Annotated in this window: 54 protein-coding genes (2 of these 54 only partly in view); 30 read left to right on the forward strand and 24 right to left on the reverse strand. The window is 56.7% G+C overall.

All coding sequences use genetic code 11. From position 1 onward, the window contains the following. Positions 1-1,844 carry the 5' portion of an FAD-dependent oxidoreductase gene (locus tag ACRZ9U_RS10800; protein ID WP_480901806.1) on the reverse strand. The gene continues 631 nt to the left of window position 1, outside the view, so 1,844 of the gene's 2,475 nt are visible here — the first part of the coding sequence; the start codon lies at positions 1,842-1,844; its stop codon lies beyond the left edge, outside the window. Between the two features lie 214 nt (positions 1,845-2,058). Here ACRZ9U_RS10800 and ACRZ9U_RS10805 point away from each other — a divergent pair, with 214 nt between their 5' ends. Beyond that, the gene (locus ACRZ9U_RS10805; RefSeq protein ID WP_170394282.1) at positions 2,059-3,150 is read left to right on the forward strand and encodes an aromatic ring-hydroxylating oxygenase subunit alpha; all 1,092 of its coding nucleotides are present in this window, start codon (positions 2,059-2,061) and stop codon (positions 3,148-3,150) included. Between the two features lie 198 nt (positions 3,151-3,348). Continuing rightward, positions 3,349-3,735, forward strand: coding sequence for a carboxymuconolactone decarboxylase family protein (locus tag ACRZ9U_RS10810; protein WP_480436495.1), 387 nt, complete (start codon positions 3,349-3,351; stop codon positions 3,733-3,735). 86 nt (positions 3,736-3,821) lie between these two features. On the opposite strand, the gene ACRZ9U_RS10815 is transcribed toward ACRZ9U_RS10810, so the two are convergent. Next, positions 3,822-4,115, reverse strand: a complete 294-nt coding sequence (locus tag ACRZ9U_RS10815; RefSeq protein WP_170407642.1) for a hypothetical protein — start codon at positions 4,113-4,115, stop codon at positions 3,822-3,824. 218 nt (positions 4,116-4,333) lie between these two features. Between ACRZ9U_RS10815 and phnC the strand changes: the two genes are divergently transcribed. The 5 genes from phnC (at position 4,334) to ACRZ9U_RS10840 (ending at position 8,998) form a co-directional block, all read left to right on the forward strand. After that, positions 4,334-5,149, forward strand: coding sequence for a phosphonate ABC transporter ATP-binding protein (gene phnC, locus ACRZ9U_RS10820; protein WP_170407645.1), 816 nt, complete (start codon positions 4,334-4,336; stop codon positions 5,147-5,149). Positions 5,150-5,206: 57 nt separating this feature from the next. Beyond that, on the forward strand, positions 5,207-6,118 hold the full coding sequence (phnD, locus tag ACRZ9U_RS10825) for a phosphonate ABC transporter substrate-binding protein (protein WP_170407648.1): 912 nt from the start codon (positions 5,207-5,209) through the stop codon (positions 6,116-6,118). 65 nt (positions 6,119-6,183) lie between these two features. Continuing rightward, entirely contained in the window at positions 6,184-7,059 is an 876-nt protein-coding gene (gene phnE / locus ACRZ9U_RS10830) for a phosphonate ABC transporter, permease protein PhnE (protein WP_170407651.1), read from the forward strand. Then, the gene (gene phnE, locus ACRZ9U_RS10835; RefSeq protein WP_170407654.1) at positions 7,056-8,381 is read left to right on the forward strand and encodes a phosphonate ABC transporter, permease protein PhnE; all 1,326 of its coding nucleotides are present in this window, start codon (positions 7,056-7,058) and stop codon (positions 8,379-8,381) included. Before phnE (ACRZ9U_RS10830) ends, phnE (ACRZ9U_RS10835) begins: the two co-directional genes overlap by 4 nt. Continuing rightward, positions 8,381-8,998: a DapH/DapD/GlmU-related protein gene (locus ACRZ9U_RS10840; protein WP_170407658.1), complete on the forward strand. Its 618-nt coding sequence runs from the start codon at positions 8,381-8,383 to the stop codon at positions 8,996-8,998. Before phnE (ACRZ9U_RS10835) ends, ACRZ9U_RS10840 begins: the two co-directional genes overlap by 1 nt. On the opposite strand, the gene phnF is transcribed toward ACRZ9U_RS10840, so the two are convergent. After that, positions 8,995-9,714 carry a phosphonate metabolism transcriptional regulator PhnF gene (gene phnF / locus ACRZ9U_RS10845; RefSeq protein ID WP_170407661.1) on the reverse strand — a complete coding sequence of 240 codons (720 nt, stop codon included), beginning with the start codon at positions 9,712-9,714 and terminating at the stop codon, positions 8,995-8,997. The two genes, ACRZ9U_RS10840 and phnF, sit on opposite strands and share 4 nt — an antisense overlap. Before the next feature lie 81 nt (positions 9,715-9,795). Between phnF and phnG the strand changes: the two genes are divergently transcribed. The 7 genes from phnG to phnN are packed head-to-tail and all read left to right on the forward strand — an operon-like array spanning position 9,796 to position 14,752. Then, a complete protein-coding gene (gene phnG / locus ACRZ9U_RS10850; protein ID WP_170394307.1) occupies positions 9,796-10,251 on the forward strand; it encodes a phosphonate C-P lyase system protein PhnG in 456 nt (151 codons plus the stop codon). Beyond that, complete coding sequence (phnH, locus tag ACRZ9U_RS10855; protein WP_170407664.1) at positions 10,251-10,814, forward strand: phosphonate C-P lyase system protein PhnH; 564 nt, start codon at positions 10,251-10,253, stop codon at positions 10,812-10,814. The genes phnG and phnH overlap by 1 nt, the downstream gene beginning before the upstream one ends. After that, positions 10,814-11,902, forward strand: coding sequence for a carbon-phosphorus lyase complex subunit PhnI (locus ACRZ9U_RS10860; RefSeq protein WP_170407667.1), 1,089 nt, complete (start codon positions 10,814-10,816; stop codon positions 11,900-11,902). The genes phnH and ACRZ9U_RS10860 overlap by 1 nt, the downstream gene beginning before the upstream one ends. After that, positions 11,899-12,750, forward strand: coding sequence for an alpha-D-ribose 1-methylphosphonate 5-phosphate C-P-lyase PhnJ (locus ACRZ9U_RS10865; protein ID WP_170407670.1), 852 nt, complete (start codon positions 11,899-11,901; stop codon positions 12,748-12,750). The genes ACRZ9U_RS10860 and ACRZ9U_RS10865 overlap by 4 nt, the downstream gene beginning before the upstream one ends. Then, complete coding sequence (phnK, locus tag ACRZ9U_RS10870; RefSeq protein WP_170407671.1) at positions 12,747-13,517, forward strand: phosphonate C-P lyase system protein PhnK; 771 nt, start codon at positions 12,747-12,749, stop codon at positions 13,515-13,517. The genes ACRZ9U_RS10865 and phnK overlap by 4 nt, the downstream gene beginning before the upstream one ends. A 3-nt stretch (positions 13,518-13,520) precedes the next feature. After that, positions 13,521-14,204, forward strand: coding sequence for a phosphonate C-P lyase system protein PhnL (gene phnL, locus ACRZ9U_RS10875; protein WP_170407674.1), 684 nt, complete (start codon positions 13,521-13,523; stop codon positions 14,202-14,204). Continuing rightward, positions 14,201-14,752 (forward strand): phosphonate metabolism protein/1,5-bisphosphokinase (PRPP-forming) PhnN, encoded by a 552-nt coding sequence (gene phnN / locus ACRZ9U_RS10880; protein ID WP_170407677.1) that lies wholly within the window; start codon positions 14,201-14,203, stop codon positions 14,750-14,752. Before phnL ends, phnN begins: the two co-directional genes overlap by 4 nt. On the opposite strand, the gene ACRZ9U_RS10885 is transcribed toward phnN, so the two are convergent. Continuing rightward, positions 14,728-15,399 carry a DUF1045 domain-containing protein gene (locus ACRZ9U_RS10885; RefSeq protein ID WP_170407679.1) on the reverse strand — a complete coding sequence of 224 codons (672 nt, stop codon included), beginning with the start codon at positions 15,397-15,399 and terminating at the stop codon, positions 14,728-14,730. The two genes, phnN and ACRZ9U_RS10885, sit on opposite strands and share 25 nt — an antisense overlap. Between ACRZ9U_RS10885 and ACRZ9U_RS10890 the strand changes: the two genes are divergently transcribed. The 3 genes from ACRZ9U_RS10890 (at position 15,398) to ACRZ9U_RS10900 (ending at position 19,030) form a co-directional block, all read left to right on the forward strand. After that, positions 15,398-16,591 carry an alpha-D-ribose 1-methylphosphonate 5-triphosphate diphosphatase gene (locus ACRZ9U_RS10890; protein ID WP_480706272.1) on the forward strand — a complete coding sequence of 398 codons (1,194 nt, stop codon included), beginning with the start codon at positions 15,398-15,400 and terminating at the stop codon, positions 16,589-16,591. The two genes, ACRZ9U_RS10885 and ACRZ9U_RS10890, sit on opposite strands and share 2 nt — an antisense overlap. A 445-nt stretch (positions 16,592-17,036) precedes the next feature. After that, positions 17,037-18,185 carry a TolC family protein gene (locus ACRZ9U_RS10895; RefSeq protein ID WP_170407685.1) on the forward strand — a complete coding sequence of 383 codons (1,149 nt, stop codon included), beginning with the start codon at positions 17,037-17,039 and terminating at the stop codon, positions 18,183-18,185. Between the two features lie 371 nt (positions 18,186-18,556). Beyond that, the gene (locus tag ACRZ9U_RS10900) at positions 18,557-19,030 is read left to right on the forward strand and encodes a 6TM ABC transporter family protein (protein ID WP_170407687.1); all 474 of its coding nucleotides are present in this window, start codon (positions 18,557-18,559) and stop codon (positions 19,028-19,030) included. 335 nt (positions 19,031-19,365) lie between these two features. On the opposite strand, the gene ACRZ9U_RS10905 is transcribed toward ACRZ9U_RS10900, so the two are convergent. After that, positions 19,366-20,490: a metal ABC transporter solute-binding protein, Zn/Mn family gene (locus ACRZ9U_RS10905; protein WP_170407690.1), complete on the reverse strand. Its 1,125-nt coding sequence runs from the start codon at positions 20,488-20,490 to the stop codon at positions 19,366-19,368. A gap of 56 nt (positions 20,491-20,546) precedes the next feature. On the opposite strand from ACRZ9U_RS10905, the gene ACRZ9U_RS10910 reads away from it, so the two are divergent. Genes ACRZ9U_RS10910 through ACRZ9U_RS10920 form a run of 3 tightly spaced genes read left to right on the forward strand, consistent with a single transcriptional unit; the run spans position 20,547 to position 22,605 of the window. After that, positions 20,547-21,059: a Fur family transcriptional regulator gene (locus ACRZ9U_RS10910; protein WP_170407694.1), complete on the forward strand. Its 513-nt coding sequence runs from the start codon at positions 20,547-20,549 to the stop codon at positions 21,057-21,059. A gap of 2 nt (positions 21,060-21,061) precedes the next feature. Then, positions 21,062-21,808, forward strand: coding sequence for a metal ABC transporter ATP-binding protein (locus ACRZ9U_RS10915; protein WP_170407697.1), 747 nt, complete (start codon positions 21,062-21,064; stop codon positions 21,806-21,808). Continuing rightward, positions 21,808-22,605 (forward strand): metal ABC transporter permease, encoded by a 798-nt coding sequence (locus ACRZ9U_RS10920; protein ID WP_170407700.1) that lies wholly within the window; start codon positions 21,808-21,810, stop codon positions 22,603-22,605. The genes ACRZ9U_RS10915 and ACRZ9U_RS10920 overlap by 1 nt, the downstream gene beginning before the upstream one ends. A 14-nt stretch (positions 22,606-22,619) precedes the next feature. Here the strand turns inward: ACRZ9U_RS10920 and ACRZ9U_RS10925 are convergent, their stop codons facing one another. From ACRZ9U_RS10925 to ACRZ9U_RS10940, 4 genes are all read right to left on the reverse strand, one after another. Then, positions 22,620-23,201 carry an XRE family transcriptional regulator gene (locus ACRZ9U_RS10925; protein WP_170407703.1) on the reverse strand — a complete coding sequence of 194 codons (582 nt, stop codon included), beginning with the start codon at positions 23,199-23,201 and terminating at the stop codon, positions 22,620-22,622. A gap of 147 nt (positions 23,202-23,348) precedes the next feature. Then, positions 23,349-24,128, reverse strand: a complete 780-nt coding sequence (locus ACRZ9U_RS10930) for a carnitinyl-CoA dehydratase (RefSeq protein ID WP_170407705.1) — start codon at positions 24,126-24,128, stop codon at positions 23,349-23,351. A gap of 3 nt (positions 24,129-24,131) precedes the next feature. Beyond that, positions 24,132-26,147 (reverse strand): acetate--CoA ligase family protein, encoded by a 2,016-nt coding sequence (locus ACRZ9U_RS10935; RefSeq protein ID WP_480901821.1) that lies wholly within the window; start codon positions 26,145-26,147, stop codon positions 24,132-24,134. A gap of 7 nt (positions 26,148-26,154) precedes the next feature. Then, positions 26,155-27,315 (reverse strand): acyl-CoA dehydrogenase family protein, encoded by a 1,161-nt coding sequence (locus ACRZ9U_RS10940; RefSeq protein ID WP_170407710.1) that lies wholly within the window; start codon positions 27,313-27,315, stop codon positions 26,155-26,157. Between the two features lie 95 nt (positions 27,316-27,410). Here ACRZ9U_RS10940 and ACRZ9U_RS10945 point away from each other — a divergent pair, with 95 nt between their 5' ends. Continuing rightward, positions 27,411-28,328, forward strand: coding sequence for a GlxA family transcriptional regulator (locus ACRZ9U_RS10945; RefSeq protein ID WP_170407712.1), 918 nt, complete (start codon positions 27,411-27,413; stop codon positions 28,326-28,328). An 8-nt stretch (positions 28,329-28,336) separates the two neighbouring features. Here the strand turns inward: ACRZ9U_RS10945 and ACRZ9U_RS10950 are convergent, their stop codons facing one another. Continuing rightward, entirely contained in the window at positions 28,337-30,772 is a 2,436-nt protein-coding gene (locus ACRZ9U_RS10950) for a GcvT family protein (RefSeq protein WP_170407715.1), read from the reverse strand. 189 nt (positions 30,773-30,961) lie between these two features. On the opposite strand from ACRZ9U_RS10950, the gene ACRZ9U_RS10955 reads away from it, so the two are divergent. Further along, positions 30,962-32,479: a trimethylamine methyltransferase family protein gene (locus tag ACRZ9U_RS10955; protein WP_170407718.1), complete on the forward strand. Its 1,518-nt coding sequence runs from the start codon at positions 30,962-30,964 to the stop codon at positions 32,477-32,479. Between the two features lie 14 nt (positions 32,480-32,493). Here the strand turns inward: ACRZ9U_RS10955 and ACRZ9U_RS10960 are convergent, their stop codons facing one another. Next, positions 32,494-33,468, reverse strand: a complete 975-nt coding sequence (locus ACRZ9U_RS10960) for a LysR family transcriptional regulator (RefSeq protein WP_170407721.1) — start codon at positions 33,466-33,468, stop codon at positions 32,494-32,496. 100 nt (positions 33,469-33,568) lie between these two features. Next, positions 33,569-34,255 carry a GntR family transcriptional regulator gene (locus ACRZ9U_RS10965; RefSeq protein ID WP_170407724.1) on the reverse strand — a complete coding sequence of 229 codons (687 nt, stop codon included), beginning with the start codon at positions 34,253-34,255 and terminating at the stop codon, positions 33,569-33,571. A gap of 102 nt (positions 34,256-34,357) precedes the next feature. Here ACRZ9U_RS10965 and ACRZ9U_RS10970 point away from each other — a divergent pair, with 102 nt between their 5' ends. The 5 genes from ACRZ9U_RS10970 to ACRZ9U_RS10990 are packed head-to-tail and all read left to right on the forward strand — an operon-like array spanning position 34,358 to position 39,176. Further along, positions 34,358-34,960, forward strand: coding sequence for an amino acid synthesis family protein (locus tag ACRZ9U_RS10970; protein ID WP_170407727.1), 603 nt, complete (start codon positions 34,358-34,360; stop codon positions 34,958-34,960). Then, positions 34,932-35,744 (forward strand): alpha/beta fold hydrolase, encoded by an 813-nt coding sequence (locus ACRZ9U_RS10975; RefSeq protein WP_170407730.1) that lies wholly within the window; start codon positions 34,932-34,934, stop codon positions 35,742-35,744. The genes ACRZ9U_RS10970 and ACRZ9U_RS10975 overlap by 29 nt, the downstream gene beginning before the upstream one ends. Beyond that, a complete protein-coding gene (locus ACRZ9U_RS10980; protein ID WP_170407733.1) occupies positions 35,741-36,661 on the forward strand; it encodes a flavin reductase in 921 nt (306 codons plus the stop codon). The genes ACRZ9U_RS10975 and ACRZ9U_RS10980 overlap by 4 nt, the downstream gene beginning before the upstream one ends. 1 nt (position 36,662) lies before the next feature. Further along, positions 36,663-37,700, forward strand: coding sequence for an LLM class flavin-dependent oxidoreductase (locus ACRZ9U_RS10985; RefSeq protein WP_170407735.1), 1,038 nt, complete (start codon positions 36,663-36,665; stop codon positions 37,698-37,700). 9 nt (positions 37,701-37,709) lie between these two features. Next, complete coding sequence (locus ACRZ9U_RS10990) at positions 37,710-39,176, forward strand: aldehyde dehydrogenase (RefSeq protein WP_170407738.1); 1,467 nt, start codon at positions 37,710-37,712, stop codon at positions 39,174-39,176. 33 nt (positions 39,177-39,209) lie between these two features. Here the strand turns inward: ACRZ9U_RS10990 and hisD are convergent, their stop codons facing one another. The 4 genes from hisD to ACRZ9U_RS11010 all read right to left on the reverse strand — a co-directional run bounded on the left by hisD (position 39,210) and on the right by ACRZ9U_RS11010 (position 43,430). Further along, entirely contained in the window at positions 39,210-40,484 is a 1,275-nt protein-coding gene (gene hisD, locus ACRZ9U_RS10995) for a histidinol dehydrogenase (RefSeq protein WP_170407741.1), read from the reverse strand. A gap of 8 nt (positions 40,485-40,492) precedes the next feature. After that, entirely contained in the window at positions 40,493-41,188 is a 696-nt protein-coding gene (cuyB, locus tag ACRZ9U_RS11000) for a cysteate racemase (protein ID WP_170407743.1), read from the reverse strand. Between the two features lie 35 nt (positions 41,189-41,223). Beyond that, complete coding sequence (gene cuyA, locus ACRZ9U_RS11005; RefSeq protein ID WP_170407746.1) at positions 41,224-42,237, reverse strand: D-cysteate sulfo-lyase; 1,014 nt, start codon at positions 42,235-42,237, stop codon at positions 41,224-41,226. A gap of 218 nt (positions 42,238-42,455) precedes the next feature. Next, entirely contained in the window at positions 42,456-43,430 is a 975-nt protein-coding gene (locus tag ACRZ9U_RS11010; RefSeq protein ID WP_170394403.1) for a LysR family transcriptional regulator, read from the reverse strand. Between the two features lie 176 nt (positions 43,431-43,606). Between ACRZ9U_RS11010 and ACRZ9U_RS11015 the strand changes: the two genes are divergently transcribed. From ACRZ9U_RS11015 to ACRZ9U_RS11025, 3 genes are all read left to right on the forward strand, one after another. Further along, positions 43,607-44,602 (forward strand): taurine ABC transporter substrate-binding protein, encoded by a 996-nt coding sequence (locus tag ACRZ9U_RS11015; RefSeq protein ID WP_170394406.1) that lies wholly within the window; start codon positions 43,607-43,609, stop codon positions 44,600-44,602. 74 nt (positions 44,603-44,676) lie between these two features. Beyond that, positions 44,677-45,483, forward strand: coding sequence for a taurine ABC transporter ATP-binding protein (locus tag ACRZ9U_RS11020; RefSeq protein WP_170394409.1), 807 nt, complete (start codon positions 44,677-44,679; stop codon positions 45,481-45,483). After that, the gene (locus ACRZ9U_RS11025; protein WP_170394412.1) at positions 45,480-46,745 is read left to right on the forward strand and encodes an ABC transporter permease; all 1,266 of its coding nucleotides are present in this window, start codon (positions 45,480-45,482) and stop codon (positions 46,743-46,745) included. Before ACRZ9U_RS11020 ends, ACRZ9U_RS11025 begins: the two co-directional genes overlap by 4 nt. A 135-nt stretch (positions 46,746-46,880) precedes the next feature. On the opposite strand, the gene ACRZ9U_RS11030 is transcribed toward ACRZ9U_RS11025, so the two are convergent. From ACRZ9U_RS11030 to ACRZ9U_RS11065, 8 genes are all read right to left on the reverse strand, one after another. Beyond that, on the reverse strand, positions 46,881-47,807 hold the full coding sequence (locus ACRZ9U_RS11030; protein ID WP_170407750.1) for a carbohydrate kinase family protein: 927 nt from the start codon (positions 47,805-47,807) through the stop codon (positions 46,881-46,883). A gap of 40 nt (positions 47,808-47,847) precedes the next feature. Then, on the reverse strand, positions 47,848-49,692 hold the full coding sequence (locus tag ACRZ9U_RS11035) for a family 1 glycosylhydrolase (protein ID WP_170407752.1): 1,845 nt from the start codon (positions 49,690-49,692) through the stop codon (positions 47,848-47,850). Between the two features lie 67 nt (positions 49,693-49,759). Further along, the gene (locus ACRZ9U_RS11040; RefSeq protein ID WP_170407753.1) at positions 49,760-51,673 is read right to left on the reverse strand and encodes a beta-galactosidase; all 1,914 of its coding nucleotides are present in this window, start codon (positions 51,671-51,673) and stop codon (positions 49,760-49,762) included. Beyond that, complete coding sequence (locus ACRZ9U_RS11045) at positions 51,670-52,530, reverse strand: SMP-30/gluconolactonase/LRE family protein (RefSeq protein WP_170407757.1); 861 nt, start codon at positions 52,528-52,530, stop codon at positions 51,670-51,672. The genes ACRZ9U_RS11040 and ACRZ9U_RS11045 overlap by 4 nt, the downstream gene beginning before the upstream one ends. Beyond that, the gene (locus ACRZ9U_RS11050; protein ID WP_480901831.1) at positions 52,527-53,132 is read right to left on the reverse strand and encodes a 2-dehydro-3-deoxy-6-phosphogalactonate aldolase; all 606 of its coding nucleotides are present in this window, start codon (positions 53,130-53,132) and stop codon (positions 52,527-52,529) included. Before ACRZ9U_RS11050 ends, ACRZ9U_RS11045 begins: the two co-directional genes overlap by 4 nt. Beyond that, positions 53,129-54,022 (reverse strand): 2-dehydro-3-deoxygalactonokinase, encoded by an 894-nt coding sequence (locus tag ACRZ9U_RS11055; RefSeq protein WP_170407763.1) that lies wholly within the window; start codon positions 54,020-54,022, stop codon positions 53,129-53,131. Before ACRZ9U_RS11055 ends, ACRZ9U_RS11050 begins: the two co-directional genes overlap by 4 nt. A 4-nt stretch (positions 54,023-54,026) precedes the next feature. Next, complete coding sequence (locus ACRZ9U_RS11060) at positions 54,027-54,794, reverse strand: SDR family oxidoreductase (RefSeq protein ID WP_170407766.1); 768 nt, start codon at positions 54,792-54,794, stop codon at positions 54,027-54,029. Beyond that, a protein-coding gene (locus ACRZ9U_RS11065; protein ID WP_170407768.1) for an IlvD/Edd family dehydratase crosses the window boundary here: on the reverse strand, positions 54,794-56,275 show its 3' portion. It continues 228 nt past the right edge of the window; only the last 1,482 of its 1,710 coding nucleotides appear in the window; its start codon lies beyond the right edge, outside the window; its stop codon occupies positions 54,794-54,796. The genes ACRZ9U_RS11060 and ACRZ9U_RS11065 overlap by 1 nt, the downstream gene beginning before the upstream one ends.

A 56,275-nucleotide genomic window follows, 5' to 3' on the forward strand; every position in this document is an offset into this window, starting at 1 on the left:
AGCCAGCGGAACCCGGCGTTGGACAGGTCCGCGTCGGTGCATCTGGCCAGCACCTCGCGGGAATTTGGCCCGTTCAGGGACAAAGCCGACCAATCTTCGGAGAGCGTTTTGACAAAGACTGTCTCTCCCGTGAGGTTCTGGTTCAAGTGATCGACAAGGCGTTGTTCAAAGAAGGCGGCACATACAAGGTAAAAGCGATCTTCGACCATGCGAACGATAGTCGTCTCAAGCTCAATCCGGCCCCGACGGTTCAGAAAATGGGTCAGCGTGATCGAGCCGTCTTTCTGCGGCATCCTGTTGGCAGTCAGGCGGTCAAGATAGGCGTAGGCATCCGGGCCTGAGACCTCGACCTTGGTGAATGCGGTCACGTCCATGATGCCGACCCGCTCGCGCACGGCCTGGCATTCCAGCGCCACCATGTCGAATACCTCGTTGCGGCGGAACGAATAGTGGTCACGCTGTTCAACACCATTGCGCGCGAACCATCGCGGGCGTTCGTGGCCGAAAACCTCTTCATAGACCGCGCCCTTTTCCTTGAGGATTTCAAAAAGCGGCGAGGGTTTGATCGGACGCCCTTCAAGACGATTGAAATGCGGAAAGGGGATCTCGTGCCGTAACTTGTAATCCTCATGCGCCTTGATGACCTGCCAGTCTTTCTTGGCATAGCTGCCAAAGCGGCGCGGATCATAGTCACGCATGTTGATATCGGCAGCACCGTGTACCATCCATTTTGCTAGTTCACGGGTCAGACCAGGCCCCCAACCGATGCCGATCTGCGTGCCACAGGAACACCAGTAATTCTTGACGCCCGGCGCGGGGCCGACCATCGGGTTGCCATCTGGCGGGTGGCTGATTGCACCATGGACTTCGCGGGTGATGCCCAGTTCAGAAAAGATCGGCATCCGTTCTAATGAGTTTTCCAGCCATGGCATGACACGGTCATAATCCGCCTCGAACAGCCAGTTTTCGTATTCCCAAGGGCATTCATCGTGCCAGACAGAGTTTGCGTTCTCTTTTTCGTAGATCCCGATCAGGCCCTTCTTCTGTTCCATGCGGATATAGCCCGAGACCATCTTGTCATCGCGGATCACCGGCAGCTCGGTCTTCAGGTCTTTGAATTCAGGCACATCTTCAGTGACAAAATAATGATGGGTCATCGAGGTCATGGGTAATTGCAGGTTCGACCATTCGCCCATCTGACGGGCATAGGTGCCGCCTGCATTAACGACGTGTTCGCAGGTGATGGTGCCTTGTTCGGTTTCCACCACCCATTCACCTGCATCGTTCTGGGTGATGTTGGTCGCGCGACAGTGGCGGAAAATCTTCACACCTTTCTGACGGGCCCCAGCTGCCATCGCCATAGTCACGTTGGAAGGATCAACGTGACCGTCATCTGGCGTGTAAAGCGCGCCAATGACACCGTCGAGGTTATAGTAGGGGTGCTTTTCAGCTATAAAATCAGGCCCTACCAACTCGATGTTGAATCCCAGCGCTCGGCCAACTGATAATGTGTGGCGCAGCCAGTCCATCTCATCCTCGGTATAGGCCAGACGGAATGAACCGCAGCCATGCCATGTAACCGCCTGACCGGTTTCTTCCTCAAGTGTCTTGGAATAAAGGCCAATGTTATAGTCGACCAATTTGCCCAGCCCGTAGGAACTGGTGGAGTGAGTAATCTGACCAGCGGCATGCCAGGTGGAGCCCGAAGTTAACTCGGCCTTTTCCAACAGCACCGTGTCTTCGCCCCAACCTTCATGGCCCAGGTGATACGCCAGTCCGCAACCCATGACGCCACCGCCGACAATGACGACCTTTGCGCGTGCAGGCAGTTCCTTTTTAGACATCGCAACTTCCTGTTTCCGAGACATGGAATTCTGTGGACTTCCTATTGCTACATATGTACCACTGTCAATTAAAAATGGCACAAATGTACATACCGAGGTAAGCAATGTGCGGTACAGATGTTTCAAGTGGTATTCTGACGCGTACGGATGTTACGAATCCTGACGCGATCTTTTTGACTGAAACACCAGCTCGGCTTGTATCAGGAGAAAAAATATGACTGTCCTGCCAACCCACTCGCTCGAGGCCCGGTACTATACGGATCCTGACATATTCGACAAAGAGATGAACGGCCTGTTGTGCAGAACTTGGCAATACGCTGGTCATGCGGCAGATATCCCAAATGTAGGCGATTACTTTGCGTTCGAAATCGCTGGTCAGAACCTTTTTGCCATTCGCGGACGCGACAATCTTGTCAGGACTTTCTACAACGTGTGCCAGCATCGTGCGCATGAAATGGTGACCGGAACTGGGAATACCCGTGTAGTGGTTTGTCCCTATCATCAGTGGACCTATGAGCTTACCGGCGGCCTGCGGTCTGGGCCGAACATCAAGAAAGTTCCCGGTTTTGATCGCGCGAAAATCTGTCTGACCGAAGTACGGACCGAAGACTTCCTTGGGTTCATCTTTGTCAATTTGGACGATAACGCGGCAACGATGGACGAATGGTATCCCGGTGTCCGGGACGAGTTGTCTGAGTTCGTGCCGAACACTAACGCTCTGGCCCCCTTAGAGTGGGTGGAAATTCCCGAAAACTGCAATTGGAAGGTTTCGATCGAGAATTACTCGGAATGCTATCACTGCCCAACTAATCACCCGACCTTTGCCGAAGGCGTGATCAAACCGGAAACCTATGACATTCAGCCCGATGTGTCGGGAGGTTACGTGCTGCGTCACACGACCGAGTGCCAAAGCCTCGAAAAGATGACCTATCCGATTGATCTGGAAAGCAACAAGCACGCGGGCGACTATCAAAGCTGGTTCCTGTGGCCGATGTTCTCGTTCCAATGCTATCCGGGAAATGTTCTGAACACCTATCATTGGCGGGCAAATACAGTGGACAGCTGTACCGTCTGGCGCGGGTGGTACACAGAAGGCGGTCATGAAAGCGACGTGATCCGTGGCCTTGCCACTCAGGATCGCGAAACAACTGTGGCCGAGGATATTCGGTTAGTGGAATCCGTTCACCGCGGCCTGAAATCCAAAGGGTACAAACCGGGACCGCTGGTGCTTGATCCGGCCTGTGGCGTCATGAGCGAGCATTCCGTTGCGAAGCTTCAACAATGGATGCGCGAGGCGATTGAATAACGTTACGTGCTGTGGACGGGCCAGATAAGACATCACCGAAGCCAACGCTGTGCCAAAGGGCACACCCGACCAGAACGACGCGATCGAGCCCCTTGCCTTCGGTGGTGGGGCTGGTTGTAAGACAGGGGCGGCGGCTTTAGCGGTATATCGAGCCAGGACCGACTAAGTTGCAGATCGGTAGTTTCACCTGAGGAGAGAATGATGGACGATAACCTGTTTGAACATGGCCTGAAGCAGCGCAAGTCGACGCTGGGCGCCGAGTATGTTGAGAAGAACCTGGCAGCGGCGGATGATTTTACCCGCTCATTCCAAGAGAACATGACTGCTTGGTGCTGGGGCTTCGGCTGGGGGGATGACACGATCGATCACAAGACCCGTTCGATGATGAACCTCGCTATGATTGGGGCACTCGGCAAGATGCATGAATGGGAAATCCACTGTAACGGCGCATTGAACAATGGTGTCACCAAAGAGGAAATCCGATCAATCATTCATGTGATTGGCATTTATTGTGGCGTCCCGCAATCTCTTGAATGCTTCCGTGTCGCGCGCAAAGTCCTGACCGAACGTGGGCTGCTGGACTGACCTGATCCCTTCGCGAGATCTTCAGAAGGAACGACACAATCAGCGAGATTGCGCGTCTGCAGTTCGCGCGGTCTGCTGACACCTGCCTAAGCCGGGTCTGGCACCTCACCTTGCCAATGGTCCCCCATCGCGACGATGCATGAAGTACCGTTGGCGTAGTTCTGAACGATCATCCAGTCTCCGCTTGTGCGTTTGACCCAAACCTCCAGCATTGTTTCGGGATCGCGCAAACCCATGCCCTGACGTTCGGCTCCCAGAACCTGTTTCAGTGTCTGTGCCATCCGTGCGCTGTCATCACAGCTGACATCCGCCATTTTAGACTGCGCAGTAGAAGGCACCGCAAGGCATAGAAGAAGAAGGCTGGCATGAAGACGGGTCATAGGTGAAGGTTAGTTCTTTCTGCGCTCAAGCGTAACAGTTTTATGACGCCCTGTAGATAAAACTCGCGCAGAGTCCTGCGAGAAACGCCACACACTGCAGAACCAGGCAATCATCGCGCCTGTCACAAATCTTTCGCGTAGATGTAAACGAAACGATTCAAAAGCGTCACGAAGCTTTTGTTTTGACGTTCTATCCGCCTCGCAACGATGGGGGCGATATGCTGAGAATTGAAAAGCTGACCAAAAAGTTTGGTGACAAACGGGCCGTGGATTCGGCGAATATCGTCGTCAACAAGCCAACCATGATCGGGATTATAGGCAGCTCCGGGGCTGGAAAATCCACGCTTTTGCGCATGGTCAACCGTCTGAGCGATGCAACGACCGGCACAATTACTTTTGAAGGCGAAGAGATTTCTGCGCTTCACGGTGCTGCCAAACGCGAATGGCAATCGCGCTGTGCGATGATCTTTCAGCAGTTCAATCTTGTACCGCGCATGGATGTCGTCTCGAACGTTTTGCATGGCACGCTGAACAGGCAATCGACCTTTTCGACGATGTTCAACCTGTACCCGCGGTCGGATATTCATAAGGCGATTGAAATTCTGGATCGGCTAGGCATTGCCGAGCAAGCACCCAAGCGAGCCGAAGCCTTATCAGGCGGCCAGCAGCAACGCGTCGCCATCGCCCGCGCATTGATGCAGGACCCGAAGATCATTCTGGCGGATGAGCCGATCGCCTCGCTGGACCCAATGAATGCACAGGTTGTGATGCAGTCGCTGCGGGCCATTCACGAAGAAGACGGCCGTATGGTCATTGCTAATCTGCACACATTGGATACCGCACGTCGCTACTGCGACCGGGTCATCGGAATGCGTGATGGTCGGATTGTGTTCGACGGCACCCCTGCGCAGCTGACCACGGGCGTAGCGCGCGACATCTACGGTGCAGGTGCAGACTTTTCCGAGGCCGCAACCTCGACCGAGATCGAAACACTGGACAGGCCAGAGGTCCGCGAAGCGGAAGCCTACGTCTGAGCCAGTTTCCCCCGCGTCCGTCGCGGGCCACCTTCATCTAACCGAACGGAGAAAATGATGAAAAAGACCCTCGCACTGGCGTTTGCCGCCACGACCGTTTTGAGCACTGCTGCTCTTGCCGAAGAAATCACCGAGTTTCGCATTGGCATCCTCGGTGGTGAAAATGCCCAGGACCGCATGAACTCGTACCAGTGTCTTGCAGACTATACCTCTGAGGCGTTAGGCGTTGAGACCAAGCTATTCGCCCCGGCGGACTACAACGGTGTGATACAGGGCCTGTTGGGCGGTACACTCGACATGGCATGGCTGGGTGCCTCTTCTTACGCGGCCACCTATCTGCAAGACCCCGAAGCAGTTGAGCCCGTTCTGATCAAGGTCAATGTGGATGGTTCAATCGGGTATCACTCGATCGGGTTCGCCCGTAAGGATAGTGGCGTCACCTCACTGGACGACATGAAAGGCAAAGTGTTTGGGTTTGGTGATCCGAACTCGACCTCAGGTTATCTGATCCCGTCGATCGAAATCCCGCAATACAAAGAAGGTATCACCATGGAGTCGGGTGAGTATTTCGGTGAGGTCAAATTCACTGGTGGCCACGAGCAGACGATCGTCGCTGTGAATAATGGCGACATTGATGGTGGTGTGACCTGGGCCGATGGTCAGGGCAACTGGGAAGATGGATACAATTCTGGTGCCCTGCGCAAAGCGGTTGACGCAGGTCTTGTCGACATGAACGACATGGTCCAGATCTGGAAATCGAACGTTATCCCCGAAGGCCCTGTGGTTCTGCGCAAGGCGTTGCCTGCCGATGTCCGTGCGACCATGACAGATCTTGTCGATGGCCTGCACGAGCGTGACCCCGATTGCGCTTATGGTGTGGCGGCAGGCGAGACGCTGGGTTTCCAGCCGGTATCGCATGACACCTACATCTCGATTGTTGAGGCCCGCAAAGCCAAAATCGGTGGCTAACGCGCGCACATGACGTTTCCGGCAACCCATTGGGGTTGCCGGTCTTTATTCATTCGGGGCTCGGGATGGCAGATTTATCAATCGGTGCGGCGCCAGGCGGCGTTGAGACCATTCAATCCAGCTATATGGCACAAGTTCACAAGCGCAGGCTTTATGGCGGGCTGACGCTGCTGATCTTTGTGGTCCTGATGGTATCAGGTTTCAACATTGCGGATTCCCGAAACGCGGGTGGGTTCTGGGACGGATTGCATCAGATCGGTGATTACCCGGCGGATGTGCTGTCTGAAGCTTGGGAAAAGCGGGCCGATCTGCCTGGCCTGATCGTGAAGTACATCCCTGCACTGGTTGAGACGGTGAACATTGCCGCAGTTTCCACGTTGATCGGGGCCATCGGTGGTCTGATCCTGTCGCTTCTTGGCACACGCGGGCTGGCGAAATGGCCGGGTCTAATCCCGGTCTTCCGGCGTATCTCGGATGTTATGCGCGCAGTGCCGGAAATCGTTATCGCGCTTGTGCTGATCTTTGTCCTTGGCGGCGGGCCGGTGCCGGCGATGATCGCCATCTCAATCCACACCGCTGGGGCGCTTGGCAAAATGTTCTCGGAAGTGTCCGAAAACGCGGATCTGAAACCGGTTGAGGGGTTGGCTTCGACCGGGGCGACTTGGTCGAAACAGATGATGCTGGGTATCCTGCCACAGGTCGCGCCAAACTATATCAGCTACACGTTGCTGCGATTTGAGATCAATATTCGCGCTTCTGCCATCCTGGGCTTCGTCGGCGCGGGAGGGTTGGGTTACGAACTGCGCAATGCCATGGCTTGGGGTCCGGGTCGTTTTGACGAGGCCGGCGCGATTTTCATCCTGCTATTCAGCACCATCGTATTCTTCGATCAGGTGTCCAGCCGCTACCGCAACCGTCTGACCGAAGGGCAGGGCCAATGACCACAATTGATTGGAACTTCGGGCTGGACGGGGCCAAGCTTGACGCCGAAAAGCTATTTCAGCGTAAACGATTGATCGGTTTTAGCATCCCTGTCGTGATCCTCGTTTATCTCACCTACATCTTCTTTGCCTTCGACCTGCCGGGCCTTGCGCAACGTGCCAATCTGGACAACGCCGTTACACTGGCTTCAGATAGCTGGTCACACAAAGTGCATGTCACACGCAATAATCAGAGCGGTGAAGTGACCTATGCTGTTGAGGGCGAGCGTAAGGGCACTTATCCCGAGGGTAAACGTCCCGACTGGGTATCGGGTGAAGAGGTGACGACGATCGATCTGGGCCGCAATCATATCGTGCGGTTCCTGTCTGACAACCGGACCGAGATTGAAATACCCGACTTCCAGCTGATCGAAGTGCAGGCCAAGGGACGCCGCCTGACGACAAATCTGCCCTCTGAACTGCCCGACTGGATTTCCGCATCTGAACGGCGTGTTGGCGTCACAACGCCTGAGGGCCGGATCACCATGACGGGCGCTCGGACTGAAGTGTTCAACTATTTCCCGGGTTGGGAGCTGTTCTGGTTCACGCTTGACAGTCCCTACCACGGCCATGGGATTGGAGAGATCCTGTTTGGCGCGCAGATCGATCCAAGCCGTTCGAATATCGCAGGCGCAATCTCTGACTGGTGGAACAACGCGATGTGGCGGCATAAGGATGTGGCCTGGGCCATCGGAGAAACGATCCTGATGGCATTTCTGGGTACGATGGGTGCCGCGATGATCGCGCTGCCATTGGCCTTTCTCGCCGCCAAACGGTTTTCGCCGATCATGTTGCTTCGCGCCGCAACGCGCCGTCTTTTCGACTTTGTGCGCGGTGTGGACGCATTGATCTGGACTGTGGTTCTGGCTCGGGCCTTTGGCCCCGGACCATTGACCGGCGCGTTGGCGATTCTGATTACCGACACGGGCACGTTTGGCAAAATCTTCTCGGAGGCGTTGGAAAACGTTGATCAGAAACAGATCGAGGGGGTGTCCTCGACCGGGGCTAAACCGCTACAGCGATACCGGTTCGGGGTGATCCCGCAGGTTGTTCCCGTGCTGCTGGCCCAGATTCTATATTTCCTCGAGTCCAATACACGTTCGGCAACGATCATCGGTGCGATCACCGGTGGCGGCATCGGACTGATGCTGACGCAAGCCATCCAGACGCAGAAAGATTGGGAAGAGGTCGCCTATTACATTGTCCTGATCATCATCATGGTGATGTTCATGGATTGGGCCTCGGGCTGGTTGCGCGGCAAGCTGATCGGGCGGAAAGACTGATGGCGCGGCTTTCAGCGGAACAGCCCTGCATTCACCCCGAATGTGAGATTACCGAAAGCACGTTCGGGGCCTATGTTGAAATCGGCAAGGGCAGTCGCGTCGTACATACAAAAATGGGCGACTACAGCTATTGCGATCGTTATGCCGACATCGCCAACGCGAAGGTCGGTAAGTTCGCCAACATCGCCGCGTTTTCGCGGATCGGCGCGACTGATCACCCGCTGCACACGGCGTCCTGTCACCATTTCCTGTATCGCTCGAACGATTATTGGGACGATGCGGATCGGGACGAGGTGTTTTTCAGTCACCGCAAATCCCGAATTGTCCATATCGGGAACGATACATGGATTGGCGCAGGCGCGATGATAAAGCCCGAGGTCACACTGGGTGACGGGGCTGTTGTGGCTGCGGGTGCCTTGGTGACGAAGGATGTAGACCCCTACACAATTGTTGCCGGTACACCTGCAAGACCCTTGCGACTGCGTCAGCCACGACACATCGCCGATCGGTTGATCGCATTGGCCTGGTGGAATTGGTCTCATGACAAGTTGCGGTTGGCGCTCGACGATTTCCGTGCTCTGACGGCTGATGCGTTTCTGGAGAAATACGAGCCTTAACTCTCAAGGGTCAGTGTCACCCGATCTCCAACAAACCAGGTTCGGCCAAATTCAACCGGTTGTCCCTTTTCGTCCACATTCACCCCGGATGATCTAAGCAGCGGATCACCTTCTGAAACCTGCAGATGTAGCGCTTGGGTGGCCGTTGCGCGCGTGGCCCTCAGACGGGTTGAGGCCCGAGTATAGTCAGTGACGCCCGACCTGTTTAATGCCTCGGTAACGCTGCTGGTCTCTTGCAGCGCAGCAGTGATGCCAGGCAGGCGCTCAAGGGGAAACATGCTTTCAAACACGGCAATCGGGTGCCCGTCCGCCAATGAGAGGCCGTGATACGCACAGATCTGATCACCGGGTGAAACGGTCAGTGCGGTGGCCTCGCCCTCGGTCGCTGCCCGTTCTTCAACATGAAGCACCCTCTTTTCTGGTCTGCGACCAGCAGCGATGAGGTTTTCATGGAACCGCACCCGCGAGCCGATGGGGTAATCGGTGGGCGTGGCTGCCACAAAAGCGCCCGCGCCCCGGCGCGTTCGGATTAGGCCCTCATCCACAAGGGCCGAGATGCCGTGACGCACCGTATGGCGGTTCACACCGAACCGCTCTGCCAGTGCCGCTTCGGTTGGCAGCTTATCACCCGGGCCATAGCGCCCTTCGGCCATATCGCTGCGAAGTGCGTCGGCAATGGCCTTCCAGATCGGGGTTTTGGTGGGAGTGTCACGCAAGTTTCACAAAATTCCTCTGTCTGACGGCGGCAAATATGATAAGATGTGTATAGTTGTATAGTATATGGAAAAGTTGTCGAGATGAAAGACACTTTTGATGAAAACGCGGACCGGAAGGCTTGGATGAGCCTGCTGGCCAAAGCGCCGGAGGGGCGCGTGGCCGCACTGTTGGATGCAGCGATGCCTCGCCCCGGCTTCACATGGCTGCGTGCTCCTGAGATTGGCAGCACCATGGTTCGGGCTCGCGCAGGTGGGACTGGTGCGCCGTTCAATCTGGGCGAAATGACGGTAACACGCTGTGCGCTGACTCTGGGGGCGGGCGAAGTCGGACATGCCTATATACAAGGCCGTCGGAAAGAAGATGCCGAAGTCGCCGCGCTGGTTGATGCACTGATGCAGACAGATGTGTCTGATCTGTTGCGCACAAAAGTGCTGACCCCTTTGCGAGATGAGCTGACCAATGCAAAGGCCGCGCGTGCCGCCAAAGCCGCAGCCACTAAGGTTGATTTCTTCACCATGGTACGAGGAGAGGATTGATGCAGTCAGAAGCCCTGATCGGCGGTTTCAAGAATCCCGCGATCCAATCTGCCCACGCCTTTCGCAGCGTGATGGAAGCAATGGCGCGTCCCGGTACCGTGCAAGAGATTTCTGGCGCAGTTCCTCCGGCCCCAATGTCACCAGCAGCAGGTGCGGTGTTGTTGACGCTTTGCGACACTGAGACGCCCGTTTATCTGGCAGGTGCGCTAGATTGCGACGCCGTACGCAGCTGGCTTGCATTCCACACCGGCGCACCGCTGACCGGCCCGTCGCATTGTATGTTTGCCATTGGTGCGTGGTTGGATCTGGAACCATTGAACGCATACCCGATCGGGACGTCTGAATATCCGGATCGTTCTGCCACGTTGATCGTGGAATGCCCCGAACTCATCGCTTCAGGGGCGACGCTGACAGGTCCGGGAATCAAGGATAAAGCCGCGCTTTCATTGCCCGAGCTTGAGGCGTTTCAGCATAATCAGACGCTATATCCACTGGGGCTCGACTTCATCTTCACGAATAGCAGCCGCCTAGCGGCTTTGCCAAGAACGACCGAGGTGTCCTGATGTATGTCGCAGTAAAAGGCGGTGAGCGCGCGATTGAGAACGCCCACGCTTGGCTTGCCGAAGAACGCCGCGGTGATACCGATGTGGCGGAACTGAGCATCGCGCAAATCCGCGAACAGCTTAGCCTGGCGGTCAATCGGGTTATGGCCGAAGGCTCGTTGTTCGATCCTGATCTGGCCGCGCTTGCGATCAAGCAGGCGCGCGGCGATCTGATCGAGGCCATCTTCTTAATCCGCGCCTATCGAACCACGTTGCCACGCTTTGGCGCATCCGAGCCTGTTGATACCGGGGCAATGGCTTGTGACCGGCGCATTTCGGCAACCTTCAAGGACTTGCCGGGCGGGCAGGTGCTTGGGCCGACCTTCGACTATACTCATCGCTTACTGGATTTCAAACTGGCCGCTGATGGTGAGGTGCCCAAAGCCCCAGCGCGCGAAGCTGAACTGGGTGATGTGCCGCATGTCACGGACTTCCTCAATCGCGAAGGCCTGATCGAGGAAGCGCCGCATGACGATACGCCGCCACCTGATCTGACCCGCGAGCCGCTTGAAATGCCCGCCGATCGCGCCCTGCGCCTTCAGGCGCTGACCCGCGCGGATGAAGGTTTCACCCTCGGTCTGGCGTATTCCACACAGCGCGGATACGCGCGCAATCACGCCTTTGTTGGAGAGCTTCGGATCGGGTCCGTTCCGGTGGAAATGGAGATCCCTGAGCTCGGCTTTGCCATCGAAATCGGTGAAGTCGTTCTGACCGAATGTGAAACGGTTAACCAGTTCAAGGGCTCCAAAACCGAGCCGCCGCAATTCACCCGAGGTTATGGGCTTGTGTTTGGTCAGACTGAGCGCAAAGCGATCTCGATGGCTCTGGTCGACCGCGCACTTCGGTGGGAGGAACTGGGTGAGGACAATGTCGGCGCACCTGCTCAGGATGCCGAGTTTGTCCTCTATCACGCGGACAACATACAGGCGACGGGGTTTCTAGAGCATATCAAGCTGCCGCATTACGTCGATTTCCAGTCTGAACTGGAACTGGTGCGCAAACTACGCCGCGAAGCAGGTGCTGATCAAGCGCAGGAGGCTGCGGAATGAACGCCTATAACTTTGCTTATCTGGACGAGCAGACCAAGCGTATGATTCGCCGTGCAATCCTGAAAGGCCTGGCGATCCCGGGCTATCAGGTGCCGTTTGCCTCGCGCGAAATGCCCATGCCGTATGGCTGGGGTACGGGCGGTGTGCAGGTCTCGGCCGCTGTGTTGACCCCGGATGACACGTTCAAGGTGATCGATCAGGGCTCGGACGATACCACAAACGCGGTCTCGATCCGCACCTTCTTTGAGCGCACTGCGGGGGTTGAAACAACCACAACGACAAGCGACGCCTCCGTGATTCAGACTCGCCACCGGATTCCCGAGGAGCCGCTGCAAGAAGGTCAGATCCTTGTCTATCAGGTGCCTATCCCCGAGCCGTTGCGCTTTCTCGAACCACGAGAGAGCGAAACCCGCAAGATGCACAGCCTTGAGGAATACGGGCTGATGCATGTGAAGCTGTACGAAGATATCAGTCGTCACGGGCATATCGCGACGTCGTATGCTTACCCGGTGAAGGTCGAAGGCCGCTATGTGATGGACCCGTCGCCAATCCCGAAATTCGATAACCCAAAGCTTGGTGATATGGCTGCGATCCAGCTGTTCGGAGCTGGGCGTGAACAACGGATCTACGCGCTGCCACCCTACACGCAGGTTGTCTCACTGGATTTTGAGGATCATCCGTTTGAGGCGTCCAAGGCCGAACAAGCCTGCGGCTTGTGCGGTGCCGAGGACAGCTATCTGGACGAGGTAATCATCGATGACGCGGGTGGGCGGATGTTCGTTTGCTCGGATACCGATTATTGCGAGGCGCGCCAGGCGGCGGGTCACAAAGGAAAGGACGCCGCATGACACCTTTGCTGTCTGTTCGGGACATCACAAAGCGCTATGGCCCAAATATTGGCTGTGCCGATGTGTCATTCGACCTCTATCCTGGTGAGGTCATGGGGATCGTTGGCGAAAGCGGGTCAGGTAAGTCGACACTGCTGAATTGCATGGCCGGGCATCTGACCCCGGATGCCGGAGAGGTTGTGTTCGACACCCGCGCAAAAGGTCCGCAGGACACGGTAACGATGTCCGAGCCCGAGCGCCGGATGCTGAGCCGCACCGATTGGGCCTTTGTCCACCAACATGCACGCGACGGGTTGCGCATGGGCGTCAGTGCCGGTGGGAATGTAGGTGAACGGCTGATGGCCGTTGGAGAGCGTCACTATGGCGACATACGTGACAAGGCCACGGATTGGCTGCAACGAGTGGAGATCGATGCCTCCCGTGTGGATGATCGCCCGACGACCTTTTCGGGTGGGATGCAGCAGCGCCTGCAGATTGCACGAAACCTCGTGACCGGTCCTCGGCTGGTGTTCATGGATGAGCCAACGGGCGGTCTGGACGTGTCCGTTCAGGCGCGGTTGCTTGACTTGTTGCGTGGGTTAGTTCGCGACATGGGCTTGTCGGCGATCATCGTCACGCATGATCTGGCCGTGGTGCGCCTGCTGGCAGATCGGTTGATGGTGATGAAATCGGGCGGCGTGGTCGAGGCAGGCCTGACCGATCAAGTGCTGGATGACCCGCAACACGCTTATAGCCAACTTCTTGTCAGTTCCGTTTTGCAGGTGTGAGCAATGATTGAGCTTAACAACGTCTCAAAGACTTTCACTCTCCATAATCAAGGTGCGGCCGTGATCGAGGTGCTGAGCGATGTATCCTTCTCGGTCTCTCCGGGCGAATGCGTAGCGCTGACGGGCGCGTCTGGAGCGGGCAAGTCCACCCTCATGCGTATGATCTATGGCAACTATCTGGCCCGAAGCGGAGAAATTCGCATCGGTGATGTGGATATCGTGCAGGCAGAGCCTCGGACAGTTATCGCCCTGCGCCGCGAGGTTCTGGGTTATGTCAGCCAGTTTCTCCGCGTGGTTCCGCGCGTGCCCACCGTCGATGTCGTGGCCGAGCCCTTGCGGGCTGTGGGCATTTCCGCTGCTGACGCGAAGGCGCGGGCTGAAGCTTTGTTGCGGCAACTGAACATTCCCGAGCGGCTCTGGACCCTTTCACCGACTACCTTCTCGGGTGGTGAACAGCAGCGTGTCAACATCGCACGCGGGTTCGCCCATACCTATCCCGCGATGCTGTTGGATGAGCCGACTGCCAGTCTGGATGCGGCCAATCGCGAGGTTGTTCTAAGGCTCATCGAAGAGGCAAAGGCGCGTGGTACTGCAATCATCGGCATTTTCCATGACGAAGCGGCTAGGGCGCGCGTTTGTGATCGCGAAATCGACGCCAGTCAGTTTTCACCCGAGGTCGCGGCATGACCCGGGGTCGCCTCATCGCTGTGGTTGGCCCGTCGGGGGCTGGCAAAGACAGTGTGATGCTAGGGCTTTGTGACTTGTTGCCCGATTTGCATTTGGTGCGCCGCGTCATCACCCGGGCACCAGAGTTGGGCGGGGAAGACTATGACGCCGTCGAAATCGCCGAATTTGAAGAAATGGCAGCGAATGGTGCCTTTGCGGTGCATTGGGTTGCTCATGGGCTTTGCTACGGGATACCGGTTGCCGTCAAAGATCGGCTGAGTGATGGCGCAGACTGTCTGGCAAATTTCTCGCGCAAAGCTCTGCTCGAGGCCGCAGAAAATTTCCCGCGCTTCATTGTCCTGAATATCACGGCGAAGCCGGAAACTCTTGCACGGCGTTTGGCGACTCGCGGCCGAGAAAGCGATAGCGAGATTGCAAATCGGCTTGCTCAGGCAGAAAAACCCTTGCCCGATGGGTTGGACGTTATCACCATTTCCAACGATGGCCCACTGACCGAGACGGTTGCGCGCGCCGCAGGGGTCCTTCAACCAGCGAGCGCGTACCGATGAATAAGCTCGAAACGCCCATCAATGCGCTCGCCGCACAAGGCAATTTGGTCGATGACGAAGGGCTCGGGCAAGGCTGGCAAATGGCGGCGCAGCGCCTCGGTCCATACAGGAATATCACCATTCGGCAGCCGACCTGTCAGCGTCATGTGAAACCGAAACTCGTCCATCACATAGGGATAACCCCACTCGATCAACAGTGCGTCCTGACGTTGGCTCAGCCTTGCACCGCGCCGCCGCTCAAGTTCAGCCTCGTTGGTTGGGGCGCGAAACGGGTCAAGCTCACGTACACAGGCCGCAGCAATTCTTTGCAAGCCGCTAACATCGCCCTGTGGGGTCAAGGCGAGAAACCGGCCCAGCCTCGTCAGATTCAGCCCTTCACAGCTCGAAGGCGCCAGGCCAGCGGCCATCTCAGACGCCGCCGCTTTCAGGGCTTCAAGCGAATAACCTCCGGCCAGTTGAAAGGGTGGTTTCAGCGTTCCGTGAAAGCCGTATTTGCGCGGTGTCATCGTAACGTCATGCAAATCGGGCAGATCGGGCTGAGGCACCTCGCAGCCCTGCACGACATCCCATCCCAGCCAGCGCGCGCCGAACTGTTCCAATGGTCCTTCGGGCGGCACGTAGTAGATTGCAAATCGAGAGTATGACATGAATTCCCCTTTTCCCGCGCCCTCTTTGGCAAAGGCTTGTGACAGCGATATGTCAGATAATCTGTGCCTTGCGAATGCCCAGCTTGTTATGCCCGATCGGGTAGTAACCGGTTCGGTGACAATCGAACAGGGCGTCATTTCCGAGATCACCGAAGGGGATCATGTTCCGACCGGCGCAGTCGATTGTGCAGGTGATTACATCCTTCCGGGACTGGTCGAGCTGCACACCGACAATATCGAACGTCATATCGAGCCTCGCCCGGAAGTGGACTGGCCTCATCTTCCGGCCCTGATCGCGCATGATAGCGAGCTGGCCTCGACCGGAATCACAACCGTGTTCGACGCCATGCGAGTAGGTTCCATTCACAGCGGCAAGGGCCGTTACATCGATTATGCCCGCAAACTGGCGGACGAACTGTTGTCGGCGCGCGCCGCAGGCTATTTCAAGATCAGCCATTTCCTTCACCTGCGGGCCGAGATCTGCTCGGAGACACTGCTTGAGGAATTGGCGACCTTCGGGCCGGAAGACAGGGTTGGCATTGTCAGTCTGATGGACCACACGCCGGGTCAACGCCAATTCAGCGATCTGAGTGCATTGAAGACCTATGTCGCCAAAAAGCGCGGTATGACCGACGCCGATTTCGTTGCACATGTCGAGAACCTGCGTGGTCTGCAGCAGCGTTTCGGAGAAAAGCACGAAGCCGGTGCAGTGATCGAGGCCGCCCGTCTTGGCGCCGCGCTTGCCAGCCATGACGATACCACGGCGCAGCATGTCGAAAAATCGTCCGAAAATGGTGTGGCTTTCGCCGAGTTCCCAACCACGTTCGAGGCGGCCGAGGCCTGCCGTACCCGCAACATCGCCGTCATGATGGGTGCCCCGAATCTGATCCGTGGCGGCTCGCATTCCGGCAATGTCGCGGCTGAAGATCTTGCAAAGGCCGATCTTCTGGAAATTGTGTCTTCCGACTATGTGCCCTCTGCGCTACTGCTGTCGGCTTTTCACCTTGCCAGTGTTTGGGACGACCTGCCTCGTGCTGTGGCCACGGTTACACGTAATCCTGCAATGGCTGTCGGTCTTGATGACCGTGGCATCCTGAATGTTGGCCTGCGTGGTGATGTACTGCGTGTGCGTCGCATGGGTCAAACACCAGTTTTGCGCGGTGTCTGGAGCCAGGGCAACAAGGTTGGATGAGTTGTGATTGGTTGAATCGCACTTGCCAAACAGAACATGGCTGGCGGTCGAAAGCTCGCGGATTACCAGATGGGATCCGCGCCCTTGCTCCGCTTGATTTTTCTGGACCCGCATCTTGATAATCTGATGTCGTGCCAGAACATTAAACTCGTAAAGAATATGGTTACTTTTTTACCGCACTTTCTCCTGTAACGCAAAATGCGGGCAGCAAGTTCCACGATTAACTGACTGGAAATTTGTTGCTTATCTCAGAGTTGAAATCAGGAGCTTTGGCGGGATGAGGGCATGGTTGTCGGTTGTGATAGCCACTATTATTTTGGCGGGCTGCAGTCAGGATTTACAGGGAACCAAGTCCTTTGATCCCGGGGCGACACCAGCCCTCGCCCCCTTATCGGGGGGGAATAATCTGAAGGGAAATGTCGCACGCACTGAATTCGCTGAGTTGGTGCGAAGGTCTGTTGCGACATCGCCCACCACCGCAGCCGGAGCCGCCAGCGTTCTGGCTTCGAAATCCCGCATTGATGCCGAGCAAGGCGCGTTCCTGCCGCAGATCGAGGCCGAGACATCCCTGACGTCCGATGGGGATACAGTACCGATCCTGCGGCTTAGCCAGATCATCTATGATGGTGGCAAAGTCTCGGGTCGTGTGGGTTTGCGTCAGATTGAAGCCCGGCAGACCTGGTTAAACGAATTGTCAGAGCTGAGCGCGCTGAGCTTCGAGGCCATCGAAACCATAATTGATCTGGATCGAAATCGCCGCCTCGAAGAACAAGCCCAGCAGAATCTGGATCGTACGGACGTTTTGGTCAGCGACCTCCAGTCCCGTTTTGATGCCGGGGCGGGGTCGGTGGCGGATTTGCTGGCGGGGCATGGGCGGAAGTCTAATGCCGAGACAGAATTAGCGCAGGCTCAGACGGATGTGGAACTGGCGACGGCAACATGGGTCGAAGTCTTCGGAACGCGACCCGGTGCTATTCCGACCATCCCCCCCGCACCCATTCTGGCAGCGGCCACCTCACAGCAAATGGTTGCACGCAGCCCGCGTCTGCGTACTCAGGTCGCCTTCAGTCAAGTGCGTGCGCAAGAGGTTGTGGTTGCTGAACGAGCGACCCGCCCAACGCTCTCTGCGATTCTTGAGACAGATTTCGACCAGGGCAGTATCGACGACGGTGTGCAGGCCCGATTGGGTGTAACGGTCCCGATTTACCAAGGGGGATCGGCGCGCGCCAATGTCGAAACCGCAAGGGCGAATCTTCAACAAAGCCAGGCTGATGAAGAAGAATTGCGGCGCGAGTTACAACGTAGTCTCTCCCAGGCCTTGGAAGAGACCAATTCAATCCAGCGACGGCTCGCCACGGCCCGGCGCGCTGTCGAGATCAATGAGCAAGCGCTGGATGCAGCTCGTGGACAGTTTGATATCGGGCGCAGCACGCTGGTACAGATATTGGATGCGTTGCGCGAGTTGAATCTTGCGCAGGTTCGGGTGATCCAGCTTGAGGCTCAGGCACGTCGTGCAGAATATGCCGTGCTGGCGGTCACGGGCGATATCCTGGACGCGTTGGGTGTTGCACAGCCGACCGATCCAACCTTGTGATATCCGTCGTGAACCCGACTGCGACTAACCCGCTGAATACGCACCTCCGACTTCTGACAGAGCATTTGGGTCTTGGGTTGTCCGAGGTGGATATCTTTCGGGTGTTCTAGGGCAATGAAGTCGCCTAGGCGGTCAGCGCAGTGGAAGCGGTGGGCTACAGTCAGGTTTTGGGAAAGCGCGGTTACTGAAACTGGACCTGAACTTGTTTCTGGTCCTGGCGTTTGCCCCAGATGTTCAACCTTTAGTGGTTCTGGATCGAGAAGACACCGACGCTTTCTTGCGATCGATGCCAGCAGCGGACTCAGCGAACCTCAGATCTGGCGGCGACAGGAAACACGACTGCGCAAGACGCGCTGGATATTGCGCGCATAATGCTCGCGCCGCTGGAGCGAGAATCGTTTAGGCCGCAAGGTCATCGGTTTTGGTCCGCGTTCAGCGATCTGCGCGGGGTCTACATTCAGATCCTATTGGCCGCGATGGTGACAAGCGTGCTTGGGCTGGTGACGTCGCGGTTCACCATGGTCGTTCATGACCCCATTCTGCCAAACGAAGTGGTTGATAGCTTGTTGGCTCTGGTCGTCGGGGTTGGCCTTGCACTGTTGTTCGATTTCCTGATCAAGAACCTGCGGACACGGTTCATCGATACAGCGGGAAAACGGGCGGACCTGAAGATCACCGAGCGGCTGTTCAATCAGTTGATGGCGCTTATAATGAAAGCCCGGGGCGGGCAGAATGGACGCATGGCCTCGATCCTTCGGGATTTAAAGGTCGTGAGGGATTTCTTTACGTCTGCCTCGCTGGTTGCTTTGGTCGATCTGCCCTTCCCTTTCGTATTCGTGGCGTGATCTAGGCCATTGGCAGGCCGCGACAGGCGATTGCGATCGCGTCGCGCGCGAGACTTGAGGCTCAGATATCCGGACAAGAATTTGATCTTCCCGACCGTACAGGTGTGGAGGCGGCGTTTCTGGAGGAATAGATTGGCGTGACCCAACCTCTGGTCGAGCGCGGCATCGAAAGTTCGCTGGCGATGATTGACTTGCGCCGGCAGCTTAGCCGCCAAATTGGGCAGCTTAGAGAGGCCGGTAGCCGAATACTGATGACTTTGTCGGAGCGAAGAGCGGAAAACTCTGTCAGATTTCAGCCTGGCCGGAACCAACTCCCAACCAGGCTGTTGATTGAGTCAAAGGCACTCAGACAGTGTTTTGGCCAGATTGCGGATGAGTTGCGGGTACAGATTTACTCCGGGTTCCAGATCAGATCCCAGCGGGTCCATGATGCCGGTTTTGGCTTCGGTGCCGTCGAGAACGGTTGCGACAATTCCGGGGTTGAACTGGGGTTCAGCCATGACACAATCCACACCTTCGTCGCGGATACGCCCCTGAATTTCGGCGATCCTTGCCGGGCTTGGATCGGTCGCATCGCTGAGGGAAATTGCACCCGAGGCCGGGAAGCCAAAGGCATCTTCGAAATATTGATAGGCATCGTGGAACACGATGAAGCTGCCACCTTTGACCGGCGCCAGCGTTTCGGCCACTTCCGCTGACAAAGCAGCCATTTCTTCACGCGCAGCTGCCGCATTTGCAAAATAAGCACCTGCGTTGTCTGGGTCAGCCGAAGAAAGCTGCGCCGCGATCGTTTTCAGCCAGATTTCTGCGTTGACCGGAGAGAGCCAGGCGTGCGGATCATGTTCGCCATGCGCGTGGCCCTCATGGTCGTCATGTCCGGCGTGGTCCTCATGATCATCGTGGTCATGCTCATCCGCATGCTCTTCGTCATGATTATGATCATCATGCTCTTTGTCCTCGGCATGATCCTCGTGATCGTTGTCATCGTCTTTTGCATGATCGTCGTGGTCGTCGTGATCATGACCATCATCCTCAGCATGGTCGTGATCGTCATGATCGTCATCCCCATGATCTTCGTCGTCGCCATGGTCATGCGCTTCGAACAAAGCACTTTCACGGAAATCGAGCAGAACCGTTCCGTCCGACTCAAGCAACGCCGTAACAGTCGCCCCGTCGCTGAGCGTCTCGACTGCGCCTTCCATCCACGGGGTCAGGTCCTCGCCAATCCAGAATACCAGATCTGCCTCTTGCAGTGCGGCTGCTTCTGACGGACGAAGGTTATATTCGTGTGGCGAGGCACCGGGCTGCACTATCAATTCAGGCGTTCCTACCCCCTCCATCACCCGGGCCACGAGTGAGTGAACGGGTGCGATGTCAACCGCAACCTTGGGTGCATCCGCCATGGCGGTTCCGCCCATCAATGCAGCGGTAATCGATAGTGGGAGCAGCTTTCTGGACATCAGACCCTCTGTGTGATTTTATAACGTTACGAGCGGCATATATGATATGGTATAACATGACAAGTGAGATGCACCCCATTTCGGTTGGTGAAGATGCGCCGGTAGGATTTCAGGAGCATGATCACAAGAATTGCGTCGAAACGGCGTTGGCCACAGCGGATGCACGGTGCAGGGAAGAAGGGTTGCGGCTAACCCCTGTGCGGCGAAAAGTTCTTGAAATGCTGTTGCAAGACCACAAGTCGCTCGGGGCATACGCTATTCTGGACCGTTTGCGCGAAGCCGGTTTTGGCTCTCAGCCGCCGGTGGCTTATCGCGCGCTTGATTTTCTTGTCCAGAACGGGTTCGTCCACAAGATCGAACGTTTGAACGCCTTTGTGGCCTGTTCTCATCCAGGAGCGTCGCATTCCCCGGCTTTCATGATCTGTAGAAAGTGCGATGCTGTTGCCGAGGCCCAGTCGGCGCCATCCAAAGGCGTCCTCGGCGCAGCTGCGCGCGCGGCGGGTTTCGAAATCGAGCGAACCGTTGTAGAAGCCGAGGGACTCTGCCCAGACTGCACCGAAAAGGCGTAGACATGACCCTGATCACCGTTGAGAACCTCAGCGTGCGTTATGGCGCGAATACCGTTCTGCGCCATGTCGGCATGACGATCGAGGCTGGTGAAATCGTGACGATCGTTGGTCCAAACGGATCGGGAAAGACCAGCCTGTTGCGTGCCGTCATTGGCGCGACCAAGCCTGCAGAAGGTAAGGTTACGCTGAAGCCTGGGCTAAAAATCGGGTATGTCCCCCAAAAACTGCACATTGATCCGACCCTGCCGATATCAGTCGAAAGATTCATGCGTCTGACGGATCGTGTCTCTAGGCTTCAATGTACAGAAGCGCTTGAAACTGCTGGGGTGCCGGATCTGCTAAAGCGCCAAATGTCGCAATTGTCAGGCGGACAGTTTCAGCGCGTCTTGCTGGCGCGGGCGTTGATCAATCGGCCCGACGTTCTGCTTTTGGACGAAGCCACTCAGGGTCTCGACCAACCGGGGTCTGCGGCGTTTTATCGTCAGATCGAGGAGGTCCGGCGTGAAACCGGATGCGCCATACTGATGATCAGCCATGAATTGCACGTGGTCATGAGCGCGTCGGACAGGGTGATCTGCCTCAATGGTCATGTATGCTGCCAAGGGTCCCCCGCAGTCGTAGCTTCGGCCCCGGAATATCGGGCCCTGTTCGGAACGGGTACCGGAGGCGCACTGGCCCTCTATCGCCATGATCACGACCATGATCACGATCACGGTCACTGTGAAACCTCTCAGGAAGCCGCAGAATAATGCTGGATGATTTCATGACGCGCGCGACGCTTGCAGGTGTTGGCGTTGCTTTTGCTGCGGCACCACTGGGGTGTTTTGTTGTCTGGCGTCGAATGGCCTATTTCGGGGATGCCACCGCCCATGCGGCAATCCTGGGTGTCGCTTTGTCGCTGACGTTTCAGCTGTCCATCTTTACTGGGGCGCTAGCTGTTGCGCTTGCAATGGCACTTACCGTGACACTGTTGTCCGGACGTGGCTACGCGATGGATACACTGCTGGGTGTTCTAGCACATTCTGCACTTGCCTTCGGTCTAGTCGCCGTATCGTTCCTGTCCGGTGTTCGCATCGACCTGATGGCCTATCTCTTCGGTGATATTCTGGCCGTGTCACGCACCGATCTGGTTGTGATCTGGGGGGGCGCAGCGCTTGTCGTGGCCCTGATCGTATGGCGCTGGTCGCAGCTTTTGACGGCGACCATGAATGAAGAGTTGGCCTATGCCAGCGGCTTTGACCCCAAGCGAGAGCAGTTGATCCTGACGCTGTCTCTGGCAGTTACAGTGGCCGTGGCGATAAAGGTCGTAGGTGTTCTTTTGATTGCTGCAATGCTGATCATCCCGGCGGCGGCTGCGCGCAGTCTGGCCAGATCACCGGAAGCGATGGCTTTGATTGCGGCGGCGATTGGTGCATTTTCCGCAATCGCCGGGCTACGGGCTGCTTACATATTTGATACGCCTGCAGGGCCATCCATTGTTTGTGTTGCTGCAGTAGTGTTTGCGTGTTTCAGCCTGATCGGATGGCAAACGCGGCGTGGAACCTAGGGCATCTGCAAAGATCAATGCGGTCGCGTCGACACGGTCACGAATTCAATTTCGTCTGACAGGATGTCCCGCACCCCATGTGGGAGCTTGGCGTCGAAGCTGAGCGTGTCACCTTCTGAAATCTCGAACTCTTCGGTCCCACAGCCATAGATGGCGCTGCCTTCAATCATGTAGATGAAGACGTAGCCTTCGTGCTGATAGTTAGGCAACTTGCGTTGGTCTTGTTTTGAGATGCGGATGCGTGCGGATTGGAATGACCCGCTAGGCCCGCTGTGTTTGCCGAGCAGTAGATAGTCATGGGCATGGTCTGGTGTGATACGCCGCGACGGCAATCCGGTTCCCGCCTGAACGTGATGCACATCCGAGGTCGTGTCGGTATGGCTGAACATCGCCATCAGAGAGACAGATAGTGCATCTGCCAACGCGTGTAAGGTACTAAGGGACGGCGACACATGACCATTTTCGATTCGGCTGATCATGGGCGCGGAAACCTTTGACTGCGCAGCAAGTTCGGTCACCGTGAGCTGACGTTCCTGTCGCAAACGCTGCAGGGTTCGCCCGATCTCAAGTTCTGGTTCTGTTTTCTTGTCCTGCATCGGGCCGCTTTGACATTCCTTCTTCCAGTTAAAGTAGCTGTGGCCTGAATTGCAGGATAGTAAAAGTGTGTTCTGACAAAAAACAAGCTTAGCTGAGCGATTGGCGCAAAACTGCGCCAATGCGATGAAGGCAGCGGTGTTTTGAACTTATTTTCCTTTCCAGACCGGATCACGCTTTTCAGCGAAGGCTTTTGCGCCTTCAAGCTGATCCTCGCTGGAATAGAGGATATCGACGGTGCGCAGCTGGCGCTTGGTGATGCGGTTCATGGCGTCCTGAAATTTGCTGTCTTCAGCTTCGCGCACGACCTCTTTGATCGCAGCATAAACCAGCGGAGGACCCGAGGCGAGCAGACGCGCCAATTCCCAGGCACGATCCATCAGTTGATCGGCAGGCAGGACTTCATTGACCAAGCCCCAACGCTGACCTTCTTCGGCATCGAACCAGCGTCCAGTCAGCAATAGCTCCATCGCGATGTGGTAGGGAATGCGTTTGGGTAGCTTGACGCTCGCCGCATCTGCAACGGTTCCGGATCGAATCTCAGGCAGGGCAAAAGTTGCGTGTTCAGCGGCCAGGATCATATCGGCTGAAATCGCAAGCTCGAGCCCGCCACCACAGGCAATACCATTGATGGCCGCGATGACCGGTTTGTTCAGATCGCGTAACTCCTGCAAACCGCCAAAGCCACCGACACCATAATCTCCATCTACGGCATCGCCTTCGGCGGCTGCCTTCAGGTCCCAGCCAGGGCAAAAGAATTTGTCACCTGCTCCGGTCAAGATCGCGACGCGCAGTTCGGGATCATCGCGAAACTCGGCAAATACCTGCCCCATGATGCGGCTGGTTGCCAGATCGATCGCATTGGCTTTTGGCCGATCCAGCGTCACTTCGAGAATTGCGCCGTCACGGCGGGTCTTGATCGGGTCCATTTCTCAGGCCTTTCTGATAAGCGCATCCACCGCCACCGCCCGGGTGGGCGTGCAGAGAAGCGGGTTGATTTCGACCTCGCCGAGCGTTTCGGCATTTTGCATTACATAGTCTTGAACGGCCTGAATGGCGGCAACGATTTCATCCATATCAGCCGCTGGTTGGCCGCGATAGCCTGCCAGCAATGACGCGATCTTTAGTTCGCCGAGAGCAGCGCGAATACTGTCGGATGTTGCCGGGACCAGAAGAGAGGTGGTATCGCGCAATATTTCGGTCAAGACACCACCGGCCCCTATTGTCAGCACAAAGCCATGGGCAGGGTCCCGCACCACACCGACGAGGATTTCAGCCACCGCACCTGTGATCATCTCTTCGATCAGAATCTCATCAGTTCCAATATCCGCTGCCACACCTGTCACATCGGCAGCCTGAACCCTCAATCGTACAGCGGAATGTTCGGACTTGTGGGCAAGGCCGACGCCTTTGACAGCAAATGGCGCTTCCATTTCTTGCGCCGCGCTGAGGGCTTCCTTTGCGCCACGAACGGACCTGTTCCGAGGGATGCGCAAACCATGGGCAGCCAGAGCTTGCTTGGCCTCGGCTTCGAACAGCGTATGCGTGACATCAGACGTACCCGGCAAGCAGACTGGCGCGCTTGCAGGTGCGGCGACCTGACCCGCCGCGCGCGTGGCAGAAAGGGCTTCGCGGAGACCCATGAAGGGTACCACACCGGCCTCCATTAGGGTTTGTGCTACATCTTCAGGTAGCAATTCGGGCAGGGTAGAAACCACGGCAAAACGCGCACCCGTATCTGCCCGCACTTTTTGTGCTGTACGCGTGGCGGCGGCCCAATCCGTCGGGTCGGTGGTCGGGTAATCAACGATCGTGAATGTCAGATCTATGTCGTCGCCAGTCATTCCGGCCCAAGCGTTCGCCATCGCCTCTTCATCGCGCCAGATATAGGTGTGGTAATCGAGTGGATTGCTTAGTGCGACCATCGGACCAAGCGCATCGCGCAATCGAGTTTGCTTATCTCTGGACAGTCCTGGAAATCTGAGGCCAGTGCCGATCGCTATATCTGCGATCAGGCTGGCCTCGCCGCCCGAGCAGCTGATCGAAGCAATGTTGCCCCCCGGCAAAGGCCCATAACAATGCAACAATTTCAGGGTTTCCAGAAACTCGGGCAGCGAGGACAGGCGCGGGATGCCCAGCCGGTTTAGCAAAGCCTGCGCACCCGCATCGCTCCCAGCCAGTGAGGCGGTATGAGAAACTGTTGCTGCCTGCGCCTGTTCGGATGCGCCCACCTTAAGTGCGATCAGAGGCACGCCTTTCCGATGTGCCTTGGCAGCAAGGGCCTCCCATTCGCGGATATCCTTGAAACCCTCGATATGTAAACCGACGGCAGTGACCCGTGGATCATCGATCAGCGACATGGCGATCTCAGCCTGACTGGTCTGCGCCATGTTCCCGCAAGTCACCATATAGGCAATCGGCAGAGCTCGTTTCTGCATAGTCAGGTTGATCGAGATGTTGGAGCTCTGGGTCAGAATGGCAACGCCTCGATCTACCCGAGCGGCTCCATGCTGATCGGGCCACAATAGCGCACCATCAAGCGCATTGATAAAGCCATAGCAGTTTGGCCCAAGAATAGGCATGCTGCCTGCTGCATTGATCAACTCTGATTGCAGATCTCCTCCTGCCTGATCCTCGGCTGCAGCTTCCGAGAAGCCAGAGGCAAAGCAAACTGCGCCGCCGCTGCCCATGTCTGACAGAACCTGAACGGCCTCAACGGTGGCGTGACGGTTGATGCCAACAAAGGCCGCGTCCGGGGACGATGGCAGGTCCTCAATCCGTGCGTAGGCCTTGTGCCCGGCAATTTCATCCGCCTTGGGATGGACAGGCCAGATTTTCCCTGCGTAGCCCATGCGTTCCGACTGCAGGATAACCTGCTGGCACCACGCACCGCCGCCGATCACCGCGATGGATTCCGGGCGTAGAAGACGGGAGATATCCTTGCTCATTCGGGCCTCAGGCACCCAGAGGCCGCAGCAGATCACGACTGATGATATGCCGCTGGATTTCGCTCGTACCATCCCAGATACGTTCTACGCGCGCATCCCGCCAGAACCGTTCGATCGGGAAGTCGTCCATCAGACCCATGCCACCATAGATTTGCAGCGTCGTATCCGTGACCTTAGCCAGCATTTCCGAAGCATAAAGCTTGGCCGAGGCGATCTCGCGGTTTGAGGGCAAGTCCTGATCCAGACGCCATGCGGCCGCGAGCGTCAGCCAGTCAGCAGCGTCGATCTCGGTGATCATGTCGGCGATCTGAAAGCCGACACCCTGAAACTTGCCGATCGGCTGGCCGAATTGCTTGCGCTCAGCCGCGTAGTTCAGTGCGTAATCAAAACAGCGCCGCGCGCGCCCGACCGAAAAAGCAGCAACAGTCAGGCGCGTTGCATAGAGCCACTCGTTCATCACGGCGAAACCGCCATCGACCTCGCCCAAAACCTGTGCGTCGGGCAAACGGCAATTGTCAAAATACAGGATATAGTTCTTATAGCCTTTGTGGCTGACTGAATTATACCCCTCGCGCACTTCAAAACCCGGCGTACCACGATCTACGAGGAATGTAGTGATCCGCTTTTTAGGGCCTTTCGGAGTTTCATCTACACCTGTTGCGATGAATACGATGAAGAAATCCGCGTGCTCCGCGCCCGAGATGAAGTGTTTCGAACCGTGGACGACCCAGTCACCGCCATCGCGAACGGCCTGACATTTCATGCCCCGAACATCTGACCCCGCGTCAGGTTCGGTCATAGCCAGAGCATCCATCTTTTCGCCACGCACGGCAGGCAACAAATAGCGTTCACGCTGGTCGGCGTTGCAGGCCATCAGGATATTCTGCGGGCGACCGAAGAAATGGGTCAATGCCATCGAACCTCGGCCGAGCTCGCGTTCGACAAGAGTGAAATCAAGATGCGAGAGACCTGCGCCACCGACTTCTTCGGGGAAGTTACAGGCATAAAATCCCAGTTCGATGCATTTCCGCTTGATTTCTTCGCCCAGCTCATGTGGCACCTGTCCGGTGCGCTCGACCTCAGCTTCGTGGGGGTAAATCTCGTTCTCAACAAAGCTCCGCACTGTTGAGACGATCATTTCTTGTTCTTCGGTTAAGCCAAATTGCATGACGCGTTCCCCTGATGTCTGATTGGCGATGAAACGTAATTGCCTGACACGATGACATGCAGTAATCGTACGATATCATGCCGAGTTAGAAAAATTTGACACAGATATATAACTTTTTGCTGTTCAACGGGTTCTCGAACCTTTGCCTCGCCAACATGGTCGAGCCTCTGCGCGCGGCGAACACTTTGGCGGGGCAGGATCTCTATGCCTGGCAGTTCTATTCACCCCATGGTGCGCCTGTCCAAAGTTCCAGCGGGTTGCAGGTCGCGCCGCATGGAGCGATGGGGATCGAGGCTGGTTATGCTTTGGTTGTCATGCCGTCTTATGGGTATCTGGAACACTCGGTTCCCGATACTCATCGCGCTTTGTGCAGGGCCGCAACCCGTCATCGCAATTTGGCTGGTCTGGACACAGGGAGTTGGTTGCTCGCGCGTGCGGGACTGTTGGAAGGGCATCGCGCGACCATTCACTGGGATGAACTTTCCCGGTTCGAAGAAACTTTTACCGATGTCGAGGTCGTGCAGGAACGTTTTGTGATCGACCGGAACCGGATCACCTGTTCGGGCGCGATGGCTGCTTATGATCTGGCGACTGCGCTGATTCTTGCGGATCACGGGCCGCTGTTGTCGATGGAGGTGGCGCATCTTCTGATGAACCGTGGTGAACCAAGTGCTGCTTCAACACAGATGAAATCCGAAGACAGGCTGGTGAACCGGGTGCTGGGCGTCATGCAGGGCACGTTGGATGCGCCAGTAATGATAAAGGATATCGCTCGTCAGCTCGGGTGCTCTCAAAAGAAGATTGAGACCCGGGTTTTGTCCGAGCTGGGTGTAACACCGCAGGCGCTCTATCGTCGCCTGCGTCTGAATTTGGCGCGTAAACTTGCGGTCGAGACCCAGCAGTCCGTGGCCGAGATCGCCAGCCGCTGCGGGTATGAGAACCCAAGCGCAATGACGCGGGCGTTCCGGATGCAATTCGGGCAGACACCAACTGCCTATCGAAACGGGGAGTAACTTTGGGATTAGCCTCGCACGCGTGAGAGGTCCGGGTCATACGGGGACGGCGCAATCACCTCGGCCGCGATCAATTCTCCGCACAGGTCAAGTTGCATTCGGCTGCCGGGTTCGGAAAATTCCGGATTCACAAAGCCGTAAGCAAGGTTTAGCCCTGTTCTGTGGCCCCAGTCACCTGACGTGATTGTGCCAATAACCATGTCGTCCAACATCAGGGAGGCTCCACCATGCGCCGGTGCTTTGGTTGTATCGATTTTCAGGCTTACCAGTTTCTTTTGAGGCCCGTTCTCAAGGCGTCTCTGCAACGCGTTTCGGCCAATGAAATCGCCTTTGGTCAGTTTCACAAACCGATCCAAACCGGTCTCAAACGGGTCGAACTCTGTGAGCAGATCGGCTTTCCAGTGCAAGAACCCTTTCTCCATCCGCATGGACTCGACGGCGCGAGCACCAAATAATTTCAAGTCATGCGTCTCGCCAGCTTTTCTGAGCGCCAGATAGGCCGCGTATAGTGAGGCGTTCGGGACATGTATCTCGTAGGCCGGTTCCCCTGAGAAGCTGATATTCAATACAGTTGCTGGCGCGAACCCGACAAAGCACTCGTGAACTGACAGCCAGGGAAAAGCTTCTCGCGACCAGTCTCCTCGAGCACAAGCGGACAGCACGTCGCGCGATTTGGGTCCGGCCAGCACTAATATTGTCTGATCATTGGTGAGTGAGCGGATTTGCACATCTTCGCCATCATGCAGATGCGCCTTTAGCCAGTCCATATCATGGTATTCGCTGGCGGCGGCGGACCCGTACCAGACCCGTGCCGGGCCGCGATCACTCGCGGGAAGGTTGGCGATGGTGGCCTCGGCTTTGACCATCCCGTGGTGGTTCAGCAGATAACCAAGGCCGACCCGCCCGTCGCGTTTTGTCACCGCGCCGCACATCATCCGATCCAGAAACCGATGCCGATCGGTTCCAGTGATTTCCAGCCGGTTGAAGCCGTTCACTTCGGCCAGTCCGACATTTTCTTGAAGGTTTCTGATTTCCGCTGCCACGACGTCAAAGGTCTCATCAAAACTGAAACTCAGCGTTGGGTGAAAATCTGGTGCAGGCTTGATGTAGTCGACCCGCTCCCAACCGTTGACCACTGTAAATTCAGCCCCTTCTGCTGCGAGGATCGGGGTCAGCGGTGTGGTTTTGGCGGGGCGACCGGCAGGCCGGTGTTCGTGCGGGAAATGAAAGCGGAATTCATTCTGGTAATCTTCGATGGCTTTCAGCGCGGTCAGCTCCACATTTGTGTGGCCGGTAAACCGACGCGGATCAAGGCACCACGTTTCATAGCAGGCCTCGCCGTGAACGATCTGTTGGGCCAGCAGCCAGCCGTGGCCTCCTCCTTCACCTAGACCTGCGCGTAGGCCGATGATGCAGAAAGCATTGCGCTTTCCTGGGATTGGCCCGACCAAAGGTGCACCGTCAATTGTGTAGGTGATCGGACCATTCACCACTGTATGAATGCCGACATCCATCAGTGCAGGCATGCGTGCGAAGGCACCTTCCAGCACATCCGTCACGCGGTCCAGATCGTCAGGGCACAGCGCGTTCACAAAATTCGGATCGATCCCGTCCATGCCCCAGGTTTTGCAATCCTGCTCGTAGAAGCCGACCAGCAAGCCGTTCTTCTCCTGCCGACAATAATAGTCGCTGATCGGACAGCGCAGCAGGGGCATCCGATGGCCTGCGTCGCGGATCGTTGCGATTTCTTCTGTCAGAAAATACTGATGCTCCATCGAAGCGACAGGGTGGTGCACGCCCATCATCGCGCCCACTTCGTTTACCCGATAACCACAAGCATTAACTACGATATCGCAGTCAATATTGCCGTGTTCCGTGTGAACCGTCCAGGTATCGTCCTTGTGCTGTGTCAGTCCTGTGACCGGAGTATTGCGATACACCTCGGCCCCGGCTTTGCGCGCACGGCGTGCCAGAGCTTGGCACAGTTGAGCCGGATCGATGTCGCCATCTAGCGGATCCCATAGCCCACCGAGAAGGTTGTCGGTGGAAATCAACGGGTGCCGGCGGGCGCATTCCTCTGCATCTATGACCTCGAAATGCACATCCATTCCGCGCGCCATAGACGCAAAATGGTGGTACCCCTGCATCTGCTCAGGCGTATTTGCAAGCCGGATGCCACCGTCACCGTGATGGTAGTTGATAGGATAGTCTGGATCCTCGGCCAGTTCCTTGTACAGGTTGATCGAGTGGGTCTTCAGACCAACCATGGTCTGGTTCATGCCAAAATTGGTCACCTGCGCGGCCGAATGCCAAGTTGTGCCGCTGGTCAACTCATCGCGCTCGACCAGCACCACATCGGTCCAACCTTCACGGGTCAAGTGATACAGAGTCGAGCAGCCGGCGATACCGCCGCCAATGACGACCACTTTAGTGCGCGATTTCATCAAGGACCCTCCGGTAAGTAGTCTTTTGGGGATTAGCCTGTTCTGTCAGTTGGTTCACAAGCGGTTGGATATTGTTACGTAAAAAATCGAAAATAAAAGCTCATTAACTCGTAGTAATTCGAATGCGGTTGAAATTGGCTTTAGACGTTTAGTTGAATTGATCAACCTGATGCGGTTGGAGGATCACAAATGGCTGCGCCGCAGGCGAAAAGGTCCGGTCGAAAAGGACGTATCGAACAGCGGGCTGAAAAGCCTGCGCTCGACCCCTGTCCACCAGGTCAACCGGGAGGCGCTTACAAACCCTTGACTGGGGTTGAGCTTGAGCGGATTTACAACACAGCTCTGGATCTTCTTGAGAAGCTGGGGATCGGCGAGGTGCCGGATCGTTTGCGTTCTGATTTGTTGGCGGTTGGGGCGCAAGATAGCGGGGAGGGGAGGATACTTTTTTCGCCTCAACTTGTGGAACAGGCGATTGATCAGGCCGCCAAGACCTTCGTTCTGCACGGGCGTGATCCAGCCCGATCCATCGAAGTTGGCGGTAATCGCGTCTATTTCGGAACCGGAGGGGCGGCGGTTCAGACGCTTGATCTGCGCAGTGGTCACTATCGGCCTTCGACCTTGCAGGACTTGCATGATTTCACGCGTCTTCAGGATGTCTTGCCAAATGTCAGCTGGTTCACCCGCTGTTGCGTTGCAACCGATCTGGAGGAAACCTTCGATCTGGATGTGAACACCGTCTACGCGCTGTTGAAGAATACCTCCAAGCCCACCGCGACGTCTTTTACATTGGCGCAGCACGTTGCGCCAATTGTTGAGATATTGGATATCGCAGCCGGGGGACCCGGTGAATTCGCAAAACGCCCGTTCATGAAAGCACATATAAGCCCGGTGATCTCGCCGATGCGCTACGGTGAAGACGCGGTGGATGTGGTCTACGCCTGCATCGAACACAATATTCCGATTTCTTGCATCACCGCTGCTCAGGCCGGCGCGACTGCACCGGCGACCTTGGCTGGTTTTCTGGCGCAGTCATTGGCAGAAACCCTTGCGAGTCTGGTAATGGTCCACGCGATCCAGCCCGGGTTTCCTATGGTCTTTTCGAATTGGCCACTGGTGATTGACCTTCGGACCGGCGCGTTCTCAGGTGGCAGCGGAGAGACGGCTGTCCTGAATGCAGCATCAGCACAATTATCAAATTGGCTTGGGCTGCCTTCAGGCGTGGCCTGTTCGATGTCTGATGCCAAGGCGATCGACGCTCAATACGGGATGGAAAAGGGACTGACCTCAATGGCGGCGGCGCTGGCAGGTGGTAATCTGATCTATGAAAGCTCAGGCATGACGGCCTCGTTGCTGGGTGCAAGTTTTGAGGCGTTCGTGTTGGATGATGAGATGCACTCGTACACCTACCGCGCTTTGAGGGGGATAGAGGTGACACACGAGAATCTGGGCTTTGACGCAATCTGCGAAGCAGTTCTGGGCGAGGGCCATTTTCTGGGTGGTCAGCATACTTTTGCGGCCATGGAACGGGATTACTTTTATCCCTCACTCGCAGACAGGGATGAGCCCCGGACTTGGGCAGAAAACGGAGCGCAAGATGCCTGGAGCCGCGCGCGACATCGGGCTCAAGAAATTTTGCAGACCCATACGCCAAGATACCTGTCAGACGAACAGGATCGGCAAATCCGAGATCGCTTCAACATTCTTTGAAAGCTGATCCAGTGCTATTCGATAAGTTTGAAACTATCCGTCAGCCACGGGATATCATCGCGCAGTGGGGAAATGATGCGGTCATTGATCAATGATCGGGTTTTGGCATCCACAAGCTCAATCACTGATCTTGAACAATCCGGCGTCGCGACCAGCGCCAGTGTGCGTGCAAAGCTCTTGCCCGGAAATGGGTGCATGCACAGCTTTGATTGGAACCGCTTTGCCCGAGAATACAGCAGCGGCGTCGTGATGGTCCAACCCGCACCGGAGGACACCATCGACATCAGCGTCTGATTGTTGCTGCATTCAAACCTGTGAGAGGACGAAATCCCCATCCGGCGTAATTGGGACTCGATCTGGCGCGCGATGATCAGATTGCTGGAATATCGTAGAAACGGCAATTTGGTTCGACCCTCAACAATGTCTTGCAAAGACTTGTCACTCACCGCAGGCAAAACGATCACAAATGGATCGCGCAGAAGGGGGCGATCCTGCAGATCGCGCATTCGTTCGCTAGGAGTAGTGGAAATCCCCAGATCCAACTGCCTGTCGCGCAGCATGTCGATAATCGCGTGGCTGGAATCCGTGTGGTACATGAAATCACAGGCGGGCATATTCGCGTAAAGATAGACCGCCAGCTCTGGAATGATGTCGCTGTCGAAGTCTTCGATCGTGCCGAAACGCAGATAGCTGGCCTCGGTGATGCTTCCTGCAGACGCTTCGGCCTTGGCCTTTCGGATCAGGTGCAGCGCATCGTCGATATTGCGCAGGAAGACCCGGCCCTTTGGGGTCAGAACCATGGGTCTACGGGTGTGGTTGAACAGCTCAACGCCCAGATGGTCTTCGAGATTGCGCAGGTGATGGGAAACGGTGCTTATCGTCAGCCCTGTTTCCTTTGAGGCCGCCTGCAGCGACCCTTTCTGCGCGCATATCTGAAACAGTTCCAGCCATTTGAGGCTGAGGTCTTTCGGAGTAGACTGACGCGGCATTCCGGTGCTTTCGTGAGATCAGGGCATTCCCGGCAAATCTACGCAGATAATGAGAGCTTTGATATCAGAATCTTGGAATTCTGGCTCAATTGCCGAGCACTCAGGTTTCAGAGCTTTCCAAAAAGCCGCGCGCGGTCTGTGCAGCATCCGCGATATGGCTTTCGACTGCTTTTCGGGCTTTGGCAGGATCACCACTGAGGATGGCATCATGGATGGCAGTCATGTGGCTCATCCCAGAACGCTCTCGATTCCGCGCTGCGAGGGTCAAGGCCCGCAGGCGGCTGATCCGGCCGTTCAGACGTTGCACGACATCCCAGGCGATGCTGTGCCCAGCCTTTAGAAAAATCAGTTCATAGAAGCGAGTTGTGGCCTGTAGCAGATTTGACCATTCGGTGTCATTCTGCGCCGCGCCCACTGCTTTCAATGCCTTGCCCAGATCGTTTGCGAAACCTGTCTCATGCGCTTGCGCACAGGCGGCGGCGGCTGAGCCTTCTAGCTGTAAGCGGATGTCATAGATTTGCCGCGCTTGGTCCCAGCTGAGGGTCGAGACGATTGGCCCACGGTTGGGGATAATCTCAACCAAACCTTCGGCTTCCAGAAACCGGATCGTCTCGCGGATGACGGTGCGGCTGACACCAAGCTGATCGCAAAGCGGGCGTTCAACAAGCCGTTCACCGGGGGCAAAATGCCCGGCGATGATCGCTTCGCGCAGGCGTGCTTGCACGATATCCCGCAAGGTTTGCGGTGCTTTTTCGATCTTTTGCAGGGTGGATTCGGTGTTCATCATCGACGCTTTCATATCTGTGGTACGGATCCGGAACAAGTATGATTGACATTTTGTAATATGGTATACCATATTCTCGACCAAAGGCTTGCCAAAGGAATCACCATGTCCGCCGAAATTCGAAAAACGCTTCTGCATGTCGAAGACACTCTAATCGAGGGTGGTAAGTTGGCGGACACTCCGCTGAAGCTAATTGCCGCAATGGCTGTCATTCGGAACCCGTGGGCTGGTCAGGGATTTGTCGAGGATCTTGGCCCTGCAATCCGCGAGTGCGCCCCTGGACTGGGGGAGTTGCTGACCAAAATGATTTTGGATGCTTCAGGTGGCGGCGACCGGGTCGAAGCCTATGGAAAATCCGCGATTGTGGGCTTGAACGGAGAGGTCGAGCATGCGTCGGCCCTGATCCACACGCTGCATTTTGGCAATCATTATCGCAAAGCAGTCGGCGCGAAATCCTACCTTTCCTTCTGCAATACGCGCGGCCCTGCCAATGCGCCGCTGCTGATCCCCTTGATGGACAAACATGATGGCGGTCGTCGCTCTCACTACCTTACGATCCAGACTTCGGTCGCAGATGCACCTGCGGCAGATGAGATTCTGATTGCACTGGGTGCATCGATTGGAGGGCGGCCGCACCACCGGATCGGGGATCGCTATCAGGACATCGAGGAACTTGGTCATGACGTTGACAACCCTGCAGCTGTCTAACTCGGGCCGATCAGTCGCGTTCAGAGAGGCGGGCGAAGGGCAACCGGTCTTTATGATCCATGGCGTTGGCATGCAATCTGCGGCCTGGGGCCCTCAGTTTGACACGCTGAGCCAGCATTGCCGTATAGTTGCGGTTGATCTGCCGGGGCATGGAGGCAGTGACCGTCTGCCATCTGGAAGCCAATTGCCGGATTTTGTTGGCTGGATGCATGATGTTGTCGACGCATTGAATCTGGCTCCGGTCGCAATCATCGGTCATTCAATGGGGGCACTGATTGCCGTCGGCTTTGCGGCAGAGTACCCCGATATCACTAGCCGTGTTGCTATGTTGAACGGCGTCTTCTGTCGCGATGCCTCAGCCCGCGCCGCAGTCATCCAACGGGCCGCTGACATCAGCGCGGGTCGAGTTGATCTGGAAACGCCGTTGTCGCGCTGGTTTGGTGACAGTCCGGGTGATCTGGCTGCCCGTGCGCAGGTGGCGTCGTGGCTTGGGTCTGTGGATCAACGAGGCTACGCCATCGCCTATTCCGCTTTTGCGCGGGGCGATGCCACTTACGCCAGCAAGATGAATCTGATTTCGTGCCCGTTTCTGGCGCTCACCGGCGACGGAGACTCGAACTCAACCCCGGCTATGTCACAAGCTATGGCCGCAGCAGTTCAAAACGGTCGGGCCGTTGTGATCCAAGGCCACCGACATATGGTGAACTTGACAGCACCCGATGAAGTAACAGCGCATCTGGTTGAATGGCTCGGCCAGCCGGCCGAAGAAAGGATTGCGCAATGACCTCGATCGATCCCCGCACGCTGCGAAATGCATTTGGAGCGTTCATGACGGGCGTCACCGTGGTTACGTCGCATGATACCCAAGGTAACCCGATCGGGTTTACCGCGAACTCGTTCACATCCGTCTCACTAGACCCGCCGCTTGTGCTGGTTTGTCTCGCCAACAGTTCAAAGAACTATGACGCATTGATTGCCGCTGACGGGTTTGCCGTCAATATCCTGTCAGAGACACAGATCGAGGTATCCAATACCTTTGCCCGGCCCGTCGAAGACCGGTTTGCCAGCGTCGAGTGGCGGCGTGGACCTGCGGGATCGCCGTTGATCGATGGGTCGTCGGCTTGGTTTGACTGCTCTATGCACAAAACCGTCGAAGCGGGGGATCATGTGATCCTGATCGGCGAGGTCAAAGCCTTCGACAATACTCCGGCACCCGGTCTCGGATATGTCAGGGGGGCCTATGTAACACCATCAACAGCTGCTGGTGCCTTGATGCAGGACACCGGCCTGATCGTCTCAGCCTTGATCGAACGCGCAGGTGAGGTTCTGTTGATCGATGCCGGTGACGGCGCGCTTGCACCGCCCGAGGCAGTGGTTGGGTCAGAAGGTGTTTCAGCGGCATTGGAACAATTGATTGAGGCCACCGGGCTGACCGCAGAGCCGGGCTTTGTTTATTCGGTTTACGAGGATGCTGAGAAAAAGCGTCAACATATCGCGTTTCTGTGTCAGGCCGCAGATGGTGAGCCGAAGAAAGGTAATTTCGTCCCGCTGGACGTCGTATCCTTTGGCACTGTAACCGACACGGCGACCCGAACCATGCTGGAACGATTGTCCGAGGAATCCCGGCTGGGAGATTTTGGCATTTACTACGGAAACAAGAACAGCGGCGAGGTTCGCCCGATTACACGAGGAGGTCACTGACATGCGGTTTTCGCTTTTCGTTCATATGGAACGCACCTCTCCCGATCAGGACCAGCAGGAGCTGTATGAAAACTTCATAGAACTGGCCAAGATCGCTGATGCGGGCGGCATGCATGCGGTCTGGACCGGCGAACATCACGGGATGGATTTCACCATCTCGCCGAACCCGTTCCTGAATATCGTCGATCTGGCACGCCAGACCAACAATGTGCGTCTGGGAACCGGAACCGTTATCGCTCCGTTCTGGCATCCGATCCGGCTGGCCGGAGAGGCCGCAATGACGGACATGATCACGAATGGCCGTTTGGATCTGGGCATTGCGCGTGGCGCCTACAGCTATGAATACGAGCGGATGGTGCCGGGGCTGGACGCCTGGGAGGCAGGCCAGCGTATGCGCGAGCTTGTTCCGGCAGTGCGGGGTCTTTGGGAAGGCGATCATGCGCTGGACGGAGAGTTTCATTCTTTCCCGGCAACCACATCTTCACCCAAGCCTCTGCAACAAAACGGTCCACCGATCTGGGTTGCCGCGCGCGATCCCAACAGTCATGAGTTTGCGGTATCGAACGGTTGTCACGTGCAGGTCACCCCTTTGTGGCAGGGCGACGAAGAGATTACCCGGCTGATGGATACGTTCAATGCCGCTTGTGCCAAATTCCATGACGTCCCGCGCCCCGAAATCATGCTGTTGAACCACACCTACATCGCCTCGGACGAGGCGGATGCCCGTCGCGCGGCGGAAGAGATCAATCGCTTTTATTGCTATTTCGGCGCGTGGTTCAAAAACGAACGCCCAGTGTCGCAGGGACTGATCCAGGCGCTGAGCGATGACGACATCGCTAACCATCCCTTCTATTCGCCCGAGGCGATGATCCGGGACAACGTGATCGCCACGCCCGACAAAGCAATCGAACGCATCAAGGGCTATAGCGATCTTGGATATGATGAGTATTCTTTCTGGATCGACAGTGGGATGAGCTTTGAGCGCAAGAAAGCCTCGCTAGAGCGGTTCATCGCGGACGTCATGCCCGCCTTCGCCTAAGGAGAGAAAATGCGGCAGTTTCAGCACTATATCGGCGGCACGTTTTCGGATGGGACCGCGCAGTTCGACAGCCTTGATCCCGCGACGGGCACCGTTTGGGCGAAAATGCCTGAGGCCCGAACACATGATGTGAACGCCGCGGTTGAGGCTGCGTGTTCAGCGCTGAATGCCCCCGAATGGGCGACCATGACAGCAACGGCTCGTGGTAAACTGTTGTACCGGCTGGCCGATCTGGTCGCCGAAAATGCTCAGACCTTAGCCGAGCTTGAAACGCGCGATACCGGCAAGATCATTCGCGAAACCTCTGCTCAGATCGCCTATGTCGCGGACTACTACCGTTACTATGCCGGATTGGCGGACAAAATCGAAGGGGCGCACCTGCCGATCGACAAGCCCGACATGGAGGTTTGGCTGCACCGCGAACCAGTTGGTGTGGTGGCCGCCATAGTGCCGTGGAATTCGCAACTGTTCCTGTCTGCGGTCAAGATTGGCCCGGCGCTTGCCGCCGGTTGCACAGTCGTTCTGAAAGCATCCGAAGATGGTCCGGCCCCGATGCTGGAATTCGCGCGTATTTTCGATCAGGCAGGCTTCCCGCCCGGAGTTCTGAACGTCATCACCGGCTTCGGGCCGGAATGCGGCGCCGTTCTGACCAGTCACCCGGATGTCGATCATGTTGCCTTTACAGGCGGCCCGGAAACCGCGCGCCATATCGTGCGCAACTCGGCTGAAAACCTCGCTTCGACTTCGTTGGAACTGGGCGGAAAATCCCCGTTCATCGTATTCGAAGATGCCGATATCGAAAGTGCTGTGAACGCGCAGGTTTCGGGGATCTTTGCTGCTACCGGGCAAAGCTGCGTGGCGGGATCGCGATTGGTAATCTCTGATAAGATCAAAGATGAGTTTCTGGCCCGGCTCACCGAAAAAGCGGGTGAGATCGTGATCGGGGCGCCCGATGACCTAAAGACCGAAGTTGGCCCGCTGTGCACTCAGGCTCAGCTTGTGACAGCGGCAAATTTGGTTGCTGAATCCGTCTCGGCAGGGGCTACCGTGATAGCGGGTGGGCAACCTTTGGACCGTGAGGGGCACTATTTTCCACCGACAATCATTGATTGTACGGACGCGCCTGATGCGCCCTGTCTGACGCGCGAAGCCTTTGGTCCGATCCTCTCGGTCGTCAGTTTCGGGACCGAAGCGGAGGCGATACAAATAGCCAACAACACCGCGTTTGGGCTGGCGTCGGGTGTCTTTACCAAAGACTTGACCCGCGCACATCGAATGATCCGCAGAATTCGGGCTGGCATTGTCTGGGTTAACACATATCGCGCTGTCAGCCCGATTGCTCCATTCGGAGGTCATGGACTGTCGGGCCACGGGCGCGAAGGGGGCCTACAGGCGGCGCTTGATTACACGCGGGTCAAATCGGTCTGGTTGCGCACTAGCGACGATCCGATCCCCGATCCGTTCGTGATGCGGTGAATCTGACCAATCAACAGGATCCTTGGGCCAGATTTAGCACACTTTAGACAATCGCATCTCTGCCGCGCGTGCGTGGCCTTCCATGCCTTCCATCCGACTGATCCTGGCAGTGCGTTCAGCAAGCTCGTGCGAGGCTTGCGCTGTGCAGCGCTGCCAAGTCACCGTTTTGGTGAATTTATGCACTGACAGACCGCCGGTATATCGGGCCGCTCCGCTTGTTGGCAAAACATGATTTGGCCCGGACGTCTTGTCGCCGAAGGGCACTGTTGTTTCGGCACCCAGAAACAGCGATCCATAGGTGGTCAGTTGGTCCAGCCACCAATCCAGGTCCTCGGCGATCACCTGCAGATGTTCGGGCGCGTAGTTATTGGCGACCCTGGCAGCCTCGTCGCGGCTGTCGCAAAGAATGATCTCGGCCCGGTCGCGCCATGCCGTGCGCGCTGCACTAGCGTTCGGCTCGGGAAGACTTTCGATCAGGGCATCGGCGCGCGCGATAACACCCTGGGCCAGAGCTTTATCGGTGCTGACCAGCCAGACAGGGCTATCGACGCCGTGCTCGGCTTGGCTCACCAGATCCCAGGCGACAGTCTCGATCGATGCTGTGTGATCGGCAATGACTAAGGTATCGGTTGGACCTGCAAACATGTCGATGCCAACCTTACCAAACAGCATCCGTTTCGCCTCGGCGACATAGGAGTTTCCCGGACCGACAAGAATATCAGCTGGCCGCGCACCAAAAAAGCCATGGGCCATCGCAGCAATCCCCTGAACTCCGCCCAGATTCAGGATCAGATCTGCACCGCTAAGGTCCATCGCATAAACAATTGCATCAGGGATGCCCGCACCGGGACGCGGTGGCGAGACCGCCGTGATGTGGGACACCCCAGCCACCTTTGCCGTGGTAATCGTCATCAACGCACTTGCGATATGGCTATACCGACCACCAGGAACGTAACATCCCGCACTAGCGATCGGGATCTGTTTCTGACCTGCGATCAGGCCGGGCATCACCTCGATCTCGCATTCGCTCACCGTGGTCATCTGCGCTTCGGCAAATCGACGGATATTGGCATGGGCAAAGCGGATGTCGTCTTTGACCTGTTCAGGCACGCGGTCACATGCGGCTTTGCGCGCTTCATCAGTCAACACGAACTCTCCCGTCCAGCCATCGAGCGTTCCGGCATAGCGCCGAACGGCCTCTTCGCCCTCGCGCTCGATATTGGAGAGCATGATTGCGACGATATCGCGGATATCCGAATTTTCTGCATTGGGGCGGGGCAGGGCGGTTTTCAGATAAGAGACGGCCATGGGAAACCTCAACGCGTCAGAGAGTGGGAGTGGATAGCGCCCGCCAGAATATCGACGGTGTCGATGATCGGAACGCTTTTGGGCAAGTCGCGGGTGAGCAGAGAGAATTCGGAGCAGGCCACAAACAAAAGCGCGGCACCCCGGCCCGAAAGGGCGTTAGCAGCGTCGGAAAGTGTGCTGAGTGCAGCGCCGGTTGGCCCTTCGGATTTGATGTGGCGGATCGTGCCGAGCATCCTATCTTCATCCTCGGGCCAGATTGCGGTAAATCCGGCGCGGTTCAGGGGGGCGTCAAAAATTCCGACCTTTCGCAGCGCTGGGGAGGCAAGAATTCCGACCTGGCTGCCAAAAGGCAGGAGTTGCGCCGCTTGATCCACGGTCAGGTCTACCATGTTCAGAAAGGGGATCGAGACGGCGTCCTCTATCTGCGCCGCATAGTGGTGTGCGGTGTTACACGGCATCGCAAGCGCGGTTGCCCCTGATTGCTCCAATCCTCTCGCCATATCGGCCAGAACCGGCCCGGGATCAGACCCGTTGCCCTCGATCAGGTGCGCGATGCGGGAAGGCACCTGTGGGTTCATGTCAATCAATAGTGGCAGGTGATCGGCATCATCCGCCGCCTGTACCGTGGATAACACGCGCTGCTGCAACAGAATTGTCGCCTCTGGGCCCATTCCGCCCAATATGCCGGTGACGCGGGGTTTCATGCAAAGACCTGCTTGCTGGAACTTATCACCGTGATTTACAGATTGACCCAGCGGTCGGTGTGATCGAAAGCGAAATCATAACCGAACAGGCCAACCGAGCCTCCTGTATGCAAGAACACCACACGCTCATCCTTGAACGAGCCCTTGCGCGCCAGATCGATCAGACCGGCGACCCCTTTGGCGGAATAGACCGGGTCGAGCAGAATGCCTTCCAGTTCGGCAAACATGCGGATCGCCTCAATGCCGCTTTCGGTCGGCAAGCCGTAGCCGTCGCCTACATAGTCGGTATTGGCCATCACATCCTCGCGCCGCACCACGTCTGGGCAACCCAATTTCTCAGCCGTGTTGCAGGCTAGATCATAGACCATCTGCTCTTGCTTGGGCTGCGGTGCGCGGGTGCCAATGCCAAGAACCGGAATGCCCGTATTCATGGCGCAAAGCCCGGTGACCAGCCCGGCTTGCGTGCCCGAGGAGCCCGTCGCATGCACCACGCGATCGATTTTGAGACCGGAGTTATTGGCCTGGCTCACAAGCTCTAGCGCGCAGTTCACATAGCCAAGCGCTCCGGTCGGGTTCGAACCTCCGCCCGGAATGACATACACGTTGTGACCTTCTTCACGCTTCTTCGCGGCCGAACGCTCCATCTCGGCGGGCATGTCGTGGCCGCCGGGAAACTTCTCGGTGGTTGCGCCATGCAGATGATCCAGCAGGACATTACCATTGTTGTTGTAGTTGGCGTTGTTATAGCTGGTGCGGTCTTCCAGTAGGATATGACATTTCAAACCCAGCCGGGCAGCGAATGCAGCGGTTTGACGCGCATGGTTCGATTGCGTTGCCCCTTGTGTCATCACCATGTCTGCGCCTTGTGCGAGCGCTTCGCCGAACAGAAACTCTAGTTTACGGGTCTTGTTGCCACCCGTCGACATGCCGGTGCAGTCGTCTCGCTTGATCCAAAGATCGATTCCCAGAGCCTCGGACATACGATCCATCCGTTCAAGCGGAGTTGGCAGATGGGCAAGAAAAACACGGGGAAAACGGGAAAGATGCATCAAGCTGTCCTGATCTGGGCCCGGCACATGGTTCAAGACCGGTAGGTCTTGCCAACATGGGCCGCTGGGTAGGTTTCTGGGTTTAGAATGCCGCCTGTAGTCAAGCCGCAAGGTCAGGCCTAATCACAGCGGATGGGGCGCGTCGGTCAAGCGCACTGTACCCGGTTTCGAAAAAGCCGGAAAATAACTTCGATATTGCGCTCAGATTACCTGGTTGCTCATTCGGGGGGTGCGGGTATGGTTCGAAAGTCGTCATTCAACCAAGGAAACCGCGAATTCATAGGCTCGGTCACATGACGACGGATCAGGTTTTGCAGTGTGTTGTGGATCAGTCGTGTGGTTGTCGACGGATAGATATTGGTCGTGAACAACGACACGGTGCGCGCAAAGCTTTTGCCCGGGAAAGGTAATGCGCGTGTATCTTTGTGGAATCGTCGTGCGCGATAGTAGCTGGCAGCAGTCGTGATCGTCCAACCACTGCCCCCGGCGACAAGTCCGATAATTGACTGATTACATTCAAGTTCGAACCGGTTGGGCAGGTTGATCTTGCTACGGGTTAGCTGAATTTCGATGAGTCTGCCGATGGTGTGATCACGCGAATATCGTAAAAGCGGAAGCGGACTGTCTGATTTGGTCAGTTCCTCGACCGGTCCGTCATATGCGGGCGGAAGAATGACGATAAACGGATCTCGAAGTAGCGGGAATTCGATTAACCCCTCAAAGTGCTCAGGAGGTCGGGTCGCAACGCCTGCATCCAGCTTTTGAGACTGCAGTTTGTCAAGAATCTCATGGCTGGGGCGGGTAAAGTGGCGAAAATTGCACCGCGGCAGGCTTGCAGAGAGATGACGGAACAGTTCTGGCGCGACCCGGCTGTCAAAATCGTCAATCAGGCCTAGACGCAAATCTGTTGCATGTTGCCAACTGCCCGAGCGAAGCTCGGCCTCGCCCCGTTTCAAGGCGATCAAGCCGTCATGCACATGTCGTGAGAACACCGTGCCTGCGGGTGTCAGACCCATGGGTCTGCGGCTGTGGTCCACCAAATCCACATCCAGCGCCTTTTCAAGACTGCGCAAATGATTGGAGACCGTACTGATTGACAAACCGGTTTCAGCGGACACCTTTTGGATTGAACCCAACTTGGAAATAAGTTGGAAGACTTCCAGCCACCTGAGACTGAGTGCTTTCTTTGTCATCGGGGGCTCCCAAACCAGCGAACTATCAGTCAAAAGCGAAACAAAGTTTCGCTTTTTACGCAACCAGTATTTTGATTTACTAATTCAACGCGTAAGGACTATGGTTTTTCTACTGTTCCAGAGTTCGGACGTTTCAAGAGCCGACGAGTGGAACCAGCAGGGAGAAAATAGTCAAAATGATCAAGAAATATCTGCTCACAACAGCATATGCCGGGATTGCGGCCGTCACCGCTTCACAAGCCGCCGCGCTTGATGAACTGACGGTTGCTTATTTCCTCGAATGGCCGATGCCGTTCCAGTATGCGAAAGCAAACGGAACCTACGAAGAAGAACTGGGCGTCAAGATCAACTGGGTGTCTTTCGACACCGGTACCGCCATGTCAGCTGCGATGGCCTCGGGTGATGTACAGATCGCGGTCAGCCAAGGGGTGCCACCGTTTGTGGTAACCACTTCGGCCGGTCAGGACATCCAGATCGTCGATGTGGCGGTTAGCTATTCAGACAACGACAACTGCGTTGTTGCCGAAGCGCTTGAAATCGACAAGGGCAACGCGGGTGAACTGAACGGCAAGAAGGTCGGTGTTCCGATCGGTACAGCTGCGCATTACGGTTTCCTGTCGCAAATGTCTCACTTTGGTGTCGACATCGGTTCAATGGAAATTGTTGACATGGCTCCGGCCGATGGCGCCGCGGCGTTTGCCCAGGGCAACCTCGACATGGTTTGCGGCTGGGGTGGCGCGCTTCGTCGTATGACTGAGCATGGCAACATCCTGCTGACCGGTGCTGAAAAAGAAGAGATCGGTATCCTAGTGTTCGACGTCACTAGCGCTCCGGCAAGCTTCATCGAAGAAGAGCCCGAGCTTCTGTCGAAGTTCCTTAAGGTTACCGCAGATGCCAACGCCAAGTGGAACGCAGGCGACAGCAAAGATGAAATGCTGCCGGTGATTGCCAAGGATGCTGGTATGGATCCTGCAGACGCTGAAGCCACAATCGCGACTTTCACCTTCCCGTCAGTTGAAGACCAGCTATCCGAGAAGTGGCTGGGAGGTGGCGCGCAAGACTTCATGCAGGGTGTTGCAAACGTGTTCGTGTCGGCAGGCAGCATCGAATCCGCTCTGGATTCGTATGATGGTGCCGTTAATGCAGGCCCGCTGACAGCTGCGAATAACTAATCACGCAGGACATTTCATGCGACCGGCCCCGGTTTCGGGCCGGTCGACAGCTATGAAAGCAGGAAGGAGGCAGGATGCCTGAACTGGACATCGTAGAATTGTCCATGCGCTTTGACTTACCCAACGGCTCCTCAGTACAGGCCCTACAAGATGTTTCACTCAGCCTTAAAGAGGGTGAGCTGATGTCTGTCCTTGGCCCGTCGGGCTGTGGTAAAACGACGTTGCTGAACATCGTTGCAGGATTTCTGGCGCCGACATCTGGCAAGATTGAACTGAACGGCCATCTGGTCAAAGGCCCTGATGCTGAACGCGGGATGGTGTTTCAGAAGGGCGCGTTGTTCGAATGGATGAACGTGCGGGAAAATGTCGAGTTTGGCCCGCGTATGAAAGGCATGCCCAAAGCCGAGCGTGACCAGATTTCCGACCATCTGCTTGAGGTCGTCGGGCTTCAGGATTTCAAGGACAAGGCGGTTTATGAACTATCGGGTGGGATGCAGCAGCGTGTAGCGTTGGCGCGGTGCCTGGCAAACGAGCCGGACGTCATCCTGATGGACGAACCGCTGGGTGCTTTGGATGCGCTGACCCGTGAGAAAATGCAGGGCCTTGTCCTGAAGCTTTGGAAAGAAACAGGCAAGACGATCATCCTGATCACCCACTCGGTCGAAGAGGCCTTGTTGCTGGGTGAGCGTCTGATTGTCATGGCCCCCAGACCGGGGCGCATTCACCGCGAATACAATCTGCCTTTTGCTGAACGCGGTGTGAATGCCGATCTGCGTGATGTGAAGAAATCCGAAGGTTTTGCGGAAAAGCGCGATGAGATCCTCTCGATGATCTGGGAGATGGAAGAAGAAATTATGGGTCGGACGGAGCAGGCATCATGATTGTACTTCTCTTCTATATCGGCCTGTTCGGTGGCGCGTTTTTTATCGTCTACGCGTTACGCCGCGGTTTGCAATCGCGTCAGGATTTCACAAGCTTGAAAACTGTGACTTTCGGCGACGAAAGTGCCGTACGAGCGGATAGGGCTGCATCGATAATCTCGGTTCTCGTGATCTTTGTGATCTGGGCGGCTTTCACCGGCTCGAAGTTGTTTCCGATCCATGTGCCGGGCCCATTTGTGGGTGATACGCAATTCACCTATACGCTCGAAAACGCGGATGGCAGCACGGATGAAGCCACGATTTTTGTTCGCGTTCCAGCCTTTGGTGAGGAAGCAGAGAAATTCGAAGTCGAGCCCGGCAGCGGGTTTGCCAAAGACGATGCGGTTGCAGCTGCTGCGGGCCGCTCATCGACGATCCTGTTCGACAAGAACGATGATGCCAAACGCAATGAGGGTGCAAAGATCGTCGCGATCAACGGCACACCTATAGGTGAAGGCCAAAAGGTTGATACAGGCGATGGTACCGTAACGCTGACCGGGAAAGGGGCGATCAGTTTCACCCCCAAACAGGGCTTGCAGATGAACCCCATCTGGCTTCCAGCCCCTGAAACCGTTGTGGCCCGGTTCTTTGAGATTGCGAATGAAGGCTACCAGAACTTCTCGCTTTGGGAGCATCTGGGCTGGTCGCTGTTGCGCGTAATTGCTGGGTTTATCGCAGGTGCGCTTGTGGGGATTCCGCTGGGTTATGCAATGGGCCTATCCGGTTGGTTTCGAGGCTGGTTCGATCCGATTGTCGAGTTCATGCGACCGGTGCCGCCACTTGCGCTGATCCCACTGGTGATCATCTGGTTCGGCATCTGGGAGACCGGCAAGATCGTTCTGCTGTTCCTTGCGGCCCTTTGGATCATGACCATCGCCGCGCGGGCTGGTGTGTCCGGTGTGAACATCTCGAAAATCCACGCAGCGTATTCTCTGGGGGCGTCGAAATGGCAGATCATGCGCCATGTGATCGTGCCCAACTCGCTGCCCGAGATTTTCACCGGTGCACGTGTGGCCATGGGTGTCTGTTGGGGAACTGTTGTTGCGGCTGAACTGGTTGCCGCACAAAAGGGTGCCGGTATGATGATCATTGCCGCATCCAAATTCCAGCTGACCGACATTGTCATCATGGGGATCGTCCTGATCGGGGTGATCGGATATGGAATCGATATCCTGATGCGCAAGGCCGAGAACTGGCTGGTGCCATGGAAAGGCCGCAGCTGATCGGTCGTTCCCGATACTGTGGTAACAAAGCGGCCCCCGAGCAATCTCGGGGGCCTTTGCTTTAGCTGCAGGAAAAAACGCGGCGTTGGAACTGGCTGCTTTTCTAGCTTGAACACGGCATCGGTCTGTATACCTTCAGAGCTCCTGTGCCCAAGGCGGGTTTGCCCCCGCTCGGGATACGGTGACGGCAGCGACCTTTGCACCGTATTCAAGCGCGTCGCGAAGACTGCTTGTGGGCAAAGTGCGCAAGGCGGGTTTGTTGAGGTGACTGGTTTGGCTCAACGCGGCCAGCACACCTGCGTTGAACGTATCGCCAGCACCAACAGTATCCACGACCTTAACCTTCTGGACGGGCACGGAAACGTCCGTTCCATCAGAAAGATAGCCTGTCGCGCCATCCCCCCCTTTGGTCACGATTGCGATCGCTGGTCCTGCACGAAGCAGCAGTGGAATTTTCTCGGCATGGCTTTCGGGGCCCGGTATAATCCAATCAAGGTCTTCATCGGAAACTTTAATGATGTCGGTCTTTGCGATCATACGGTTCAAGCGGGTCCGGTATCGCGTCTGATCCTTGATAAAGCTGGGTCGAATATTGGGGTCCAGCATTACGGCACGATCCGCGCCATGACGATCAAGTGTGGCCGCGTAGGCATCGGCACAGGGTTCGCAAGCCAGGCTGATCCCTCCGAAATACAGTGCGGAAACGCCCGGTAGTTGATCCGGCATGTCTTCGGGCCGCAGCATCCGGCCCGCCGTATTCTCATCGACAAAACTGTATGTGGCGTGCCCATCCCGCAATTGCACGAATGCAAGTGTCGTAGGACGGTCCGAGCGGATAACATGCGAGGTCGCGACATGGCTGATCTGCAAGGCGGCGATCAACTGTTCTCCGAACATGTCCGTAGATAGCCCTGACAGAAGCCCCGTTTGAATGCCCAAACGACCCAATGCAATTGCTGTATTGAAGATCGCGCCGCCGGAATGTGGGACAAACCCTTTGCTGCCAGAAACCGTTGGTTCGGCAATCATATCGATCAGAGCTTCTCCACAGCACAGGATCATTCCGCTACCCTTCGATCTGCCTAAAAAATGCACGGCCAAATTACCGTGCCAAGGCATTCTTACAGAAATTGTTAGCGCCAACAATGCCAAACTCATTCTGCTCCGACACATACAGGTTCATTGATCGCCGCAGTTCATCAAACCGACCTCCTGCGTTGAAGGCCCGCAGAAAATCCTGACCAAACAGCCAGCGGTTCTTTTCGGCCACCCCGCCAACCAGAAATACGCCTCCGGCGGGGATAAGAGCGACAGCAAGATCGCCCATGATGGCGCCCAGATGCTCGGTGAACATTCGCGCCGCCTTAACAGCGCAGGCATCCGAGCCGTCCTGAGCATCCTGCAGAATGTCTTTTGCCGAACGTATCATGCCGTTGGGCTGACCTTCGGCCATTCCGATCGCCTGATAGAGAACCGGTAGGCCAGTTCCGCTCAGGAACATCTCGGCCTCGATGGTGAGCGTATCGTCAAAAAAGCACTCGGGTATGATCTTGCGCGCTGCGCGGAAAACCTCGACCTCGTCAAGATGGCGCGGGGACAATCCAACATGGCCGCCTTCGCCGGAAACGGTGTGAAAATGTCCTTCAGAGTAGAGCAGGGCGCCCACACCCAGCCCGGTTCCCGGCCCGACAACTAGCCGTGTCCCCAATGGTGGAGCGGGTGAGCCCTGCAATACCTCAACATCATTCTCGGTAATCTCGGCGACTGACCATGCGGCAGCCGTGAAATCATTGATGACATAGGTATGGTGCGCGCCGGTTGCTCGGGCCAGAGCGTCTTCGGAAAGATCAAGATTGGCATTGGTCAGGCGAATGGTGCCGTCCTGAACCGGCCCCGCCCCGGCCGCGACCACAGCGCGCGGCTGTGTCCCGACCTCGTCGCATAAACTGTGTAATGCGTCTTGCAGGTCGCTTACAGTGCCCGTGGGGTGTTTGCGAAGATCGGTCAGCGCCCCCTCGGTTACGACGCCCAATCTTGTATTGGTGCCGCCGATATCGGCCACCAGATTCCAATGTGCGTGTAACCCTCCCTTGGGTCTAACCCATGGGGCCGGCTGGGCGTCACTTGTTTGGATTGTCTGCAACGCCTCGACGTCGGTCCCGGACTGAACGAAAATGCCGTGTACCAAGGTGTCGGATTCAAGTGCGTCATGCACGCGCGCCAGCGAATGCACCAAGTCATGACCCGCATCGGCGGCTACGGTCACGAATGAAGGCAGCGATTGCTCATGTGTTGTGCGCATGAGTATGTCTATGTCAGCGCCCTCTTTCACGACTACGCTGCACCAATCAATCGGCTCGGCGATGATGGAAAAATCATCCCGCCAATTTTCGGGAAAGTGGCGGGCCAATCGATCCAGCAAAGACTGCGGGTATTGCCCGTTGGTTATCGTATCAAGGATGAGCGGATCGACCTCTACACCCAGATTGGCCATCCCATAGCTCCGCATTTCCTGACGCGCCGCGCCCTGTGCAAGCAATTGATGGTGCAGGCTGCGGGCATTAGTGCGAGGGTCGCGTTCGATTCCGACGGACGGGTTCAAGGTAGAGATGTTGAATATCCGATCACCCATCCGAGCGACGATTACCTCAGAAAACGCTGCAAAATAGTCGGCCATTACTCGATTGCGCCACCCGCCGATATCCTCTAGCGCTGGGGGGATATCGTTGTGATCCAGCACGATGCATGGCCGAATGCTGTGTGCCAAAAGCTGATCAATCCGCTGCTCGCACTGATCCAATGCGCGTGCATCAGGAATGCGACCGTCTGGCATGATGTGCTGCCAACGGACTGTAAAGCGGTGCATGTCTAGCCCAGTTGCCGGTTCTGCAGGGGAAGCCGCACCAAACAGAAAGCCATTGGGAAAGTCAGAACGGGTATATTTCATTGTCGCAACCTGTTGGAGCCATGACCAGCGTCTCGCCATCTAACAGGTTATGTTAGCGGTATCTAGATTAACGTTTATATGAACCGCGCGTCCTGAACAGGACATCACATCCCTCGACCTGCTGGCCGTCCCATGTCACTGAATGCGCATTATAGTTGATCAGCACTTCGTGCGACTGCATCTCGCGCCGTCGCAGCCCTTCGGGCATCGGATGGAGCGCCAGATCCGTTTTCTGGGCCGCCATGGCTATGACGCGATCCCAAAGGGCCTCATCGGGGAACCCCGCCAAATACCAAAGACCGGCACCGCCATGCAACGCCGCAGTGCCATCTGCGAAAGAAAGCAATTTTTGCGCGGAGCCTGACAAGCGCTCAACCCAATGTTCCGCAGCACCACCCCCTTCGACAATACGGGTTACGCCGGGTGGCAAAGTTTCGATCAGATCGACATGGCTGCTGAGGCCATCAAGACCTGGGCGCCCCGAATCAGGGATCTGAAAATCTGCGGTGATTGCCCCGCTGCGCGGTCCCAGAACAGCAAGATCACACCCTTGTATTAGCCTTTGTTCAAGATCGCCTAGGGCAGCCAGGCCCGGTGCTAGGATCAGATTATAGTGCTCCTTGCCGACCTTGTCCTGAGGCACGAAATCCACCGACAACCCAGCGCGCCGCAGCGCGCGGTAGGCAGAGAATACGAGCCGGAAATAATCGAACCCCGCGCCCTGAGGCTGCGTTGTCCAGGCCCAGTCAGATGCATAATCGAAGACGATAGCAACCTGCGCATGGATAGGCTGAACCGTGCCTATCGCGGCCAGATCATCGGCGGTCTGACGCGCCTCTGCCAAACCGGGTGCTTCGTCGCCATGCGGGGTAAGTAGACCGGCATGCATCTGTTCCTGCCCAAATGGCGCTTGCCGCCAGCGGAAATAGCTGACCACTTCTGCCCCATGGGCCACCGCCTCAAGCGACCAGAGACGCACCATGCCGGGCAGGGGTGCCGGGTTGTAGGGGGCCCAGTTCACTGGACCGGGTTGCTGTTCCATGACCCACCAACGGCCTCGACCGACGGCGCGGTATAGGTCGTGGTGAAAGGCCTGCATGTCCGGATCACCCTGCTGCAGAAATGCAGTCTTGTGCGGCTCGTCCACTTCCAACCGATCCGACAGGAAGCCAATCGGATAGCTGTCCCACGTCGCGATGTCCAAATCCCTGCCTACATCGAAATGATCGAATTCCAGCACACGCCCCATGTAATTGTGCAGCAATGGTTGATCCGTTAGCGGCCGCAGCGCATCGACCTGGGCCTTGTTGAACGCCACCACTTGATCCGAACTGAACCTGCGAAACGCCAAGACGTGTGCCGGGTTGGGCTCGGTCACGGTCTGGTTCGGCAGCTCGATCTGATCGAAGCTGTTATATTCCATCGACCAGAACACATTCCCCCAGGCATCGTTCAACGCGTCGATCGAGTTGTATCGGTTCGCCAGCCAGCGGTGAAAAGCATATAGCGCCGCAGCACTATAGTTGAGCGTCGTATCGTGACAGCCATATTCGTTATCGATTTGCCAAGCGGCGATATACGGGTTGCGGCCATAGCGCTGACCCATGATCTTCGTGATCCGCTTGCATTCGTCGATATAGCCGGTGTGACTAAAGCAATAATGTCTGCGTGAGCCGAACTTGCGTAGATTGCCATCAGCATCCACAGCCAGCATGTCGGGATGCTTGTCCAGCATCCATCGCGGAGGTGTTGCCGTCGGGGTGCCCAGCACAATCTTCAGCCCTGCCGCACCCAAGGTTTCAATCGCGCGATCCAACCAGTCGAATTGCAGGTCTCCAGCCGTGGGTTCCATTCGGCTCCAGGCGAATTCGCCGATCCTGACCCATTTCAAGCCAGTCTCGACCATGCGCGCGGCGTCCTGAGCCCAGTTTTCTTCGGGCCAATGTTCAGGGTAATAGCAAACGCCAAGTTCCGGCTTCATAGTATAACTCTGTGTTCAGCTTGACCTTGCGCCACATTTGGCGCAGTGAGTGTCATGCCATTCGTCGGCGTTCTTGCAAGGGTGTCCGCGTCCAGCCCTTGGCGGGCGGTGGTGCAGAACAGTGTAGTCAGGTCATCACCACCAAAACTCGGGCACGAAGTGTGTTTGGCATCGAAGACGACAGCTTTCAGGAACTGACCGCTGGGCGTATAGGCTGCGACCCGGCTGTCACCCCATTGGGCGATCCAGATGTTTCCGGAGCGATCAACCACAGCGCCGTCCGGGTTCAGATCTTCGCTGCGCAGGTCAAGGAAGACCGCCGCTTTGCCTATGGGCCAGCCTGTCTGCGCGTCCAGTTCCCAACGCATGACCAGCTTGGTGGCGGTATCGCTGTAATAGGCGCAGGATCGGTCCGGCGCAAAGCAGATTGCATTTGAGATGGTGATATCTCGGACCAATGGCCGTAGCTCGCCATTCCAATAGCGATAGATCGAACCTGCGCCTACTTCTGCCTGTTTGCCCATGGTGCCAATCCAGAACCCGCCCCAAGGATCGGCGCGCCCATCATTGGATCGAGTCACCGGATTGTCGACCTCAAGCGGGGCGATCAAATCTTTGGCTCGACTCTCAAGCCCAAATCGCCACAGGCCGGTTTCCGACGCGATCAGCAAAGTGTCACGGTCTACCCATCCTGCGGCTGAGACATGTTCATCGAACGCCCAGCTACGCGCTTGTTCATTTTCTCGCGTCATCAGTCGTTTGCCGATGATATCGAACCAGAAAAGCTGTTGCCGTTCAGGGTGCCACAATGGCCCCTCGCCCAATTCGCAGGGGCGGTCGTCATAGACCTGACTCATCCAACGGCCTCATCATAGGCAGCAACGATTTGCCGGGCACGGTTTGCTATTTCTCCAACTGACATTCCGGGCTTATAGAGCGCAGATCCAATTCCGAAGCCGTCGGCGCTGGCCTCGATCCAGGCTCCAAAGTTCTCGGGGCCCGCACCACCCACCGCAAAGACCTGAGCACCCGGCGGCAAAACAGGGCGCAGCGCAGCCAACCCTGCAAGACCGGCAAGCGAACCGGGGAAAAGTTTTAACCCTGTAGCCCCAGCCTGGAGCGCTGCGAAGGCCTCGGTCGGCGTGAACACACCCGGCCAGCTTTGCAGCCCAAGCGCGACAGAGCGTTGGATTACGGACACATCGCAATTCGGCGAAACGATCAGTTTGCCCCCGACATCGGCAACCGTGTCAACCTGATCGGGGGTCAATACAGTACCCGCCCCAATAAGCGCGCGGTCCCCGATTTCCGAGGCGAGAACTTGGATACTTTCCAGCGGATCGGGAGAATTCAACGGAACCTCAATCCGGTCTATGCCCGCTTCCAACAGGGCGTGACCGACGGGTATTGCCTCGTCAGGGGTCAGCCCACGCAAGATGGCGATGATGGGGCGGCTCATGCGGTTTGCCTCGTTAATGTTCGGGCCTGCGACAGACCCGCAAGTGTTGCGATTGTGGCGTCTGCGGTTTCGACCATGGCACCTTGTTGCTGCAGGGCGGTCGCGTAGGCCTTGGTCAGACTTTCCGAGCCGATGATCGCCAATTGTTGGCCCAGCCAATAGGGCCGCGATGCGGCAAGCTCGGCGCCAATCAGGAACCCTGAAAGACGGGCGCGTGCAACGCTCTTGCTTTGACCGTGCAGCAAATCAGCGGCCCGTAGCCCGAATAGGCGCGCTGCCAGCTGCTCGGGTTTCGACAGCATGTCGGCAACCGCTTCGGTAAAACTCGCGTCGTTCCAGCCCTCGTCAATTGAATGCTGCAGAACGGATTGCCCGCGCAGCAGATCAAACAACTCGCCGGTCATGAAGGTTCGGAAACTGACCACCTCTCCGGCACTGATCTGGGCCCATTTTGTATGCGTGCCGGGTAGGCAAATCACACCGTCCCAATTCTGATGCGTGCTGAGGAACCCCGCGATCTGCGTCTCTTCCCCGCGCATCACATCGGGGGGGCTGTTCTGTCTCAGCCCAGGAACGACGAAGGCCCGAATACGCGGATCGGTGTTTGGAACGCGGAAGGGTACGACCGGAATCGGCTCGGATGGAACCGCAGAATACGGGGCCTCGACCCAACCCTGTCGTGCCCCAACCATTCCGCAGGCGATCACATCTACCGGTAGCCCGGGCAGCCAATCTTCGATCAAAGCCAGCAGGGCTGCCTGAAATCCTCCGCCGGCTGTGCGGGACATACCATCTGACGACGCGGCCTGTGCCAAAACGCTATCACCTTGCATGGCCCATGCCCGCAGATGAGATGTTCCCCAGTCAACAGCGATCCACTCAACATTCATAGCGTCACCCCGTTCCTACCACGCCGCCGTCAACCACCATGCACTGCCCGGTCATTGCACGGCTTGCGCTTGAAGCCAGAAACAGGGTTGGTGCGATCATGTCTTCGGGCGTCAGATGCTCTTTCAGGCTCTGGCGATCCATATGCGCAGCCAGATCTTCGGGTGTGGCCCACATGTCCAGCTGTTTCTGTGTCAGAACCCATCCCGGTGCCAGCGCGTTGACGCGAATTTTATGTGGCCCAAGTTCACGCGCCAACGAGCGTGTCATGCCGGTGATTGCCGCATTTGAACTTGTATAGATTGGATAACCTGCGTTCCCCATCAGGTAACTGATCGAACTGAAATTGATGATCGAACCGCCTTTGTCCTTCATCTGTCGCGCGGCTTCCTGACAGGCAAAATAGTAGGCCTTTAGGTTGACTTCGATCATCCAGTCCCAGAACTCGGTTGTAGTTTCTTCAAGTGAGTGCCGCTTGTCATTCGCGGCGTTGTTGACCAGCACTTTAATCGAGCCATGGGCTTCAGCTGCTTTGGCCATGGTGGCGTGCAACAGCTCGGTATCAGTCATGTCACCCTGTAGGAACAAGGGGGCGCGGCCGTGCTTGTCACGCATCTGTTCGACAAATTCACCGGCATCTGACCGACCGATAAAGGCAACTTTAGCCCCTTGGGCCATGAACCCGTCAGTCAACGCTGCACCAACGCCCGAACCGCCGCCGGTGATATAAACAGAGGCTCCGTTGAGGTCTTGAAATGTAGCAGGTTGATTCATCAGTGGCTCTCTCTCGTCACTAGGCGCGTGTCTTTGCCCACAAGGAAATCAAGGTCCGCGCCGCGATCAGCCTGCAACACGTGGTCGATATAAAGCTTCGCATACCCGCGCGAGTAATGCGGATCGTCCGGTTGCCACAGGGCGCGGCGGGCGTCCAGCTCCTTTTCGTCGACCAGCAGCTGCAGCTCGCCCTTGCTGGCGGACACGCGAATACGGTCACCGGTTTTGACCAACGCCAACGTACCACCAGCCTGAGCCTCAGGGCTGACATGCAGGATAACTGTCCCGAATGCAGTACCAGACATACGCGCGTCCGAGATCCGGATCATGTCGCGTACGCCGTCTTTGACCAGCTTGGCCGGGATCGGCATGTTCCCAACCTCGGGCATCCCTGGATAGCCCTTGGGCCCACAACCTTTGAGGACCAGAATGGTCTCAGGTGTTACTGGTAAGTCGTCGCGGTCGATATTGGCTTTCAGATCTTCGATGCTCTCAAAAACGTATGCTTCGGCCTCGGTTTCCAGCAGTGCATCTGTGGCCGCCGAAGGCTTCACGATTGCCCCGTTGGGCGCAAGATTGCCGTGCAGAACCCGCAGGCCTGCGGCGGGTTTTACCGGATCGTCAAATGGGCGGATGACGTCTGTGTTGAAACACTCAGCCCCTTCACAGTGGGCCGAGATGTCCTTGTTCAGAACTGTTCTTGCCGGGCGCAGGAAAGGTTTGAGTTCGCTCAGAACCACTGGCACACCGCCTGCATAACAGAAATCCTCCATCAGGTATTTGCCAGAAGGCATGCAATTGACCAGCAGGGGGATTTCCGATCCGATTTCAAAGTCTTTCAACGTCAAGTCGACACCCACGCGACCTGCAAGTGCCAACAGGTGGACCACTGCGTTTGTCGATCCTCCGACGGCTGCATTGGCGAGGATGGCATTCTCAAACGCCTCCTTGGTCAGGATATCTGATGGTTTGAGGTCCTCGTCCACCATCTCGACAATGCGCTTGCCGGTCAGATGCGCCAGTGCCATGCGGCGGGCATCAACGGCAGGCAGGGCGGCGTTGGTGGGCAGCGATATGCCCATCGCCTCAACCAATGAGGCCATGGTACTAGCGGTGCCCATAGTCATGCACACACCCGCGCTACGCGACATGCCTGATTCAGCGTTCATGAAATCCTGAAGTGTCATTTCTCCGGCACGAACAGCTTCGGAAAACTTCCAGACATCAGTGCCCGAGCCGATATCCTGACCCCGGTATTTGCCGTTCAGCATCGGGCCAGAGCTAACCACGATGGACGGCAAATCGACCGAGGCTGCACCCATCAGCTGCCCCGGGGTGGTCTTGTCGCATCCACCCAGCAGGACAACGCCGTCGATACCATAGGCGCGGATCGATTCCTCGACATCCATCGCCAGCAGGTTGCGAAACAGCATGGCGGTGGGTTTCATCTGGGTCTCGCCCAGCGACATAACGGGGAATTC

The organism is Ruegeria sp. D7 (assembly GCF_056534355.1).

Bases quoted from the DNA above. Each gene is read 5' to 3' on its own strand.
- ACRZ9U_RS10805 (WP_170394282.1), top strand. From the start codon at position 2,059: ATGACTGTCCTGCCAACCCACTCGCTCGAGGCCCGGTACTATACGGAT.
- ACRZ9U_RS10810 (WP_480436495.1), top strand. From the start codon at position 3,349: ATGATGGACGATAACCTGTTTGAACATGGCCTGAAGCAGCGCAAGTCG.
- ACRZ9U_RS10815 (WP_170407642.1), bottom strand. From the start codon at position 4,115: ATGACCCGTCTTCATGCCAGCCTTCTTCTTCTATGCCTTGCGGTGCCT.
- phnC (WP_170407645.1), top strand. From the start codon at position 4,334: ATGCTGAGAATTGAAAAGCTGACCAAAAAGTTTGGTGACAAACGGGCC.
- phnD (WP_170407648.1), top strand. From the start codon at position 5,207: ATGAAAAAGACCCTCGCACTGGCGTTTGCCGCCACGACCGTTTTGAGC.
- phnE (WP_170407651.1), top strand. From the start codon at position 6,184: ATGGCAGATTTATCAATCGGTGCGGCGCCAGGCGGCGTTGAGACCATT.
- phnE (WP_170407654.1), top strand. From the start codon at position 7,056: ATGACCACAATTGATTGGAACTTCGGGCTGGACGGGGCCAAGCTTGAC.
- ACRZ9U_RS10840 (WP_170407658.1), top strand. From the start codon at position 8,381: ATGGCGCGGCTTTCAGCGGAACAGCCCTGCATTCACCCCGAATGTGAG.
- phnG (WP_170394307.1), top strand. From the start codon at position 9,796: ATGAAAGACACTTTTGATGAAAACGCGGACCGGAAGGCTTGGATGAGC.
- phnH (WP_170407664.1), top strand. From the start codon at position 10,251: ATGCAGTCAGAAGCCCTGATCGGCGGTTTCAAGAATCCCGCGATCCAA.
- ACRZ9U_RS10860 (WP_170407667.1), top strand. From the start codon at position 10,814: ATGTATGTCGCAGTAAAAGGCGGTGAGCGCGCGATTGAGAACGCCCAC.
- ACRZ9U_RS10865 (WP_170407670.1), top strand. From the start codon at position 11,899: ATGAACGCCTATAACTTTGCTTATCTGGACGAGCAGACCAAGCGTATG.
- phnK (WP_170407671.1), top strand. From the start codon at position 12,747: ATGACACCTTTGCTGTCTGTTCGGGACATCACAAAGCGCTATGGCCCA.
- phnL (WP_170407674.1), top strand. From the start codon at position 13,521: ATGATTGAGCTTAACAACGTCTCAAAGACTTTCACTCTCCATAATCAA.
- phnN (WP_170407677.1), top strand. From the start codon at position 14,201: ATGACCCGGGGTCGCCTCATCGCTGTGGTTGGCCCGTCGGGGGCTGGC.
- ACRZ9U_RS10890 (WP_480706272.1), top strand. From the start codon at position 15,398: ATGAATTCCCCTTTTCCCGCGCCCTCTTTGGCAAAGGCTTGTGACAGC.
- ACRZ9U_RS10885 (WP_170407679.1), bottom strand. From the start codon at position 15,399: ATGTCATACTCTCGATTTGCAATCTACTACGTGCCGCCCGAAGGACCA.
- ACRZ9U_RS10900 (WP_170407687.1), top strand. From the start codon at position 18,557: ATGCTCGCGCCGCTGGAGCGAGAATCGTTTAGGCCGCAAGGTCATCGG.
- ACRZ9U_RS10905 (WP_170407690.1), bottom strand. From the start codon at position 20,490: ATGTCCAGAAAGCTGCTCCCACTATCGATTACCGCTGCATTGATGGGC.
- ACRZ9U_RS10910 (WP_170407694.1), top strand. From the start codon at position 20,547: ATGACAAGTGAGATGCACCCCATTTCGGTTGGTGAAGATGCGCCGGTA.
- ACRZ9U_RS10915 (WP_170407697.1), top strand. From the start codon at position 21,062: ATGACCCTGATCACCGTTGAGAACCTCAGCGTGCGTTATGGCGCGAAT.
- ACRZ9U_RS10920 (WP_170407700.1), top strand. From the start codon at position 21,808: ATGCTGGATGATTTCATGACGCGCGCGACGCTTGCAGGTGTTGGCGTT.
- ACRZ9U_RS10925 (WP_170407703.1), bottom strand. From the start codon at position 23,201: ATGCAGGACAAGAAAACAGAACCAGAACTTGAGATCGGGCGAACCCTG.
- ACRZ9U_RS10930 (WP_170407705.1), bottom strand. From the start codon at position 24,128: ATGGACCCGATCAAGACCCGCCGTGACGGCGCAATTCTCGAAGTGACG.
- ACRZ9U_RS10935 (WP_480901821.1), bottom strand. From the start codon at position 26,147: ATGAGCAAGGATATCTCCCGTCTTCTACGCCCGGAATCCATCGCGGTG.
- ACRZ9U_RS10940 (WP_170407710.1), bottom strand. From the start codon at position 27,315: ATGCAATTTGGCTTAACCGAAGAACAAGAAATGATCGTCTCAACAGTG.
- ACRZ9U_RS10950 (WP_170407715.1), bottom strand. From the start codon at position 30,772: ATGAAATCGCGCACTAAAGTGGTCGTCATTGGCGGCGGTATCGCCGGC.
- ACRZ9U_RS10955 (WP_170407718.1), top strand. From the start codon at position 30,962: ATGGCTGCGCCGCAGGCGAAAAGGTCCGGTCGAAAAGGACGTATCGAA.
- ACRZ9U_RS10960 (WP_170407721.1), bottom strand. From the start codon at position 33,468: ATGCCGCGTCAGTCTACTCCGAAAGACCTCAGCCTCAAATGGCTGGAA.
- ACRZ9U_RS10965 (WP_170407724.1), bottom strand. From the start codon at position 34,255: ATGATGAACACCGAATCCACCCTGCAAAAGATCGAAAAAGCACCGCAA.
- ACRZ9U_RS10970 (WP_170407727.1), top strand. From the start codon at position 34,358: ATGTCCGCCGAAATTCGAAAAACGCTTCTGCATGTCGAAGACACTCTA.
- ACRZ9U_RS10975 (WP_170407730.1), top strand. From the start codon at position 34,932: ATGACGTTGACAACCCTGCAGCTGTCTAACTCGGGCCGATCAGTCGCG.
- ACRZ9U_RS10980 (WP_170407733.1), top strand. From the start codon at position 35,741: ATGACCTCGATCGATCCCCGCACGCTGCGAAATGCATTTGGAGCGTTC.
- ACRZ9U_RS10985 (WP_170407735.1), top strand. From the start codon at position 36,663: ATGCGGTTTTCGCTTTTCGTTCATATGGAACGCACCTCTCCCGATCAG.
- ACRZ9U_RS10990 (WP_170407738.1), top strand. From the start codon at position 37,710: ATGCGGCAGTTTCAGCACTATATCGGCGGCACGTTTTCGGATGGGACC.
- hisD (WP_170407741.1), bottom strand. From the start codon at position 40,484: ATGGCCGTCTCTTATCTGAAAACCGCCCTGCCCCGCCCCAATGCAGAA.
- cuyB (WP_170407743.1), bottom strand. From the start codon at position 41,188: ATGAAACCCCGCGTCACCGGCATATTGGGCGGAATGGGCCCAGAGGCG.
- cuyA (WP_170407746.1), bottom strand. From the start codon at position 42,237: ATGCATCTTTCCCGTTTTCCCCGTGTTTTTCTTGCCCATCTGCCAACT.
- ACRZ9U_RS11010 (WP_170394403.1), bottom strand. From the start codon at position 43,430: ATGACAAAGAAAGCACTCAGTCTCAGGTGGCTGGAAGTCTTCCAACTT.
- ACRZ9U_RS11015 (WP_170394406.1), top strand. From the start codon at position 43,607: ATGATCAAGAAATATCTGCTCACAACAGCATATGCCGGGATTGCGGCC.
- ACRZ9U_RS11020 (WP_170394409.1), top strand. From the start codon at position 44,677: ATGCCTGAACTGGACATCGTAGAATTGTCCATGCGCTTTGACTTACCC.
- ACRZ9U_RS11025 (WP_170394412.1), top strand. From the start codon at position 45,480: ATGATTGTACTTCTCTTCTATATCGGCCTGTTCGGTGGCGCGTTTTTT.
- ACRZ9U_RS11030 (WP_170407750.1), bottom strand. From the start codon at position 47,807: ATGATCCTGTGCTGTGGAGAAGCTCTGATCGATATGATTGCCGAACCA.
- ACRZ9U_RS11035 (WP_170407752.1), bottom strand. From the start codon at position 49,692: ATGAAATATACCCGTTCTGACTTTCCCAATGGCTTTCTGTTTGGTGCG.
- ACRZ9U_RS11040 (WP_170407753.1), bottom strand. From the start codon at position 51,673: ATGAAGCCGGAACTTGGCGTTTGCTATTACCCTGAACATTGGCCCGAA.
- ACRZ9U_RS11045 (WP_170407757.1), bottom strand. From the start codon at position 52,530: ATGAGTCAGGTCTATGACGACCGCCCCTGCGAATTGGGCGAGGGGCCA.
- ACRZ9U_RS11050 (WP_480901831.1), bottom strand. From the start codon at position 53,132: ATGAGCCGCCCCATCATCGCCATCTTGCGTGGGCTGACCCCTGACGAG.
- ACRZ9U_RS11055 (WP_170407763.1), bottom strand. From the start codon at position 54,022: ATGAATGTTGAGTGGATCGCTGTTGACTGGGGAACATCTCATCTGCGG.
- ACRZ9U_RS11060 (WP_170407766.1), bottom strand. From the start codon at position 54,794: ATGAATCAACCTGCTACATTTCAAGACCTCAACGGAGCCTCTGTTTAT.